We start from the raw sequence: 55632 nt of genomic DNA on the forward strand, positions 1-55632 counted from the left end.
CTCCATCGGCGGCCAGTAACCGGGATGCCCTGACATGAACAGCCACGGCCGCCAGCCCTTCGCTGGCGGCCGTCGCCTTTGTCTGGCTTTACTTCGGCGCGTCCAGACAGGCCATGGCCCGGCCCACGTACTCCATGAGCTTCGGGTCGCGGCCCTGACGCTGGGCCACCTGGGGCTCCTGCTGGTGCATCGTCTGGAGCGACTTCTCGATGCCGGGGTTTCCGCCCGTGAACGCGCGGACGAGCTCGCGCCAGCGCGTGGCCAGCACGCGCACCGGCTCGGACGCGGGGTCGGCGCCCTGCTCCATCTGCTCGCGCATGCTCGCGATGAGGCGGGGCCACTCGGCCTCCACCTGCTTGATGGCGTCGTCACCCATCGCCTGGCGACGGGCCTCCAGCTCCTTCAACTGCTCCGGGGTGTAGTACTTCTCGAACATGGTCATGGCCTCGATGGTCTGTAGGAAGTCGTCGGCGGAGACGGGCTCCGCCGCGCGCAGCTGCCGTGCGAGGGAATCCAGGCGGTCGCAGAGCTGACGCTGTTCCGCCAGCTGCTCCCGGGCCCGCTGGAGCCGCAGCTCCACCACGCGCAGGGCGGAGAAGTCCGCCCGGCCCAGCGTCTCGGCAATCTCTTCCAGCGAGAACCCGAGCTGCTTGAGCGACAGGATGTGACTCAGGCGGGCGATGTCCGCCGCCGTGTAGAGCCGGTGCCCCGACGCCGTGTGCGCCGAGGGCTTGAGCAAGCCAATCTCGTCGTAGTGGTGCAGCGCGCGGATGGACAGCCCCGTGCGCCGGGCCAGCTCCCCTACCTTCAGCTCCGTGTGCTGCATGCCTCACCCCTTTCCAGCCACGGTCTTCGCGTGACTGGATGTCATGGGTACAACCTCACGTCGCGTGAGGTTCAAGGGGGAAAACACACGGGGGTGGCCAGCGGACGACAGGAATTGCTAGGGTTCCGGCATGGAACGGCGATGACCGCTGGTGTTTCCATGAACCCTTGAGGAGACCTGTCCTGATGACTCCGCCCCTTGTCGTCGTCGCGGCCCTGTCCGCCACGCGGGCGCTCATCCGCTGAGCCGGTCGTAGCAGCACCGTCGTCCGTCGCAGCGCGAGCCCCGCTTCCTTCACGCCCGGCGCCCCGGAGTCCCTCCCGCGCGCCCGTGGCATCGCTCTGCCCGGAGTTCCTCAAGTGTCACTCGAAACCCTCGGCTGGGGTCCCGACCTCGACCTCGCGTTGTCCAACACCGTCTCGCAGTCTTCTTCCACCAACCTCGTCCCCGGGCGCGTCGTGCGCCAGCAGCGGGGGCTGCTCACCGTGCAGACCGCGGGCGCGGCCTTCCTCGCGCGCGCCTCCGGACGCCTCCTCCATCAGGCCCAGGGCGTGGAGGCCTTGCCCACGGTGGGCGACTGGGTCCTCTTGCAACCGCCCGCGTCCGGTGACGGCGAGGCGCTGATGCACGCCGTGCTCCCCCGCCGCAGCCTCTTGAAGCGGCGCGAGGCGGGCAGCGAACACGACGCCCAGCTCATCGCCGCGAACGTGGACGTGGTGTTCCTCGTCACCGGACTGGATGGCAACTTCAACCCCCGCCGCATCGAGCGCGCCCTCACGGTCGCCTGGAACAGCGGCGCCACGCCCGTCGTGCTCCTCAGCAAGGCGGACCTCGCGGACGACGCGGCCTCACGCGTCCTGGAGGTGGAGGCCCTGTCCCCCGGCGTGGACGTGCTCGCGGTGAGCGCACGCACGGGCCTGGGCGTGGAGGAGGTGCGCGCGCGGCTTCCTCCCGGCAGGACGGGCGTGCTGCTGGGCTCGTCCGGCGTGGGCAAGTCCACGCTCACCAACCGGCTCCTGGACGACGCGCGGCTCGCCACCCAACCCGTGCTGGCGGAGGGCGACAGGGGCCAGCACACCACCACGCACCGCGAGCTGTTCGTGCTGGAGCACGGCGGCCTCGTCATCGACGGGCCCGGCATGCGCGAATTGGGCCTGTGGGGCGATGAGGAGGAGGACCTGGCCACCGCCTTCGCGGACGTGCTCGCGCTGGCCACCGGCTGCCGCTTCAGCGACTGCGGCCACCAGCGTGAGCCGGGGTGCGCGGTGAGGGCGGCGGTGGAGGACGGCATGCTCTCCGAGGAGCGGCGCGCGAGCTTCGAGAAGCTCCAGCGCGAGCAGGCCTTCCAGCACCGCCAGACGGACGCCGCCGCTCAGCGCGCGCACAAGCGGGTGGAGCGCGCCCGGTCCAACCAGGGCTGGGCCCTGACGCGCTCGAAGCGGCGCGGCGAATAGACAGACACCTTCGGGCGCGGCGCGGACACCTTCCGCGCCGCGTCCGGGGGTGTTTCAGAGCCCGGGGCTCGACTCCGGCACGGAGCCGGGCGGAGGCAGCGGCGGCGGGGTCGGAGCCTCCAGCATGGGGACCTCTCCCTCCTCCGGTGCGTTCGCAGCGTCCGGGACGCGGGCTGGCGTCTCCGGGCCCGTCCCCAGGTCGTGGCGCGGATGGACGTTCTGGTACTCCGACGCGCAGGAGTAGGCGACGGTGCGCGAGCCCACGAGGACCGTGGGCAGCAGCATGCCGATGGCGGCGCAGCTGCCCTGCTCCTCGTCGGTCCGGTTGCCGCCCGCGCACACCGCCGACCCGATGAACGCGCCCGCCACCGCGAGGCCCGCCTGGATGAGGAAGTCGCTGGGGGTCGCGCGGCTCTGGGCCCACGCGATGCCGTTCTTGCACTCACTGCCCGGGGGACTGGACACGGGCACCAGGCCCGCCACCGTGAACCACTGCCGGTCCTGGTGGACCTTGGGCTCCGGCCGCAGGTTCGTGACGATGCTCGTCCGATAGCAGCCCGTCTGCCCCAGCATCAGCGCCACCATCGACGCCGCCACCGCATGTGCCTTCCGCATCAATGCCCCCAATCCCGGTGAGTGACCGCACGCACCCGCGTTCAGGCCCTGTGCCTAGCCTGAACGCGGGGGTCACCGGAAGAGGGCTCTCCCTCAGTAGATGACGTAGGCGGCCGTGCCGCTGCAGCGCGTGTTGCGGAAGCAGCCGATGCGGACCTGATACTGCTCCGCCGGGGACACCACGTTCATGTGGTAGGTGACGCGCGAAAGCGAGCCGCAGGTGCCGAAGGCATCGTCGTTCTCAGCGACCGGCAGGCCCGAGGAGTCGATGACCCGCACGATGGTGTCACCGACGCCGTTGGCGCCCTCCACGGCGCAGGTGCCCACGTCGAGGACCTGGCCGGGGGTCAGCGTCACGTTCAGGTTGGCGGTGTTGCGCGTGCCGCTGTTGGTGTTGACGAGGTTGAAGGGCAAGGTGCCCCGCGTGAGGTTCGCGTTCAGCGTGACCTTCACGTCCACCGTGGCGGTGCAGCTGTCGGTGTAGTCGCAGCCAGCCTTGAGCGTGTAGGTGCCAGCGGCCCCCACCCGGAGCTTGAAGCCGCACCCGTCGAAGCTGGAGGCGGCCTCGTTGTCCTGCGCGTCGACGAGGCGCAGCTTGGGGTAGCCCGTGACGGGGAAGTCCGGCAGACCGCAGGCGTTCACGTGGATGACGTCGCCCGCGCCGAGCGTGTACGTCCGGTCCACCGTGTTCTGCGTGGCGTCCCAGGTGTCGGTCGTCGTGTAGCCGAACGCGCTGGCCGGCCGCACCGGCGCGGGCGGCATCCCGGCGCACAGCCGCGTGCTGCCATTCTGGAGCTCGGTGCACACGCCCTTGAGCGCCGGGTAGACGTACGTGCTCTCCGAGCCGGTGCAGCCCGTCTCCGGGCACACGTTCACCACCTTGCAGCTGCCGTTGGAGACGTAGTCCGCGCCGTCCCCGCGCACGAGGATGCCCGCGAGGGTGTGCTGCCCCAGCTCGTACACCGCCGCGCCCGACGTGCCAGGGAAGGTGTCCGAGTTGTGCACGAAGTAATCCCGCGTGCCCGAGCGCGCGTCGCGCACCGAGCCGCCGGTGTCGATCTTGATGGGGGTGCCGCTGCTGCCGCCCACGACCGCCACGTTCTGCGCGGCGCCCAGCGCGGTGTTGCTCGTGCGGACGGGCGCGGGGGTGAAGCGCGGCGTGGCCGCCCGGTCCAGGCGCACGATGGCGTAGTCCAGGTTCTGCCCGTTCACCGTGCCGTGCTGGCGCGCCACGATGGAGTCGCAGGTGAAGACGTCCTGCGACGTGATGGGGTGCAGCACGCCCGCCCCCGTCCGGTGGAAGTTGAAGACGAAGTAGGTGTCGGCGCACGCCGCCGCGTTGCCCACGCAGTGCCCCGCGGTGAGCACCAGGTCATCGTCGATGAGCGTGCCGGAGCAGAAGGCCGCCCGGGGGTCGCTCCAGAAGCGCTCGGTGGAGCAGAGGTTGAGGCCCGTGCCCAGGTTCGGACCGGGGAAGGTGACGTTGTTCGGGTCCGTCAGGTCGATGAACCCCGGGTGCACCAGGCCCACGGCGGCCTGCTCCGCCCGCGCGCGCAGCGTGGCGTCCGGATGGGCGTAGACGTCCAGCCGGTCGTCCGTGCCATAGACAATCTCGCGCTTCTGCTCTCCGAGCGCGTCCTGCTCCGCCGACGGACCGCAGCCCGCGAGCGCGCACATCAATACCAACCCAGACTTGAGATGCTTCATGGAGGGATGCCTTTGTTTGGGGGAAACAAGCAGCCCTACCGTGCCAGATAGGTGAAAGCCTATTACCCCAGGGATCCGGCGTCCCCCAAAGGCAATCAGCGGCGGCGCTTCACCGGGGCGGGCAGATGTTCAAATGCCGTCTCCACCATGCCGCGCAGGCTGGCCTCGTCCATGCCGGCCTTGCCCACGGCCTCCAGCCCTCGGAAGACCGCGAGCAGCATGGCGCCCAACCGCTGGGGGTCCGCCTGGGCCGCGAGGTCCCCATGCGCCCGGGCCTGCTCCAGGCAGCGCACGAACGCGGCCTCCAGCCCCCGGAAGGTCTCCAGGGCCCGGTCCGCCACCTGCGCGTCCTGCGCCGCCAATTCCGACGTGCCGCGCGACAGCAGACACCCTCGCCGGTTCGCGGGCGACGCGGACGTGGTGGCCGCGCCCAGCATGTACCGGCGCAGCCGCTCCAGCGCCCCTTCGTCTGGCCCCTCCAGCGTCTTCTTCACCGACTCCACGGAGCTCACGCAGTAGGTGTCGAACACCTTCATGAAGAGCTGATGCTTGTCGCCGAAGGCCCCATAGAGGCTGCCCTTGCCCAGCCCCGTGGCCTGCATCAGGTCGTCCATGGACGTCGCCGCGTACCCCTTGTTCCAGAACTGGTCGCGCACCGCCCGCAGCACCTGCGCTTCATCGAATGTCCGAGGCCGAGCCATGCCCGGAAAATAAAAGTTATTGACCGCCCGGTCCACCATTCTTAGATATGGACCATCAAGTCCATAACTTCTCCGCCAGAGCGGGGACCGGACAAGGAGCAGGACCATGGGCAGGCTCGACGGGAAGGTGGCGGTCGTCACGGGTGGAACCACGGGCATCGGCTTCGCGACGGCGAAGCGCTTCGCGCAGGAGGGGGCGAAGGTGTTCCTCACGAGCCGCCGGCAGGCGGAGGTGGACCGGGCGGTGCAGGAGATTGGCCACGGCGTGGTGGGCGTGCGCGGGGACGTGTCCGTGATGGCGGACCTGGACCGGTTCTACGCGCGGGTGAAGGAGGACGCGGGGCACGTGGACGTGGTGTTCGCCAACGCGGACCTGGGCGAGTTCTCAGCGCTGGGCTCCATCACGGAGGCGCACTTCGACAAGACGTTCAACGTCAACGTGAAGGGCACGCTGTTCACGGTGCAGAAGGCGCTGCCGCTCCTGAAGGACGGCGGCTCCGTCATCCTGACGGGCTCCACGGCGGGCTCGGACGGCTTGCCAGCGTGGAGCGTCTACTCGGCGACGAAGGCGGCCATCCGCTCGCTCGCGCGCACCCTGGCGTCGGACCTGAAGGGGCGGCGCATCCGGGTGAACACGCTCAGCCCGGGCCCCATCGACACGCCGGGACTCAACGGGCTGGCGCCCGACGCGGAGGGGAACAAGCAGCTGAAGGATTACCTCATCAGCCTCGTCCCGCTGGGGCGCCTGGGACAGCCGGATGAGGTGGCGAAGGCGGCGCTGTTCCTCGCGTCGGACGACAGCAGCTTCGTCAACGGCGTGGAGCTCTTCGTGGACGGCGGCGCCGGACAGGTCTGAAGTCGACGGCGGATGCTTCAGTCTTCCTTGCCGTCCGGGTTCGACGCGGCCAGCTTGCGCAGCTTCGCGGCGAAGGGGCTCTCGCCGTTCACCGGCAACGGACCGCCCGCCATGCGCTGGCGGCGGTCCATGGCGAGGGGGCCTTCAGGGGGCCCTTCCAGGGCTTCCTTCTCGAAGCGGTCCTGACCGCTCAGCACCCGGCCAATGGGACGGGACGAGCCGACGCGACGAAAGGGATCCACGGACATGGTGCCGACCTCCGGGTGACGTCCCTGTTCTACCGCGCTTCGGTCCCCGGTGCATCCCACCCCCGGGGATCCTCCAGCGCGCCGCCGATGTGCCGGAGCACCCGCGCGGCCAGGTCCACGTCGATGAGGCGCGCGTCCCAGGTGCAGGTGAGCGTCATGGCCTTGCCGGGCACCAGCGCCCCGTCCTCCACCACCGGCACGTCCCGCACCAGCCCGGGCGCCAGCAGGAGCGGCACGCGGGTGTAGGGCACCATCGCGACGAAGCCCCGCTCCAGCCCCAGCGAGCCCAGGTTCGTCACCGCCACGGAGCCGAACGGGTCGAACGGCATTCCCACCCGGCGCAGGTCCACGTTCAGGCCGTACCAGACGAAGGACAGGAGCCGCAGCGCGGGGCCCATCAGCCAGCCGGGCAGCAGCGACGAGCGGCGCTTGCCCCGCTCAATCTCCACGTCCTCGCGCGCGCGGACCCGCGACACCCGCGCCTCCATGGCGTCCGCCAGCGCCTCCAGCGACTTCTGGTCCGCGCGGTGCACGGTGGCGGTGGTCAGGTCCACGCGCGACGCGCCGCTCGCGGGCTGCACCACCAGCACGCAGACGCCCACGTCCTCGCGCAGCCACGGACGCTGTCCGCGCAGCACGACGTTCGCCTCCGGGTAGCGGCGCAGCGCGTCCGCCGCGGCCTTCGCCACCAGGTGCGTCACCGTCAGGCGCCGGCCGGTGAGCGTGCGGTGCGTGGCCATGAACGCGAGCGCTGGCTCCATGCGGACCTCCAGCGCCGCGTAGGCAGTGGGGTCGCGGGGGGCGCGCCACGTCCCCAGCGCGAGCTTTCGCAGGGCACTGGCCGGAGGCGCGGGGTGGAGGTCCAGGTTCATGGAAGGTTTCTCAAGCCTTTGCACGGCGGGAGGACCGCGCGCAACCGGGACGGGCACCTGTTAGACATTGGCCCCAGCGCCCTTCCCTTCCGCCCTTCGAGGCCCCTCCCCATGAGCACCCTCGCCCTGGTCCTGTCCCTGGCATTACAAGCCTCACCGCCCGCGAAGCCGCTTCCGAAGCCCGCCGCGCAGGCGGAGAAGCAGAAGGCCCCCGCGGAGGACGTCGCCGCCGCCACCCAGGCGTGGCACGCCGAGCGGCTGCGACACCTGCAGTCGCCGGACGGCTGGCTGACGCTGGTGGGGCTCACCTGGTTGAAGGAGGGCGAGCAGACGGCGGGCTCCGCGCCCGACAGCGCCGTGCCGCTGCCCGCGTCGGCGCCAGCCAAGGCAGGGACCTTCGTGCGCAAGGGCGACACCGTGAGCTTCCAGCCCGCACCGGGGGTGGCCTTCACGCTGGAGGGCAAGCCCTTCACGGGCGGCGCGCTGAAGACAGACGAGAAGGGCGCGCCAGACGTGGTGCGGCTGGGCGCCGTGAGCTTCCAGATCATCCTCCGGAAGGACCGGCTGGGCGTACGGGTGAAGGACTCGGAGGCGGCGGCGCGCAAGCAGTTCCACGGCATCCCGATGTACCCGGCCAGCGCGGACTGGAAGGTGGAGGCGAAGCTGGTGCCGGATGAGAAGCCGCGCATGATCAGCGTGCCCACGGTGCTGGGCCATGCGGAGGAGATGAAGGCCGCCGGCACGCTCGTCTTCACGGTGGCGGGCAAGGAGTACCGCCTGACGCCCGTGGGAGAGGAGGGAGACGAAGAGCTGTTCATCGTCTTCGGCGACGAGACGAACCGCGACACGACCTACGGCGCCGGCCGCTTCCTCGAAGCACCGAGGCCGGACAAGGACGGCCGCGTCGTGCTGGACTTCAACCGCGCCTACAACCCGCCTTGCGCCTTCTCCCGCTTCGCCACCTGCCCGCTGCCTCCGCGCGGCAACCGCCTGGCCCTGCGCGTGGAAGCCGGTGAGAAGCGCGCGGGAGACCACTGACCCCTTCAAAACGCCACCGCCCGCTTCCCCAGGAGGGAAACGGGCGGCGTGGGGGTGGCACTCAGGTGAAGCCTCAGAGCTGGATGTTCTTCTCCACATCCGCCATGCGGAAGCGCGCCATCGCCAGGTTCGCGTTGGAGCGGTGCAGCGCGATGTAGAGGAACAGGCCTTCGCGGGCCGCGAGCGGACGGATGATGTGGTACTGCTCGCCCAGGGTGATGAGCATGTCCTCGATGCGGTCCTTGATGCCCAGGGCCTTCATCGTCTTCAGCTTGGCGCGCATCACCTCGGTGTTGCCGGCCGCCGCCGCCTCGACGTTGAACGCCGCGTTCCCGCCAACGCTGCCCAGGGTCATCCCGCTGTTGGCATCCGCGAGACAGACCGCGAACGCCCCTTCAATCTTCATCGCCTCTTCCAGCGCCTGCTTCACGTTCGCCATGACTCCACTTTCCAGTAGGACGGGGGGACCCGAGGGGGACTGCGACTGCGAAACGGCAGGCTGCGATTGCAGGGTGTCGGCGGTCAGCTCCGCCAGGTCGAACGTCAGCTGGCTGGAGTAGGAGCGCGGCTGCGGCACGAAGAGCGCCTGCGCCTCCGTCAGCCCGAAGAGCGTCTCCAACTGCGCGCCCACGTGGCCGCGGAGCAGGTCGCGCAGCGTGTCGCGCGGCACCAGGCCCCACGCCACCAGCGTCTCGCAGAAGTTGCCGCCGCTCTTGCGGCACTCCGCCATCACCTGCTCGACGTCCTCGCGGCTCACCAGCTTCGCGTCGATGAGCGCCGTGGAGAAGCTGCGCGCGCCCGGGCCCGTGAGCACCGTCCACGCCACCTTGCGCTCCACCACGAAGATGCGCCCGGAGACCGTGGCGGACTTCACCACCACCTCACCGCCCAGCTTGCTCTCCAGCGCTTCGTTCAACACCGCCCGGACTACCTGACGGGGCTGGGACACCACGGTTCGAGGAGCCGGATTCATGGGGAGCGCACAGTGACCGCCAGTGCTAGCGCGGTCCGTCGGGGGAGGCGTTGCCGCCGGAACAATAAACACTGACGCTGCACAATGGCAACCCAGCTGTAAAATTCAGGGAAGAGATGACTCCCCTGGGGTTGGTGAAACCCCGTACAGATGGATGAGCTTCTTGTACCCGAGGACCAAAGACAACGGAACAATTCCAGACCAACGAAAACCCAACGCAGGGTCCAGACAGCGCAATGCGTCGGACGGATGGGCGGTTGGCCCGCGAACATTTCCCCTCTGGAAACGAGGACAAGCAGGCATCGCCGCGGGGGGAAATCCGTTCCTTCGCGCGGCACGTAGAAGCCCCCAGAGCGCATGACGCACCCTGGGGGCCTGGGTCCTGTTGGACCATGTTCCGCCCTGTGGGCGGTTCAGTGCACTGGGGGTGCGCGGTCGGCGGTGGCTTCCGGGGCCAGAGGTGACTCCAGACGTGGGGCGATGCCGTCCTTCAGCTGGCGCAGCAGGGCGGCGCAGAAGGCCTCCAGGTCATCCGGCTTGCGGGACGTGATGAGGTTGCCGTCCTCCACCACCTGGCGGTCCACCCAGCGCGCTCCGGCGTTGATGAGGTCCGTCTTGATGGAGGGGAACGAGGTGACGGTGCGCTCGTCCGCGATGTCCGCCTCCACCAGCATCCAGGGCGCGTGGCACACGGCGGCGATGGGCTTGTCCGCCTTGAAGAAGTCGCGCACGAAGCCGACCATGGCGATGTCCATGCGCAGGTGGTCCGGCGAGTAGCCGCCGGGGATCACCAGCGCGGCGAAGTCCGAGGCCTTCACCTCCTTCACCGCCTTCTCCGTGCGGATCTCCGCGCCCTTCTTGCCCTTGAGCGTCTTGCCGGCCTCCACGCCGATGACGACGGGCTCGTGGCCTGCCTGCTTGAGCTTGTCGTAGGGGACCTGGAACTCGGAGTCCTCGAAGTCATTCGCCACGATGAGTGCGATGCGCGCCATGGAACTGCCTCCCGCTGGGCAAAGGTTGCCGTTGAACCCGCCCGAGCAAGGTGCCCACGACAGGGGCCGCGACAACGCCACCCGGCACCGTCTTCCAGTCCCGAATGCGCTCGCCTGCCCCCCTTCCAGGTCGGTAGGCCGCGTTCACCAACGCTAGATTGCCGCCATGCGCTCCCGACGCCTGCTCCTGTCCGCCCTCGTGGTGCTCACCGCCTCCGCCTCCGCCTGCCGCAAGAGCCAGGCGCAGGGGACGGCCTCCGCCGCGGACTGCATCCTGATGGAGGACGGCTGGGGTCAGGACGGCAGCGTGCCCGTCACCGTGGACGTGGTGGCGGAGGGGCTGGAGGTCCCCTGGGGCGTGGCCTTCCTGCCAGGCGGTGACGGCGATGCGCTGATCACCGAGCGGCCCGGCCGCGTGCGGCTGCTACGCGGAGGCCAGCTGCGGCCCGGGGCCGTGGCCACGCTGCCGCTGACGGCGAACGGCGAGGGTGGCCTCCTGGGCATCGCCGCGCACCCGGACTTCGCGACGAACCGTCAGTTCTACCTGTACGTGACCACCCAGGCGGACGGGAAGGCGCAGAACCGCGTGGAGCGCTGGACGCTGTCACCGGACGGCACGAGCGCGACCTTCGAGCGCGTCATCTTCGGCGACATTCCCTCCGCGAAGTATCACGACGGCGGAAGGCTGCGCTTCGGACCGGACGGCATGCTGTACGTGGGCACGGGAGACGCCCGGGACCCGGACCTGTCCCAGGACCTGGCCAGCGCCGCCGGCAAGCTGCTGCGCCTGACGCCGGACGGAGCGGTGCCCCAGGACAATCCCTTTCCGAATTCGCCCGTGTTCCTGCTGGGCGTGCGCAACACGCAAGGCTTTGACTGGAAGGACGCCGCCACGCTGTACGTCACCGACCACGGCCCCAGCGGAGAGACGGTGCGCTTCGGCCACGACGAGGTGAACGTGGTGAAGGCGGGCGACAACCTGGGCTGGCCCGGCATCTATTCGTGCGAGACGCAGAGCGGGCGCATCACCCCGTCGCTCACCTTCGATGACGCCGCGCCCCCGGGCGGCTCCGCCGTCTACACCGGCAGCGCGATTCCGGAGTGGAAGGGGTCACTGCTCGTGGGGACGCTCAAGTCCAAGCACCTGCACCGGGTGGAGTTCGATGCACAGCAACCCCACCGCGTGGCCCGGCACGAGGTGTACCTGCGAGACACCTGGGGCCGCCTGCGCGACGTGCTGATGGGGCCGGACGGCCACCTGTACGTCACCACCAGCAACTGCGACGGCCGGGGCGAGTGCGGCCCGAAGAAGGACCTGCTCCTGCGCGTCCGGCGTTAGCTCACGCTCTCCGCGCTGTAGCGGGCCAAGAGGCCCGTGCGCACCGCGTAGCGGTAGACGCGCTGGAACACCCAGCCCGCCAGCACGATGTCCAGGAGCGCCAGCGCGAAGCCCCAGCCGAGCGTGGCGCCGGAGAACTCGCCGCCGGCCACCAGCGTGCGCACGCCCTCGAAGACGTAGGACGGGGGCAAGAGCTTCGCGATCCACTGCATCCACTCCGGCAGCGTGGACAGCGGATAGAAGACGCCCACGAACGGGGACAGCAGGCTGGGGATGGGCCAGACGAACCACTCCGACGCGGGGCCCAACCGCAAGACCATCGCGCTGCTGAGGATGCCCAGCGCGATGCCGAAGAGGAACAGCACCATCACGAAGGGGATGAACAGCGCCCCGTAGGCCGCGAACGACAGGCCGAACACCGTGGTGGACAACAGCAGCATGACGACGAGGCCAATGGCGCTGGTCGCGATGCTCGTCACCACCAGGCCACCCACGTACTCCGGCAGCGTGAGCGGCGTGGCGAAGACGTTGAGGAAGTTTCGCGACCAGACGTCCTCGAAGAAGCCCGTCGTCAGCCCCTGCATCACGCGCGCGAAGAAGTCCCAGAGCAGCACCGCGCCCAGCAGCGCGGGCACGAAGTCGTAGCCGGAGGACGTGACCTCGTTGAGGTACCGGGTCATGAAGCCCCACAGCACCATGTCCACGGCCACCCAGGCGAACAGCGGCACCACGCGCGCGAAGTTGCCCTTGTAGAGATAGAACTGGCGCAGCGCGATGCCCGCGACGTGGTTCAGGTTCATGGCGCTTCGGTCCTCTCCAGGGCCAGCGGCTCGTTGGCCACGGCGATGAACAGCTCCTCCAGCGAGGCCTTGCCGTGCTCGCGCGGCAGCGTCTTCGGGTCGCCCTCCAGCAGCACCCGCCCGCGCGCCAGGAAGAGGACGCGGTCGCAGACGGACTCCACCTCGTACATGTTGTGGGACGTCCACAGCACGCTGCTGTTGCCCTTCGCGGCGAAGGCCTTGATGCGCGTGCGGATGTCCAGCGCGGTGGCCGGGTCCAGCGACGCGGTGGGTTCGTCCAGGAGCAGCAGGCGGGGCTCGTTGAGCATGGCCTTGGCCAGCGACACGCGCGTCTGCTCGCCGGAGGACAGCACGCCGCACTTGGTGTCGCGGAAGCGCTTCAGGTCGTACTCCTCCAGCAGCGTCTCGATGCGGGCGGACAATCCCTTCACGCCATAGATGAGGCCGAAGACGCGCAGGTTCTGGGCCACGGTGAGGTTGCCGGGCAGGGGCGAGTAGACCGCGGCGAAGTTGGTGCACGACAGCGCCTTCACCCGCTGGGTCTCCAGGTCGGTGCCTTCGATGGCGATGGTGCCGGAGGTGGGCTGGAGCACGCCCAGGAGCATGTTGATGGTGGTGCTCTTGCCCGCGCCGTTGGGCCCCAGGAGCCCCACGATTTCGCGGCGGCGCACGTCGAAGGAGATGCCGTCCACGGCCGTGTGGGAGCCGTAGGTCTTGCGCAGGGCCGTGACGGAGAGAACCAGGGTGTCCAGCGAGCCGGATTTCATCGGGGGTCTCGCTGTACCACGCGGGCGCCATACCGCCAGGGCACACTTCCAGAGGGAGGAAGGCAGGCGGGCAGGAGACGAAAAGCGGACGGTGCCCGTGCACGGTCCACGCGAATCTGGAAAGCTTCGCGTCCCCTTCCCGGTCCCAGTGGAGTCGCCGTGCTGCTGGAAGTACCTATCCTCATCGGCCTGATGGTGGCGGCCATCGCGCTTGCCATCGCCGCCAAGCGGGCCAGCGTGCCGTACAACGTCGCGCTGGTGCTTGGTGGCTTGCTCATCTCGGTTGCACACCTGCTGCCGGGGGTTCCCCCGCTCAATCCGCAGGTGGTCTTCCTCATATGCCTGCCGCTGCTGCTCTTCGAGGGCGGCATCATGGCGGACCTCACTGGCATCCGCGCGAACGCGGTCCCCATTGGCCTCCTGTCCACGCTGGGGATGGTGCTCGCCATTGGCGCCACCGGCGCCGCGCTGCACTGGATGCTGCACCTGGCGTGGGGACCCGCGCTGCTGCTGGGCTCCATCCTCGCGGTGACGGACACGGTGTCCATCCTCTACGCCTTCCGCCGCGCACCGGTGCCCGGGCGGCTGTCCGGCATCATCCAGGGCGAGAGCCTATTCAATGACGGCACCGCGCTGGTGGCGTACACGGCCATCGCGTCGGTGGTGGCGGGCGGCGCGGCGCCTTCGCTGGGGTCCTTGAGCGGCCACGTGCTGCTCGCGTCGGTGGGTGGCGCGGTGGTGGGCCTGGCGCTGGGCCTTTTGGGCGGCTTCATCATCCGGCGCGCGGAGGATCCGCTCGCGGAGATCATGGTGACGACGGCGGTGGCGCTGGCGTCCTACGTGATGGCGGAAGAGGTGCACCTGTCGGGCGCCATCTCCGCGGTGGTGGCGGGGCTGGCGGTGGGCGTGACGCTGCGGCGGGAGGTGCCGCCGCAGAGCCAGGTGGCCATCCACTCCTTCTGGGAGTACGCCACCTTCGGCGTCAACACGTTCCTCTTCCTCTCCGTGGGCCTGGACACGCGGCCGGAGGCGCTCCAGGGGCACCTGCCGGGCGTGGGCATCGCGGTGGTGGCGGTGGTGCTGGGACGCGCGGTGGCCATCTACCTGCCCTTCCTGCTCCTGCGTCTGTTCAAGCCCGCGGAGTCCATCCCGCTGCGCTGGCAGCACGTGTTCCTGGTGGGCAACATCAAGGGCGCGCTGTCCATCGGTCTGGCGCTGGGTCTTCCGGAGACCACGCCCGCGCGCGAGCAGATTGTCTCCATCGCGTTCGGCGTCACGCTGGTGTCCATGGTGGGTCAGGGGTTGATGCTCACGGGCGCGCTCAAGGCGCTGGGGCTGTTCCAGCAGGACGCGGTGGCGCTGGAGATGGCCGAGCAGCGCGGGAAGCTCATCGCCAGCCGCGCGGCGCACGTGGAGCTGGATGCGTTGCATTCGCAGGGCCTGCTGCCGCGCGCGGCCTATGAGCACCTGCGCAGCGAGTACCAGGTGAACATCGCCCGGGCGGAGCGGGAGCTGCGGCGCATCAGCGAGCAGCACCTGGCCGAAGGGGCGAAGGACCTCTTGAGCACGCGCAGGCGGCTCATCGACGCGGAGCGCACGGCGTTGCAGGGCGCGCGGCGCAACGGGCTGATTCCTGAGGGGACGGCGGAGGAGATGCTGGCGCACCTGGACGCGCGGATGTTGGACCTGGAGAAGGTGCTGCACGGCGGGCACGCGAACTCGGAAGGCAAGGAGCACAAGGCGTCATGAAGATCGTCATCGCGGGGGGAGGACGGGTGGGCGGCGCGCTGGCGGCGCGGCTCGTGTCGGAGCAGCACACGGTGACGGTCATCGAACGCGACGCGGGCATCTGCGCGCGCCTCTTCGAAGAGGTGGGCGTGGTGACGGTGTGCGGGGACGCCACCAACCCGCGCGTGCTGGAGGCGGCGGGCATCGGGACGGCGGACGTGGCGGCGGCGGTGCTGGCGCACGACCCGGCGAACCTGGCGTTCGCCATGCTGGTGCGCTCCACGTCCAGCGCGCGCCTGATGGTGCGGATGCTGGACACGAACTACCGAGACGCGTACCGGCTGGCGGGCGTGAAGGAGCTGGTGGCGGAGGCGGACGTGGTGGTGGCGAAGATGACCACCGCCATCGACTTCCCGCAGGTGTCCGGGTCGCTGCCGCTCAGCAGCGGTGACGCGCTCCTGTTCGAGCTGGCCATTCCCGTGCGCGCCCGTGTGGCGGGCCAGACGGTGGCGCAGGTGCGCGGCATGGAGGGCTTCCCTCGCGAGTGCATCTTCATCGCGCTGGTGGATCCGCAGGGCCACACCGCGCTGCCGGAGGGCAACACGGTGCTGAAGGCCGGGCACAACGTCATCCTCGTGGCGCGGCGCACGCAGGTGGCGCAGGCGGTGGAGTTCCTCACGTCGGAGCCGCCGCTGGGCGCGGACCTGGCGTCGTCGCTGGCGACAACGTTGCGCAAGCTGGACTTCCTGGCGCCCCTGAGTGACGGCGAGCTGGAGACGGTGGCACGCGGCGCGGAGCTGCTCCAGACGCCCGCGGGCACGGAGCTGTTCCGCCAGGGCGACGCGGGCGAGACCTTCTACGTGGTCATCTCCGGCGAGGTGGCCATGAAGGACGCCTCCCGGCAGACCATGGCCACGGTGAAGCAGGGTGGCTTCTTCGGAGAGCTGGCCCTGCTCACGGGCGAGCCCCGCAACGCCACCGCCGTCACCGCCACGCCGTGCGAATTGGCCGCCGTGGGCCGCGAGGACTTCCGCGGCGTGATGATGGCCAACCCCGCCGTCGCCCTGGAGATGAGCCGCATCCTGGGCCAGCGGCTGTCACGCCTGGGCGGACAGGCGCAGCCGGCGAAGCGGCGCGGGCTGTTCGGGCGCTGAGAAAGACAGAGACCCTCATGACGACGAAGCACACGGCGCTGGTGCTGGGCGCCACCGGCATCATCGGCCGCAACCTCCTCACGTACCTGGACACGCGGCCGGACTGGAAGGTGAAGGCCGTGTCGCGCCGCGCGCCGGACTTCGCCACGCGCGCGGAGGTGAAGTCGCTGGACCTCTTGTCGCCGGACTCGCTCGCCAGCGCGGCGGAGTGGCTGCGCGACGTCACCCACGTCTTCTTCGCCGCCTACCAGGAGCACCCGGACGCGGCGGACCTCACGCGCATCAACGTGTCGCTCCTGCGCAACGTCGTGGAGGCGCTGGAGAGGCACGCGCCGGGCTTCCGCCACGTGTCCTTCATCCAGGGCGGCAAGGCGTATGGCGCGCAGTTCGGCCTCTACAAGACGCCCGCGAAGGAGACCGACCCGCGCCACTTCCCGCCCAACTTCTATTACGACCAGGAGGACTTCCTGCGCGACGCGTCCCAGGGCCGGCGCTGGACCTGGACCGCCCTGCGGCCCGACATGATGATGGGCCTGGCCGTGGGCAACCCCATGAACCTGGGCAACCTCATCGGCGTGTATGCGTCGCTGTGCAAGGCGTTGCGCGTCCCGCTGCGCTTCCCCTCCACGCCCCGCGCGTACTCCATCCTGGCCAACGTGACGGACGCCACCGTGCTGGCCAAGGCCATGGAGTGGTCCGCCCTCAACGAGGCATGCGCGGGCGAGATCTTCAACATCACCAACGGCGACGTCTTCCGCTGGAGCCAGGTGTTCCCGCGCATCGCGGACGCGTTCGGCATCCCCTGCGCGGATCCGCAGCCGTTCTCCCTGACGGAGGCGATGAGGGACAAGTCGCCCGTCTGGGAGGCGCTCACGCAGCGCCATGGCCTGCATCCGCACGGGCTGAAGAAGCTGGCCAACTGGGCCTTTGGCGACTTCATCTTCGGCGTGGAGAACGACGCCTTCTTCGACGTGAACAAGGCCCGCCGCTTCGGCTTCCAGGAGATGCACCTGGACAGCGCGGAGGCCATGGTCGCGCTGATGAAGCAGCTCCAGGCGGAGAGGCTCATCCCCGCCTGAAGCACCTGTGCGTCAGGGGCTCGTGAGGAAGACGCGCGGGCCCTCTCCACCGATGAGGGTCCGTCCCAGCTCCAGGGTCCAGGGCACGTCGCGCGGCACGGGCTCCGGTGAGCGCAACACCACGGTCGTCCCCTCCCAGTGCTTGGGTTGCAGACACTCGGAGACGCGCCAGACGCCCAGGGAGGAGCGCTCCTCCGGCAGGACCTCCGGGGTCGGGTACCCGACGAGCCCGATGCACAGGGACTCTCCGTCCTCGTCACAGCCGTCGGGCTCCGAGCCGTTCGCGGGCACGCAGGTCAGGACGGCGGTCACGGTGACGTGGTCGTCCGCGTCACGGGTGGCGGAGGCGGCGCGAACGCCCACCGCGTCCCAACGAGGCCCGCAGGCCGTCAGCAGGCCCGCGAGGGCCACGATGATGAAGGTCGGATGCATGGGGGCCTCAGGGGTTGGAGATGACGACGTTCGACACGCGGGGATCCGCGCTGACCAGGATGCGCAGCCCGGGGTCACGGTCCACGGCCTCTGATGTGGTGACCGTCACCCGGGTGCCGATGATGTCGGGGACCTTCTGGCACGACTCCGCCCGGTGCAGCGGATGGGCGAAGGCCGTGTCGTCGGCCGCGTACCACGCCGCGGAGACGCAGACGCGCTCGCCATCCGCGTCACAACCGACCGACCGCCCCATGCCGTAGACGAGGCCGCAGGCCAGCGTGACCTCGACGGAGACGCGGTCGTCCTCCAGCCGCGTCGCCGTGGCATCCAACACGCCGGCCGCCTCCAGCCCGGGCTCACATCCAGCAAGGAAGGGAAGTAGCAGCAACAGCCAGCGGCGCACGCGGGACCTCCGGGGACAGGGGACCCCGCGCCCCAGAGCAACACCCGTGCCCACTGGCCGACAGACGGCCGCACCGCGAGCAACACCCCGCGAATACCGACAGACATGTCAGGGCATGACGCCCGCGCCCTGCCTTGTCTCAGGTGGACTGCTTGAGGCGCCCGCACAGCGCGGACGCCGCCAGGAAGCCCACGCTGAAGGCGTTGCGGAAGCGGTCGTAGAGCGCGCCCACGCCGGGCACGTTGGCGATCATGTCGCCGAAGCTCCACATCTCCTCGTGCGCGTGGATGAGCGGCAGCACCTCACCGCCGTCCTCGCCGCGCTGGAGCGTGAAGTCGTACACGAGCAGCGTGCGCAGCGGGTACGTGTAGAGCCACGCGAACTGCTTGAGGTTCATCACCCCGTCCACGATGGCCCGCCCGCTCTTCCCATCCGGCTCCAGTTGGACGTTGAGCTGGTAGATGTCGAAGTCGAAGCGGAACATGCAGTGGAAGCCCGCCGCGCCCTTGCGGTACGTCTCCCTGCCGCCCCCCTTCTGCCAGGGGTCGGTGAAGGTGACGTCCTCCGCGATCATCGGCATCAGCTCCGCGTCCAGCACCGACGCGGGGATGGAGGTCGTGTAGAGCAGCCGCGTCACCTCGCGGAAGCGCGCCTCCAGCTGCTCAATCAATGCCTGCTCCGCCTTGCGCATACGTCCCCCCTGCCCGCTCTCGGACCGCGCGTGAAGGTAGGCACGGGTCCGGGACAGGGGAAGACGGGGTGCGTCAGCCGCTCAGCTCCGTGAGGAGCTGGGCCGCCTGGTCCTTCACGCTGGCGTCCGCGGCGCCCAGCGACTGGGCCTGCCTGGCGTGCTTGGTGGCTTCCGCCCGGTCGAACGGCTGGGTGGCGCGCGCCAGGTTCAGGTGCGTGAGCGCGTCCTGGGGGTTCGCCTCCAGCACCCGCTCCAGCAGCACGCGGGCCCGCGCGTGGTCCTGGTCTCCCATCAGCAGGCGCACCAGGTCGTTGGTGGGGCCGGGCTCGTGGGGCACCACCGCCACGGTCTCCTCCAGGAGCTTGCGGGCCTCCGCGCGCTCGCCCAGCGCCTCGTGCGCCTGCGCCAGCGAATGGCGGATGTCCCACTGGTTCGGAGCGCGCTGGAGGGCTTCGGAGAAGAGGGCCTTCGCCTCCGCCAGCTCCCCCGCCAGCATGCTCGCCAGGCCGTGCAGGTGGACGTAGCGGACCTGCGACGGATCCAGCTCGCGCAGCTCCAGGATGGTGCGGCGGGCCGCGTCCTTGCTACTGGCCTGGAGGTAGAGGCGGAAGAGGTCCTGCAGCACCGCCACGCGCGTGCGGCCCTGCGCGTGCTCCAGCGCCCGCGTGGCCGCCGCGATGGCCGCCCCGATGGCGCCGTTCGCCGCGTGCGCGCGCGACAGCATCAGGTGCGGCAGGGACTCCTGGGGCGCCAGCACGGAGGCCTGCTGGAAGTGCGTCACCGCCGCCGCCGTGTCCCCGCGCTGCACGGCGATGCGGCCCAATTCGAAGTGCGGATAGACGCTGTGGGGCGCCACCACCTGCGCGGCCTCGAAGGCGGCCTTCGCGCCCTCCAGGTCGCCGCGCTCGGCCAGGAGCGTGCCCAGGTTGAAGCGCTCGAAGTAGCCGGCGGTGGGCGCGGCGGCCAGCGCCTTGAGCGTCACCAGCGCCACGGGGTCTCCGGCCTGCGCCTTGAGCATGGCCAGGTGCGCCTGCGCCTCCGTGTTGTCCGGCTGCACCTGCAACAGCCGCGTCACGGCCCCTTCGGCCTCCTTCGCGGCGCCGGTGCTCAGGTGGGTGCGCACCAGGCCCATCAGACAGTCCACGTCCTTCGGGTCGATGGAGAGGCCCTTCTGGAAGCTCTTCACCGCCTCCGCCGGCTGACCCTGCTGGAGCGACTGCCCACCCTCTTGCGCGTACCTGGATGCCATGGCCCCTACCTACCACGAGCCTCCAGATTCCCCGCCTCCCCGCCTGCCCCTACCGGCGCAGCGCGGCCCAAGCGACACCCGGCAGCTTCCACCAGGACGGGGACTGCTCGAATTCCGTCAACCGGCGGGACAGCGTCGCCATCGCCTTGTGACCGGGCACCCACGGAGGCGGGAACAGGGACGTGAGCGGGGCGCGCAGGACCGACTTCTCGATGGACTCCAGCATGAACGTGTTGTGCACCCAGCCCTGCCCGCTCTGGATGTCCCGGGGCGACGCGGACGGATGGCCGCCCCAGGGCATGCTGCCCAGCGCGTAGCCCGCCGCGGGCCAGGTGTTGAGGGCCACGGTGCCGTAGCGCAGGTCCCGCACCGCCTTCTCCACCGCCACGCGCACCCTCGGGTCCCGCATCGTCTTCGGGTGGACGATGAGCATCGCGTTGAGGGTGCCCCACACCTTCTCGTTGAGGAACGCCACCGCGGCCTCCAGGAAGGCCACCGGTTCGTCGGAGCCCGGCAGGCCCGTCTCCGACAGCACCGTGCACCAGGGCTCGTGGTGGAACACGCGGTCGTCCGTCTTCGAGGGATCCACGTCCGGAATCAGCGCGTAGGCCAGGTCGCCCTCGCCGGGGTTGCCCACCAGCCGCAGGTTGGGGCGCGCGTCCGTGAACTGGTGCCAGCGCTCCTGCGCGCCCGGGTAGTACGCACGGCGCACGGGCGCCTGGCCCAGGCTCGCCTGGATGCGGTCCACCAGCGCGCCGCGCCGGTTCCAATCCTTCGGCTGCACCAGCAGCTTGGCCGCGTTGCAGTTGAAGGACGCGTTGTTGGCGACCATGCCGGCGATGTCATCCGCCTGGAAGCGCAGCTCGCCATCCGAGTACGGCCCCGGCACCACCACCACGGGGGAGATGTTGCCCAGCTCGCTGGAGACGTGCTTCGCGAGCAGCGGCTCGTTCTTCCTCCGGCGCTCGTCGGACTCAGGCCCCGGCGGGCCCCACACGAGCGCGTCGTGGGTCTTGTCGCTGCCGGTGATGTGCACCTCGTCCACCGCGTCGTGGTGGACCAGCTGCGCGCCCTCCTCCGCGCCGCCGTACATGATGGCCAGCGCGTCGCGCGCGATGAGCGGGGCGAAGGCCTGCTCCAGGAACGGGCCCAGGTACGCGTTGACGGGGTTCATCTTGAGCACGCAGGCGGTGCCCTCGACGAAGAGCTTGTAGAGGCAGTCCAGCGGCGGGATGGAGTTGACGTTGCCGCCGCCCAGCACCGCGCAGACCCGGCCCTTGTGAGGCTTGCGGTAGAAGGACGCCTGGTGCTCGCGCAGGTTGGCCGCGGTGACGCCGGGCTGGAAGTAGACCTCGCCCGTGGTGCCGGGCAGCAGCATCCCCTCCAGCCTGTCCCGGGGGAACAGCCGCGCGGCGAGCCGCCCGTCCTCCAGCGTGCGCAGGTGCTTCGCGGGAATGACGGGCGCGCCGTGCTTCTGGATGTCCTTCAGCGAGTCGGAGAGCAGCCGCAGGTTGCGCACCACCACCATGGGCCCGCCGAGCCACTCCTCACCCGCGAGTGGCCCGCCGGGGTCGATTCCCTTCGCCTCGCAGGCCGCGCGCACGCTCGGCTCCGCGATGGAGACGTACGCGTGGCGCAGGTCCTCCAGGAGCCGGATGCGCTCCGTCAGGGAGAGCTTCGCCCACGCGCTCGAGCCCTCACGGACCCGGCGCACCAGGATGTCGATGGTGGTGCGTGACGTGTACTGCGGGACGGCGGCGGACATGGCGACCTCCGAGACAGGCTTCACACCGGGTCCCGGTAGAGGGAACCCCCGCGTGCGCCGTCATCGAGGGGCCGCGCCCTCCGTCCTCAGGAGGGCAGGGGCTCGGCCAGGCCCTTGCGGATGGCTTCGTCGATGACGGCCATCACCTTCTTCATGTTCTCGCGGCTGCGGGCGGCCTGCTGCTCGCCCAGCTTGCCCTGCTGCTCACCGAGCTCCGCCTGCTTCTCCCCCAGCTTCGCCTGCTCCTCGCCGAGCGCCTCCATCTTCTCGCTGAGCTCCTCCTGCTGCTTGTCCAGGCCCTCCAGCTCCTTGTCGAAGGACTCGTCGCGCTTGTCGAGCTCCGCTTCCTTGCGGTCGCGCTCCGGGCTGTCCGCGAGCATGTGGAGGCGGGCGCGCTCCATGGCGATCTCCGCGCGCTTGGAGGCGATGGCGGCGTGCTTCGCGGCGATCTGCGACATGGGGTAGGCCAGGTCCGCCTGCTTCTGGCCCAGCTCCGCCTGCTGCTTGCCCAGCTCCGCCTGCTTCTCACCGAGCGCGCCCTGCGCGTCGCCCAGCTTGCGGTCGTCCTCCAACAGCTTGCGCACCTGCTCCAGCGTCTTCGCGTCGCGGATCAGCATGGGCTTGTTGTCGCGGCGCACGAAGAGCACGTCCTTGCCCTGCTGCTTGAAGGTGCGCGCCAGGTACAGGTCGTCAGTGGAGCCGGCCATCATCGTGCGGCCGTCGGAGAGGTACGCGAAGCTGTCGCCATCCTCCATGTCCATGTCCGCGGGAGGCGCGGGCGGCGCGGGAGGACGCGGCGCGGCCGCGAGCATGGGGGCCATGGGCGCCACCGGGGGCAGCGCGCCCCGGACCGGCGGCGCGGGCGGCACCGGCGCGGTGGGCCTGCCACCGACCGGCGGCATGGGCGGCACCGGAGGCACCGGCGCCAGCCGGTCGTTGTCCGGGATGGGCGCGGGCGCGGCCGGCGGGACGTGCGTGGTGACCACCCGCATGGTCGGCTTCCCCGGCGTGGGCGGAGGCAGCGCGGGCAGCGGCGGCAGCGGTGGCGCGTCATCGGGCGTGCCGGGCGCCTTCACGGTGTGCTCCACCACGGTGGGCTTCGACGCGGGGGCCGGCTTCGCGTTGGAGGCCGGCGCGGCGTCCTCCGGCAGGGTCCGGACGGTGCCCACCTTCACGGGGGCGGGAGCCGCGTCCTTCGCGGCGGGAGCGGTGCTCTCCGCGGGCGCCTTGGCGACGACCTGGAAGGGCATCAGGACCACGGCGCCGAGGGCGAACAGCGCACCCTTCAGCCACCGGCGGGGTTGCGTGGGGACGACATCGACATGTTCCAGCATGCGGAGCCTCCTGTGCAGCGCGTGAAGGTGGGCCGACGCCCCGAGCGCCGCTGCGCTGCCCGGGGGCCGGGTGATGCCAAAGGCGATGAGCAGCTCGCCGTAGTCCGCGGGCTCCGCGCCGGTGAGGCGCAGCGCCTCCGCGTCGCACGCCTCCTCCCGGGCGAGCGCGTACTCACGGGCCGCCTGGCGCGCGAGCGGGTGGAAGAAGAGGACCGTCTCCGCCAGCGCCGGCACCCAGCCCAGCCACAGGTCCCCGCGCCGCAGGTGCGCGATTTCATGTGCGAGCGCCATGCGCAGTGAGTCCTCCGGTAGGTCGCGCAGCGCCTTCGCGGGCAGCACGATGACCGGCGACAGCAGCCCCGCGGCCAGCGGGCTCACCACCTCGTCCGACACGAGCAGCGTGGGCGGATGGCGCAGGCCCGCTTCATTCGCGAGGAACTCCGCCTCCTCCTCCAGCATCGGGTGACGCAGGGGCCGCGCGCGCTCCCGCATGCCCCGCACCTGGCGCCACGCCAGCACGTGGCCCCGCACCTTCCACGCCACGCCTACGCCCCAGAGGACGAGCAGCGCCCACACCCCGCCCACCGTCCACGGATGCGCGCGGAGCGACGCCACCGCGCCCTTGAAGTACGAGGCGGCCCGCGCCCCGGCCGAGGGGCTCTCCACGCGAGCCGGTGTCTGCCCTTGTGGCGACAGCCGCACGTGCACGGCCGCGTCAGGCGCCGTGAGCACCATGACCGTCCGCGCTCCCGTCTGGGGTTGAGCGCTGTCCAGGCGGACCGTCTGGGATTGCGCGGCGGTGGACTCCACGGGCAGCAGCGCCAGGGGCATGGGCTTGGGCCAGCCCAGCGTGAGCACGAACTTGAGCGCCACCAGCCACCAGAGGCCGGCGCGCAGGGCCGCGGGCAGGCGCGGCACGGCCCGGGCCAGCAACCAGACGGCCAGCGCGCACAGCGCCCCCTGCCACGAGGCGCGCCACACCGACTCCGACCACGACGACCACCACGGCGAGGTCATGAGAGGCGTCATGGGGCTCACTCCTTCCGCTTCTGGCGCAGGCGCGCCACGACGTCCTGGAGCTGCTTCAACTCTTCGTCGGACACGTCCTCCGTCTCCGACAGGTAGGTCACGAACGGAGACAGCGACCCGGAGAGCGTGCGCTGCACGAAGTTCCCTACGACGTCGCGCAGCAGCTCTTGCGTCGCCACCGGCGAGGCGTACTGGAACACCCCGTCCACCTTCGACCGGGTCAGGTGCCCCTTCAGCCGCAGCCGCTCCATCACCGTCAGGATGGTGGAGCGCGCCAGGCCCTGCGCCTCACCGAAGCGCTCGGCCACCTCGCCCACCGTCGCCGGACCGTGCTCGGCCACGTACCGCAGCACCGCCAGCTCCTGCTCTCCCACCGGCTTCTTCATGCGCCCTGCCCTTCATGACGACAGCTGTAGTCAGAAAGGAAGGTACGCCTGACTACAGGCGTAGTCAAGCGGGTGTCACCGGCTTGGAATCCGAGAGAAGGCCCTGGCAGGCATCAGGGATCTCCCTCAACGACAGGCGCGCCCTGTCCCCATAGTCTGGCCGCCCCCCATGACGTGCCCGCCGCACCCTCCGGCCGGACACGTCGACGAAAGGCAGCCGAAGATGAAAGGCATTGGCCCCAAGCTGGGACAGACCCAGTTCAAGATTGGCAACAACACCACGAAGGTGGGCGAGCAGGTGAAGTACGGCCCCACCGCGGACCTGAACGACGCCCAGAAGCAGAAGCTCACCCAGCACTACGGCGAGCACGGCACGCAGAAGACTCCGCAGAACTCGCTGAGCCGCCTGACCCAGTACAGCGACTCCCACTCCACGTACACGAACGCGGCGAAGGCCTCCGGGCGGCCGTTGACGGAGCAGGAGGCGCAGGTCGCGGGGAGCGCGAAGGGCAAGGCGCCCGCCTCCAGCATCAACCACGTCATCGCCTCCGGCACCGGCCAGAACGTCCTCAACCACGAGACGCTCCAGTTCAAGGAGGGCGTGAAGAACGCGAACGAAGGCGCCCAGAAGCTGAGCACGGCCACCACGCCCCAGCAGAAGGCCGCGGCGCAGAAGCAGATCCAGCAGGGCCTGGCGCAGCAGGCCGCGGGCGTGGGCCGCATGCAGGGCTACTCGCGCGCCACGCTCGAGGAGCGCCATGGCGAGCTGACGCCTGGGCAGGTGCAAGGCAAGCGCAACAACGCGCTCCAGAACACCCTCACCGCGATGCAGGGCCCCGACCAGGCCACGCGCTTCGGCGCCTACAAGGACGTGCTGAAGGACACCTTCGACTCGCCGGGCAACCTGCGCTTGGGCAACCGGACGCAGAACACGAAGATCAGCACCGGCTTCGACACGCCGCTGGACGCGAACGGCAAGCCCACGGAGCGCGCCGAGCGCCTCTTCCACGCGCACCAGACCTTCGGCCCGGACCGGCTGCTCACCGAGGACCGCCTCTTCACGAAGAACGACAAGGGCGAGGCCATGTCCAGCAGCAAGGAGACGGCGCAGACCGGCGACAAGCGCAAGGCGGACGCAGCGGACACCGACCCCGGCCCGTCCTCGTCCAAGAAGCGCCGGAAGGCCTGAGTCAGCCGACCTTCACCTGAGCGCCCGCTCGCCCGGCCGCTCAGGTAAGGGTCGGGTAGCAGAGGACCGTGTGTGTCCTTGTCTCTGTCGGAAGGGCAACCAGATTTCTGGCAGCCGACTTGAACCCACCCGACACACACGGAGATTTCCCATGAAGCTCCCTCTGTTCGCGGCGATCGCCGCCCTGTCGCTGTACGGTTGCGCCAGCCACAACGCCAACACGCGCGAGGCCTCGTCACCGGAAGCCGGTGCCATCGGAGGCTCGGGCAGCGCGGGTGAAACCCAGGACACGAGCGGGAGCATCGACTCCTCGTCCTCGGACTCCTCCAACCAGGAGCTGCCCGGCGAGACCGGCAACGTCAGCGACCTGGAGAAGCGCGACCGCATGAACGCGCCCACCGTCTACGAGGGCGAGGCCACCGGCGGCTCCGGCGCGCCCGACGAGGCCGTGAAGACCGGCGACGGAGAGAAGTGGGACGTCCAGCAGAACACGCCCACCGAGCTGGGCGACACCCAGTCCCCCTCCGGCGCGGTGAACCAGAACCGCGACCCCAATGAGAAGGGCAACCTGGGCACCGAGGGCAACCTGGGTGGCACCGGCGGCTCCGGTTCCACCAGCACCGAGGGCAAGAGCGACGTGAGCGACGTGAGCGACGACGCCGAGTCCGGCGCGCTCAACAGCGATGTGGACGCCCCGAGCACGGACACCTCCAAGGTGGAGACGGACGCCACGCCGGATCCCACCAACTAGTCATCGCGCCCCACGCGAGGGCGGATACCCGGGAAAGCCCGCTCGCGGGCTGACTCGGGTATTCGTCTGTCCAGCCCGCGCCCCGCCAACTAGAGTGAGCACCAATGACTGGTGCTCCCTTCGTGGCCCTCATCGCCCTGCTTCACTCCCAGTCCTCCACCATCGAGGAGGTCCCGAATGATCCGCAGCAGGAGTCATACTCCGCGTCGGAATCATCGGAGAGCTCGGGCGGCTCGGACGGAATCGGGTTCCGGGCGCTCCTGGAAGTCGGGCCGCTGAGCTTCCCGTCCGGGACGCGGGGCGGGAAGCAGGACCTGTTCGGCTACGCGTACCCGTCGCTGGGCGTGGATGGCGGCGAGGACTTCGCCTTCATGCTGGGCGCGCCGCTGCGCTTCCGGCTGTTGGACAGCGAGCCGAAGCAGAAGGACGACGACTACGGCGCGTGGCTGCGGCGCGAGGACTGGGACGAGCGCAGTGACTACGGCCAGGTGGTGCGCCTGTTGCGCATTGGCGACGAGTCCGGCCGCTTCGGGCTGCGCGTGCAGCCGTTCCTGGAGGAGTCGCTGGGGCGCGGCTACCTGGTGAACCGCTACGACAACCAGCTCAACCCGAACTACCACCCGGCGGGCGGCACGCTGTCGTTCACCGCGGGGCCCGCGCGCGTGCAGCTTCTGGCCAGCGACGTGCTCGCCGCGCGCGTGTTCTCCGGCGAGCTGCTCCTGGACATCGGCCGCATCGCCAGCGACAGCGAGGGGAACTTCGACCGCTACCTGGTGCGCGCCTCGGCGGCGCACGACTTCGGCGAGGCCGGCGGGGTGACGCCGGAGGCCACGGTGGCGTCGGTGGGCGGCGAGTTCGCCATGTACAAGGGCGAGCGGCTGCGCACGTGGGCCCTGCTCGCCGGCGGCGCGCGGCTCAACGAGGGCGCGCAGGACGTGGGCGCCCTCCTGGGCGTCGCGTTCGAGGGCAACTTCAAGGGCACGCAGATCAGCGTCACCGCGCAGGGGCGCCGGCAGGGCGGCGGCTTCCGCTTCGGCTACTTCGGCGCGGGCTACGAGCTGTCGCGCTTCTCCGCCGTGGGCCTCTCCGAGGAGCCCCAGTCCGACCAGCGCGTGCCCAAGGACTTCTCCGGCTACCTGGAGGTGTCCGTGGCGCGAGGCGACGGACCGGACTCCCCGGAGGTGGTGGCCAGCGGCGCCGTGGAGTACTCCGCCTTCGGCCGCGCGGACGGCGACCTGTCCCTGAGCTTCAGCACCCCGGGCGGCGAGTCGCGAGGCATCGCGCGCGTGATCGTGGTGGGCCTGGGCGACAAGCCCCGCTACTCGGTGGCGGCGGAGTTCCGCCAGCGCGTGCTGCCCGCCATGTACATCTGGGGCGCCGGCGCCACGGTGACCTTCCCGCAGCCGGACGGCACCCTGGTGCGCGGCGTGAGCGCGGGTGCTGGCGTGGGCGTGGACTTCGCCCGCCGCTAGCTCCCCAGCGTCCCGCCCTCTTCCTGGACGGGCTCGCAGGGCAGGATGGCGCTGTGCCGCCGGGCCGTCTCGCACGACTTGCCCACCAGCCAGCGCGACAAGAGGCGCACGCCGGAGGCGAAGAGGCCGTCGTCGCCCTTGTGCAGGGCCTCGAAGAGGGACTCGTCCAGCACCGACTCCTCCGGGTCGATGAGGAACTCCTCCGGCTCCAGCGGCTTGAAGAGGGGGTTCTGGTCGAACACCGTCTCCAGCGGGTGCGGACGCAGCCGGTGCTGTCCCGCGTGGGCCAGCCCGTCCAGCGTCTCCACCATGTGCGTCGCGTCCACCAGCGGGCGCAGCGCGGCCACGCCAGAGAGGCCCACGTGCTCCGCCATCAGCGACACGCGCACGCGGCGGATGGCGCGCGACACGTCGTCGCCGGGCTGTTCCGCCTCCCAGCTCAGGTTGAGCTCCGAATCCAGGCCCAGGCTGCGGTTGGTCGTGTTCGCGGAGCCAATGGTCATGAAGGTGTCATCCACGATGAGCACCTTCGAGTGGATGTACGTGAAGACGTCCGAGCCGTCCTCGTCCTTCGCCGCCGAGCCGTACACCGCGAAGCCGTGGCCCGTCTCCGAGGCCACCTCGCGCAGCGCGCGCAGCAGGCGCACCTGGGCGACACCCATGGCGATCTGCTCGCGCAGTGCCTCCGGCTGACGGGGCAGCACCAGCATCACCTGGAGCCGGGGCCGTCCGGCCGCGCGCATGCGTTTGACGAGCGCGTCGTAGATGGCGCGCGAGGAGAAGTACTGGTTCTCGATGTAGATGAAGCGCTCGGCCGCGTCGATGGCGTCCACGTACAGCGCGCGGATCTCCTGCACCTCGTCCTGCGGCGGCAGGAGCGTCTTGCCGAAGGTGCGGCTGATGGCCACCGGGCCCGGAGGCGCGGGCATCGTCGCTTCGAAAGTCAGGTCGTCGCGGTTCACGGGCTCCAGGTGGAGCTCGCCTCCGCCCGAGTGCGCCCAGCGCGCCTCGAACAGCTCCGCGAGCGGCTTCACCGCGGGGCCTGTCAGCACCGTCTGCACGTCGTGGTAGGGCCCGTGCGGGTCGCGGCCGGAGTCGCAGCGCAGCTTCGAGCGCGCGGGGTGGTCCCGGTCGTCCCAGCGGCAGTCACACACGTCCATGCCACCGGTGAACGCCATCACGCCGTCCACGACGACGAGCTTCTGGTGATGGGCGCCGTACAGCGGACTGGAGGAATCGAAGCGGAAGCGCAGCCGTTCGTTCGTCGTCCAGTTGAAGAGCAGGTTCTGCATCCACTCGCGCTCCATGGCGAGCAGCATGCTGAAGTCCCACGCGAGGATGTAGACGTGCAGCTCCGGGTTCTCCCGGCACATCTGGTCCAACAGCGGCAGCAGCCGGACTTCGCCGCCGTTCGCCTCCTCCAGGTCCTCACCGCGCAGCAACGTCACGTCGCTGTCGAACTGCCAACCGGTGATGACGATGGAGCGGCGGGCCTTCCGGATGGCCCGATACAGCTCCCGGTAGTAGTCCCGGGCGTCCACCAGCACGCCCGCGTCATGCGTTTCCGAACGCGTCCAGCAGTTGCGTCCGGGGCTGAGAATGCGTTTCACGTCGGTCACCTGGCCCTGGAGTGGATTCCCGATGTCGTCCGCGCCCGGCCGGCGGATCATCACCCCACGAAGACAATGTGCTTGCCGGTCGCCAGCGTCATGTCGGTGGAGGAAACAACCTTGGCCACCTTGCGAGCCTCGCCGCCCACGGTGTCGAAGGCCGCGGCGATCAGGTCACCGAGCGTCACCTGCACGCGCCTGGCCTGCTTGCCGGCGTTGGACACGGCCTTGACCGTCTTCGCCTTCACCTGACGGGCCTTGCGCTGGATGGTCTGCTTCTGGGTCTTGGTCGCCATGGTCTTCGTTCTCCGAGGATGAAGTGTCTGCGTGATGTGCCGTACCGCCCCGTACCGCCCGTCCTGCCGTGCTGCCCCTGCCCCGTCCCGCCCGTACCGCCCCGTCCTGCCTTGCTGCCCCGCCGCCCTGCCCGCCCGTACCGCCCCGACCCGCCCTGCCCCGTACCGCCCCGTGCTGCCTTGCTGCCCCGACCCGCCCTGCCCCGTACCGCCCCGTCCTGCCTTGCTGCCCCGACCCGCCCTGCCCCGTACCGCCCCGTGCTGCCCCGTCCCGCCCCGCCGCCCTGCCCGCCCACCGTCCCGCCCGTCCTGCCCTCAGACCCAAGAGCAACTGCCGTGCCGTCGCTCAAACCGGCGTTTTTCGAGGGAAGAAAGTCCGTGGGCCCCCTGTCACGCCGGGCAGGACTGTCTTTCTTTCAGCCTCGCGGCAGGTAGTTCCGCCCTCTTTCCTGCCCCCCGGTCGCATGCGCACCCCGGCGCACGTCAGGCGTGGGACGGAGCTGTCCGACGCTGGGACAGCACACCGTCCACGCAGGGGTGGATGTGCGAGGACCTGGGAAGATTCAGGAACAAGAAACCCTGACGCGGGGCCGCCCGGGGAGAAGGGGGCCATCCAGGCGTCAGGGTGGGGATTCCGCGGACGGCGCCTGCCTTGAGGGGCGGCGCGCATCCGGCACGACTTACACGGCTACTTCGACGGCGGCACCAGGACGAGGATGAGCTCGCCACCCACGTGCTTGCCGGCCTTCTGGTACACGGCGCCCTGGCGGCCCAGCTCCACCTCCACGGAGGACTGGTTCGGGATGATGACGCGCAGCGTGGCGCTGCCGTCCTTCATGCCCAGCAACTGGAGCGACGCGTTCGTCCCGTTGGGGAGCTTCACTTCCGTGGGCTTCTGGGCGCCCACCTCCACGGTGTCCAGCGACATGCGCTTGAAGGAGGTGAAGCTGAAGTTCTGCTTCTGGAACGCCTCCTTCATCTTGGAGAGCTCCGGCGGGTCCACCACGGTGCCCTTGTTGGAGGCCAGCACCACCTCCACCTGCACCTTCACCTTCTGCTCCTGGGCGGAGGCGACCGCCGGCCCCATCACCAGGCCCACGGCGAACAGCAGTGCCAGCATCGCCCACGTCGGCTTCGTCATAGCGCTCCTCCGGTGGGCCGGGGCGGGACGGACGGAGCCGGGGCCGGCTGTCCTTCCTGGTCATCCGGCGTCACGCTCGAATCCTGGGACTCCACCGCGCCCGGCTTCTTCTCCTTCACGGGCTCCGGGGCCTGCTCCTGCTCGTCCACCATCCAGATGATGGAGCCGCCGCCTTCGGTCTCCATCACCACCGGGGCCACGCGGGCGCCCTGGTAGGACTGGATGGACTTCACCGTCATGCGCTCGGCGGCGTAGCCCTCCGGCGCGTTGTCGCGCAGCACCAGCGGCAGCGCCACCAGCATCACCACCGCGGCGGTGGCCAGCGACGAAATCATCGCCGTGCGCTGGTAGAGGAACATCTCCGACAGGGCCAGCCGCATCCGCTCGATGAGGGGCGGCTTCTCCGGCGTCACCCGGGCCATGACCTTCTGGGCGAAGTCCTTGAAGTCGACGTCGTCCACCGCCATGTCCAGGCCGACCCGGAGCAACCCGGACTCCGCGCGCAGGTCCGCCGCGCGGCCCGTGCAATCCCGGCAGGCGGCCAGGTGCCGCTCCACGTTGACGCGCTCTCCAGGAGCGAGTTCACCGTCGATGTAGGGAGACAGGAGCGGTACGAAACGCTCACACGCGGGATTTCCGGCCATACTCTTCACCCTGCGGGCTGGTGGGAATTCGTCGGTGGGGACGCGACGGGACCCTCGGATATTCGAGGAGGCCTTTCTGGCATCCTCATTCGTTGCCCACCCCGCTCTTGGCTTCGTCCAGCTCCAGATAATCCCCCAGGATTTTCTGCACCTTGGCGCGCGCGTGGAAGAGCCGGCTCATCACCGTGCCCTTGGGGATGTCCAGCGTGCGGGCCAGGTCCTCGTAGGACATTCCTTCAATCTCGCGCAGCAGGAGGATGGCGCGGTGCTTCTCCGGCACCGTGGCCAGGGCCTCTTGAATCTTCTCCGCCAGCTCCTTGCGCAGGGCGCTCTTCTGGGGATTGGTCCCCAGGCGGCTGCCGAGCGCGCCGATGCGGACCTCGGAGAGGTCCACGTCCTGCGTCTCGTCGAACTCCACGGGCTCGCCGCCGCCGCGGCGCTTGCGCAGCACGTCGATGCAGATGTTGGACGTGATGCGGTAGAGCCACGTGTAGAAGGACGCGTCGCCCTTGAAGTGGTCCAGGTACTTGTAGACCTTGACGAACGCCTCCTGGGAGACGTCCATCGCCTCCTCCTTGTCCTTCAGCATTCCGAGCGCGACGGCATACACCTTGCGCTGGTAACGCTCGACGAGGAGCTTGAAGGCGCGCTGGTCCCCGCTGCGGACGCGCTTGACGAGTGTGAGGTCGTCGGTGGCCAAGTGCGCGGCACCGTAGCACAGGCCGCGCCAACCCCAATGATTTCGACGCGCCCCGTCGCTCCTAGAGGGAGCTGACGAGCGCGATGGCCACCAGGGCCAGGCCCACCATGGCCAGCACCGCGCCGAAAATCATGCGGTCGTACTGGGCCTGGGTGACGGCGGAGTCCTCCGTGTCCTCCCCTGCCCGGAAGGTGTGGAGCACGTTCCAGAACATGCGGGCACCCAGCCGGCGGTCCGAGCCGTGGCGGTCGCGGGGATCGTCGTTGCGGAGCGGCTGGCCCTGGGCGTCCCGGCGCACGAAGGGGCCGGGCAGCGGCTGGTAGAGGCCGGGGGTGAGCGGGGCGGCCTGCTCGGAGTGGCGCACGTCGGGCGGGGGCTCCAGCCGGACGGCGTCCGCGCGCTCGCGGGCCTCCTCCGGCGTGGGCGCGTCCATCACCCACATCCCGGCCGCCACGCCGTTCTGCCCGGTGTGGGCGTCCTGGAGCTGGGCGAAGCCCTGGTCCTTGAGGGCCTGCTCGAAGGCGGCCCTGCCCTCTTCCGCGGGCGGGTGCCGGGCGGCGGCCTCCGCGTAGGCGGCGAAGAAGGCCCACAGGCGGGCCACCCGGTCAGACGAGGGCAGCGACGAGGGCCGCACCTGCGCGGACAGCAGCGCCCCGTCCGACGCGAAGCGCTTGCCCACCGCGAGGTGGCTCTCCAGGTCATCCAGGTCGGAGGGGATGAGCGACTCCACGTCCAGCACCGGCCCGCGCGCCTCGCCCGCGCCCAGGTAGGGGCTGGCGGTGGTGGGGATGGAGCCGGGCGTCCGGAAGCCGTCGCCACCCTTGCGCCGGGGGCCCTGGGTGGCCGCGCCGGGGGACTCGAAGCCGGTGCCGGCGTCCGCGCGGGGGGCGCGCGTCGTCCCGTCGGTGCGAGGGCCCCGGTTGGGAACGCCGACGCGGACCGAGCGGGGCCCCACGTCGCCCCCTTCCAGCGCCCCGTCCGGAGAGGCGCCGGCCTCCGTCCCGTCGCCGCCGGGGAGGCCTGGCTCGCCGGGCTCGCCGCCGTGCTCCAACGGCGCGCCGCCGTCGGCCTCCGGCGGAAGCCCCACGGGCGGAGCGCCGATGCGGGTGCGGTCCCCGGGGGAGGTGGTGGGGGTGGAGGTCTCCATCCCGTCATCGCGGAACGGAGACGCCGGTGACGGGCTCGCGGGCGCCGAGGGCCCACCGCCGGAGCGGGGCCCACCAGAGCCGGGAGGACCCCCTGGGCGGGGGCCGCGGATGTCGCCGACGTTTCCCATCACGGGGGATTCTCTCACAATGAGAACCCCGAGTTGCATGGGGGGCTACTCCCCCTCGCGCTCCACCTCCACGGGCGTCGTCATCCCGTTGGCATCCAGACGGACGCGGTACACGGCGTTGAGGCCGTCCCCGTCCGTGTCCGCGCGGGCGAGGCAGGACACCTCCGGTTCACCCACGGGGCTCTCCTCCACCCGCACCTCGTACTGGAGGTGAACGGCGGGGCCGGGGTCGAAGCCGATGCGGCGGAAGTCCTCGTGGTCCTTCGGGAAGGGCACGGCCTCGCCCCGCTGGGGCACGGGGACGGGATTGGGCGCGATGGGCACGTAGTCGCCGTGCTCGTCGCGAAAGCCCTGCACCGCGTCGCACAGGGCCAGCACCTGGACGCGGGCCTCGGTGGCCACCTGCTCCGGCGGCACGGTTCCGGAGGCCCTCATCGCCGACAGCCGGGCGATGAACAGGCCGGTGGCGGCCATCGCCGCGAAGACGGTGACGGCGATGCCCGTGCGCACCGCGGTGTTGCGCGGGCGCGCGGGGCCGGGAGCCCCAGGCTCCCCAGGCTCCGGTGACGCGGACATCAGGCCCACTCCCGGGGATTGCGCAGCACCTCCACCAGCCGGGCCTCGGGCGTGCCGGGCTCCGGGTGGTGGTCGTAGCGCCAGCGCACGCGCGGCGGCAGCGACATGAGGATGGACTCCGTGCGCCCCTGCGTCTCCAGGCCGAAGATGGTGCCCCGGTCGTAGACGAGGTTGAACTCCACGTAGCGGCCCCGGCGCACCTCCTGCCAGAAGCGCTGTCCTTCCGTCACCGGCGTGTCCTTGTGCTTCCGCGCGATGGGCAGGTACGCGGGGATGAAGCTGTTGCCGCACGCCTGCACGAAGGAGAACTCGCGCTCCAGGTCACCGCCCATGTTCTCGAAGAAGATGCCGCCCAGGCCGCGCGCCTCGCCCCGGTGGCGCAGGTGGAAGTACGAATCGCACGCGGCCTTGAAGCGCGGGTAGTACGTGGCGTCGTGCGCGTCGCACGCGGCCTTGAGCGTGCGGTGGAAGTGCGCCGCGTCCTCTTCGTCCAGGTAGTACGGCGTCAGGTCCGCGCCGCCGCCGAACCACGCGCGCCCGCCCTGGTGGATGAAGCGGTAGTTGGCGTGCACGGTGGGCACATGCGGGCTCTTCGGGTGCAGCACCAGCGACAGGCCACCGGCCCAGAAGGTGCGTCCCTCGCCCTGGAGCTTCTTGGCGAAGGCCTCTTCCAGCTCGCCGTGGACGATGGAGATGTTGACGCCCGCCTTCTCCAGGACGGCGCCGTCCTCCAGCACGCGGCTGCGGCCGCCACCGCCGCCGGGGCGGCTCCACGCGTCCTCGCGGAAACGGCCCTGGCCGTCCAACTGCTCCAGCGCTCCGCAGATGTCGTCCTGGAGCTTCTGGATGAAGGCGGCCATGCGCCCCTTCAACCCCTCCACATCCACCGTCGCCGTCATGCCCGTCGTCTCCCTGTTTCGGGTTGAACGGGCGGGCACACTACTAGGGGCCCTGGGCGGACGGGGCCTCGAAGTCCACGGGAGGCGTGGACGGCGCCAGGTTGCCCGCCGCATCGAAGGCCTCGATGCGTGCGCGATAGCTGCGCCCGTCCTCCAGCGAGAACGCCCCGCCGCAGGCCTCATGGCCCAGATAAGCGGTATTGCCCTGCACGGGCAGCAGGTACTGCTGGGGCGACAGGCCCAGCCGCCGGGGCGACAGCTTCACCACCAGGAAGGCGGGGCTCTCCTCGCGCAGCGCCAGGTTGAGCTTCACGAAGCGCGCGATGCCCTGGGGCGAGCGGCGCACGAAGCCCTCCGACACGGCGGGGCGCTTCACCCACTTGGGGGCCTTGGCGTCCGGCCCCTTCCCGCTCAGCCACGACGGCTGCGCGCCGACCTGACCGTTGAGGAGCGCGACGTTGGGGAGCACCTCCTGGAGGTTCAGGAAGTAGCGCTTGTCCGGCTGCATCGGCTCCGCCAGCTTGAGGATGACGGTGGCGCGGCCCAGGGAGCTCTCCCAGCCCTTGGTGACCTTGAGCTTCACCTCGTGGTCGGTGGAGACCAGCTTCAGCGGCTTGCCCACCAGTCCCAGCACCGGCGACTTCGCGGTGCCCACGCCTTCCAGCAGGATGCGCATGTTGGTGGGGACGATGCCGCCGGGCGCGGGATACAGCTGCACTCCGTCCCCGGTGCACTGGGCGGAGGCGTGGGCGGCGGACAACAGGGCAGCGGCGAACACGAGGGCTCGGAACACGATGCCGCGCAGTGTGCGCCGGGAATGGCCGGGAGGGAAAGTCCCGATGGACCCGGCCCCTCAGTGCTTGGGGCTTTCGTCCTCGCCCAGGACGATGGTGCCGAAGCGCGCCTCGTAGCGCTGCACGTTCTCCTGGAGGGCCTTCAGCAGCCGCTTGGCGTGGCGCGGGCTGGTGATGATGCGCGAGCGGACGCGGGCCAGGGGCTGCTGCGGTTGGACGTAGAGGAAGTCCAACACGAACTCCGAGTCCGTGTGGTTCGTCAGGACCAGGTTGCTGTACTGGCCATTGGACACCTCTTCGGTCATCTGCACCTGGAGCTGCACTTCAGGGGGCTTCGTCGGAGTGTCGGCCATGAGTCAGGCGGCATAGCGCCTGGGGCCCGCCGTGGCCAGTGTCCTCCCTGTGAGCACGCGCTGGCGGGACATCGACGGGGAGTCCACCGCGCCCTTCGCCCTGGGGCGAGGGCCGGACGCCTGTCTGCTGCTGCACGGCTTCACCGGCAGCCCCTGGGAGGTGCGGCCCCTGGGCGAGGCCCTGGCGGCGCGGGGGATGCGCGTGGTGGCGCCCCGGCTTCCGGGCCACGGCACCACGCCAGAGGCGATGCTGGACGTGGACTTCCGCGACTGGCAGGCCTGCGCGGACGAGGCGCTGGCGTCGCTCTCCGGGCACCGCCGCGTGTTCGTCGCCGGACTGTCCATGGGCGCGCTGCTGGCGCTGCGGCTGGCCGCGCATCAACCGGAGGCCGTGCACGCGCTCGTGCTGGTGGCGCCCGCGGTGCGCTTCCGGGGCGCGCGCATGGCCCTGGTGCGCCAGTTGTGCCGCACGCCGCTGCTCGAATGGACCACGCCGTGGGTGGACAAGGGCGGCACGGACATCTCCGACCCTGAGACGCTGGCGCAGGCGCCGGTGCTGCCCGCGTTCCCGGTGGCCCGGCTGCGCGACCTGTGCAGACTTCAAGATTTGGCGCTGGCGGACGCGCCCCGGGTGCGCTGTCCGGTGCTGGTGGCCACCGCGGAGCAGGACCACGTGGTGGATCCAGAGGGCGGACGCTGGCTCGCGCGGCGGATGAAGGCGTGTCCCGAGGTGCGGCAGGTGGCCTATCGGGAGGGCTTCCACATCATCCCGCGCGACGTGTGCGGGGCGCGGCTCGCCCGGGAAGTGGGAGACTTCCTCCAGCCGTGGCGCTCGGAGGAGGACTTCAGGGCTCAGCCGGATTGGGCGGAGGGGCAAGGCGCGCCACCGCCGTGAGCAGCTCCACCGCGTCGAGCGGCTTGGTGACGAAGGCGCTGAAGCCGGCGCGCAGCGCCCGGTCGCGGTCCTCGCGGCGCGCGGCGGCGGTGACGGCGAGCGCGGGCACGCCGCCTCCGGACTCCCAGGGCAGCGCGCGCAGCCGGTACAGGAGCGAGTAGCCGTCCTCCCCGGCCAGCGTCACGTCCGTCACCAGCACCGTGGGCGGGGAGCGGCGCACTTCATCCATGGCGTCGGTGACGTTGGTGGCGGTGAGCACGTGCGCGCCCACGCGGGTGAGCAGCACGGACATCCACTCGCGCGCGTCCGGCTGGCCATCCACCACCAGCACGCGCTGGCCCTCCAGCTCCGGGAAGCGCGGCAGCGTCAGTCCCTCCACGGGACGCGGCACGCGCGAGGAGCCCGGGGCCGTGCCCATGCGCGAGCGGGGCAGCACGACGGTGAACGTGGCGCCCTTCCCCAGCCCGTCGCTGACGGCCGTCACCGTACCGCCGTGCAGCTCCACCAGGTGCCGCACGATGGACAGGCCCAGCCCCAGGCCTCCGTGCTGGCGGCTCACGCCGGTGTCCGCCTGCTGGAAGCGCTGGAAGAGGAAGGGCAGGAAGTCGGTGGGGATGCCCTCGCCGTCGTCGCGCACCACCAACTCCGCGCCCTCGTCGCGCGTGCGCGCGGACACCTTCACGTGGCCTCCGGGCGGCGTGAACTTGATGGCGTTGGAGAGCAGGTTCCACACCACCTGCTGCAAGCGGTCCGGGTCGCCGAACAGCGGCACGCCGTCCGCGTCCACGGAGACATCGAGCGTCAGCTCGCGCGCGAGCGCCGTGGGCCTGACGGCATCCAGCGCCGCCTCCACCACGTGGCCCAGCTCCAGCGGCACCGGCTCCAGGCGCAGACGGCCGCTGGCGATGCGGCTGATGTCGAGCAGGTCCTCGATGAGCTGTCGTTGCGCGCGGGCGTTGCGCTCGATGGCCTCCACCGCGCGCTGGCGCTTGTCCTCGCCCAGCAGGCCCTGCCGCAGCATCTGCGACCAGCCGAGGATGGACGTGAGCGGCGTGCGCAGCTCATGGGACACCGTGGCGAGGAACGCATCCTTGGCGCGGCTGGCGGCCTCCGCGACGCTCCGGGCCGCGCGCTCCTCGTCGTACAGCCGCGCGCGGTCCAGCGCCTGCGCGCACAGGCGGCCCACCGTCAGCAGGAAGGCGCGCTCCGATGCATCGAAGTCGCGCGCGTCGCCGAAGCCCAGGCCCAGCGAACCGAACACGCGCCCACTGCTCACCAGCGGCACGCACGCCCACGCCGCCAGGGGCTGCTCGCGGGATAACTGCGCGAGCCTCGGGTAGCGCGCCATGCACTCCGTCCACGAGCCCAGCGCGCAGGGCTCGCGGGTGCGCGTCACGTCCGTGAGGGGGCAGGTCGCGGAGACCTCGAAGCGCTGCCAGCCCTCCAGCTCCCCGGGAGAGAAGCCATGTGCCGCCGCGCGCTCGAAGACATCCAGGGTCGCTCCCGCGGGCACCACCACCATGCCGGCGAGGGCTCCCATGGCGAGGGCGCCTTCACGCGCGGCCACCTCCACCACCTGCGCGGGGGTGAGCGCTTCGGAGAGCGCGGCGGTCATCGCCTGGAGGCGCTCGGTGCGCCAGGCCGCGGTGGTCCACGCGGCGCGGCGGGTGCGCACGAGTTCCGTCACATCCACCGCGAAGGCGAGCACGCCCTCCACCTTCCCCTGTGCGTCGCGTCGCGGCAGCAGGGACAGGTTGAAGAAGAGTTCCTCGTCGGCGGTGCGCGCGCGGGCGGACGCCTCGCGCAGGTGCAGCGCCTCTCCGGTGGCGAAGACGCGGTCCCAGGCCTCGTGCCAGCCGGGGCCTCCCAGTTGGGGGCAGGCCTCGCGCAGCGGGATGCCCACCTGGCCGCGCGTGTCGAGCAGCGTCAGGCGCGTGGAGGTGCTGAACTCGATGTGGTGGCCGGGGCCGCGGTAGAGGCCGAAGAAGGCAGGGAGCTGCTGAAGCAGCTCATGCAGCGGCGGGGGCACACTGCCGGACGCCGCGACCCACCCGGCCTGGGCTTCGTTCATGTGTGGCCCCCCCTACCCCGCGGAAGGCAAGGCTTCCGGCGAGAAGAGGCCGCCATCAAACACCGGGACGTGTCGGGACGCACGAAAAGCAACCCGGACAACCTGCCAGGTGTCATGGGCTGAGCGCTCCCTGGCGCTGCTGGCGTCCAGTAGCGGGCATCCCTCCCGGTTGGACGGGGAAACGCTCCCGGACGCCGGGCATCGGCTATGTCGGATGACAGGCATGCCTTCCTCTCCCTCCGATTCGCGGCCCCTCGTCGAACTGCGCGCCGTCACCAAGTCCTACGCGGAGGGTGATTCCGTACGCGAGGTGCTCTCCGGCACGTCGCTCGCCCTGCACCGGGGCGAGTTCGTGGTGCTGCTGGGCCGCAGCGGCTCCGGCAAGTCCACGCTGCTCAACCTCATCAGCGGCATCGACCAGGCGACGCACGGCGAAATCCTGGTGGAGGGCCGCGACCTGGGGCGCATGCCGGAGCGGGACCGCACGCTGCTGCGCCGCGAGCGCATCGGCTTCATCTTCCAGGCGTTCAACCTGCTGCCCACGCTGACGGTGGAGGAGAACGTGCGGCTGCCGCTGGAGCTGCTCGGCCGCTCGAGCGCGGAGGCCGGCGCGAGGGCGCGGGAGCTGCTGGAGCGCGTGGACCTGGGCGCGCGCGCGGGCAGCTTCCCGGACCGGCTCTCCGGCGGAGAACAGCAGCGCGTGGCGGTGGCGCGAGCCCTGGCCCACGCCCCGCCGCTGCTGCTGGCGGACGAGCCCACGGGCAACCTGGACGAGGAGACGGGCGGACAGGTGTTGGACCTGCTGGAAGGGCTCACCCGCCAGGGCCATGCGTGCGCGCTCATCGTCACGCACGAGCCCGCGATGGCGGAGCGCGCGGACCGCGTGCTGACGATGGAGAACGGACGCCTGGTGGAGCGCCCCGGCGGCGCGCGCGGACGGGGGACGCCATGAGGGCGCTGCTCGCACGCTCCAGCCTGCGGCACCTGGGCGGGCACCCGTGGCTCACGGCGCTGTCGCTCCTGGGCATCGCGATGGGCGTGGCGGTGGTGGTGTCCATCGACCTGGCGAGCGGCAGCGCGCTGCGCGCCTTCGAGCAGTCCACGGACGTCGTCGCGGGCCGAGCCACGCATCAAATCACCGGCGGCACGTCCGGCCTGCCGGAGGGCGTCTACACGGCGCTGAAGCTGCGGCCGGATGCACCGGACGCGGCGCCCGTGGTGCAGGGCTTCGTGCAGGTGGAGGGCGGCAACCACCGCACGCTCACGCTGCTGGGATTGGACCCGTTCGCGGAAGCGCCGTTCCGGGACTTCTCCTCCGGAGGCGCGGTGGGGGACGTGGGCACGCTGCTCACGCGGCCCGGCACGGTGGTGCTGGGCGCGAAGACGGCGCGGAGCCTGGGCGTGAAGGCCGGGGACACGCTGCCGGTGACGGTGACGGGGCTTCGGCGGGAGCTGCGCGTGTCGGCCCTGCTGACGCCTTCGCAGGAGACGACGGAGCGCGCACTGGAATCGCTGCTCATCGCGGACATCTCCACCGCGCAGGAGGTGCTGGGTCTGGAGGGCCGGCTGACGCGCGTGGACCTGCGCTTGAAGGGCGGAGAAGCGCAGGCCTCGGCGCTCAAGGCCACGCTGCCGCCGGGCGCGGAGCTGGTCCAGACGTCCGGGCGCGCGGGCACGGTGGAGCAGATGACGCGGGCGTTCCGCACCAACCTCACCGCGCTGTCGCTGCTGGCGCTCGTGGTGGGGATGTTCCTCATCTACAACACGATGACGTTCTCCGTGGTGCAGCGGCGCGGGATGCTGGGCCGGCTGCGCGCGGTGGGCGTGACGCGTGGAGAGCTGTTCGCGGTGGTGCTGGGCGAAGCCCTGCTCCTGGGCATCGTGGGCACCGCCGCGGGGCTGCTGCTGGGCATCCTGATGGCCAGCGGCCTGGTGGGCCTCATCACCCGCACCATCAACGACCTGTACTTCGTGGTGAACGTGCGGCGTCTGACCCTGGAGCCGTTCACGTTGATCAAGGGCCTGAGCCTGGGCCTGGGCGCGACGGTGCTGGCGGCGCTGGTGCCCGCGTGGGAGGCGGCGCGGGCGGCCCCGGTGACGGCGCTGCGGCGCTCGACGGTGGAGGACGTGTCGCGCCACCGGGCGCCCCGGCTGGCGGTGCTGGGGGTGATCATCCTGGCCATCTCGGCGGCGGTGCTCGCGTGGCCCACGCAGGCGCTGCTGCCCGCGTATGCGGGGCTCTTCGGCGTGCTGCTGGGCAGCTCCCTCTTGGTGCCCTGGGTGACGGAGAAGCTGACGGTGGCGGCGGCGCGGCCGCTGGGCGCGATGTTCGGTCCACTGGGGCGCATGGCGGCGCGCGGCGTGACGGCGAGCCTGTCGCGCACGGCGGTGGCGCTGGCGGCGCTGATGGTCGCGGTGGCGACGACGGTGGGCGTGGGCCTGATGGTGTCCAGCTTCCGCGGCACGGTGGCGGCGTGGCTGGAGTCCGCGTTGCAGGCGGACGTGTTCGTGTCGCCGCCGTCGCTGGTGGCGCGGCGCGGGGATTCGTCGCTGGTGCCGGGGCTCGCGGAGAAGCTGCGGTCCACGCCGGGCGTCGAGGCGAGCGGCTCCATCCGCGTCATCCACGTGCGCATCAACGACGTGGACACGGACCTGCTGGCGGTGGACTTCGCGAAGGGCCACGAGCGGACGTACCGCTTCAAGGAAGGGCGCGCGGAGGACGTGTGGCGGCAGTTGGACGCGTCACCGGACGCGCTCATCGTGTCGGAGCCCTTCGCGTTCCACCGGGGCGTGCACGCGGGAGACACGCTGCGCGTGGCCACCGACAAGGGGCCGCACGACTTCCGCGTGGCGGGCGTGTACTTCGACTATGGCTCGGACGTGGGGACGGTGCTGATGCCGCGTGCCACGTATGAGCACTGGTACGAGGACCGGGGCGTGTCCGGACTGTCCCTCTTCGCCGCGCCCGGACAGGACGTGGACGAACTGGTGGCCCGCGTGCGCGACCGCGCGGGCGGTGAGCAGGCGTTGAACGTGCGCGCGAACCGGGCGCTGCGGCAGGCGTCGATGGAGGTGTTCGACCGGACCTTCACCATCACGCAGGTGCTGCGACTGCTGGCCATTGGCGTCGCGTTCGTGGGCGTGCTGAGCGCGCTGATGTCGTTGCAGCTGGAGCGGGCGCGCGAGTTCGCGGTGCTGCGCGCGACGGGGCTCACGCCGGGACAACTGTGGGGCATGGTGTCGTTGCAGACGGGCCTGCTGGGCCTGCTCGCGGGGCTGTTCTCCGTGCCACTGGGTCTGGCGTTGGCCTACGTGCTGGTGCACGTCATCAACCAGCGCTCGTTCGGGTGGACGTTGCAGTTGGTGGTGGCGCCCGGCGTGGTGGGACAGGCGCTGGTGCTGGCATTGGTGGCGGCGGCGCTCGCGGGGCTGTACCCGGCGTGGCGCATGGCGCGGGCGAACCCGGCCATGGCGCTGCGGGAGGAGTGAGGCATGGGGCGGGGACTCGTCATCGGGGTGGTGTTGGTGCTCGCCGCGCTAGGCGTGGCGGTGGGCGTGGTGCTGCGGGACACGGAGGACACCGGGCCCGCGAACCCAGGCGGCATGACGGTCGCGTCCGCGATGGGTGGAGACGGCGGCACGGAAGGTTACGCACGCGCGATGGAGCCCCGGCCCTTCCACTTCCCGGAGGACCACGGCCCCCACCCCGACTTCCGCACCGAGTGGTGGTACTGGACGGGCAACCTGGAGACACAGGACGGGCGCGCCTTCGGCTACCAGTTCACGCTGTTCCGCAGCGCGCTGTCGCCAGAGCAGCCGAAGCGCGAGTCCGGCTGGAGCACGCGGCAGGTCTTCATGGGGCACTTCACGCTCACGGACGTGAGCGCCGGGAGGTTCCACGTCACCGAGCGTTTCAGCCGAGCGGCCCAGGGACTCGCGGGCGCGGGCGGTACGCCCTTCCATGTCTGGCTTCAGGACTGGGACGTGCGAAGTGAAGGCACGAACGGCGGCACGTGGCCCATGCACCTGCGCGCCCAGGGCGACGGGGTGACGCTGGAGCTGACGCTCGACGAAGGCAAACCGCCGGTGCTCCAGGGTGACAAGGGCTTGAGCCAGAAGGGCGCGGAGCGGGGCAACGCGTCCTACTACTACTCGATGACGCGCATGCCTTCGCGGGGCACGGTGTCGGTGGACGGGCAGACGGTGCAGGTGAAGGGCGAGAGCTGGATGGACCGCGAGTGGAGCACCAGCGCGCTGAGCGGCGACCAGGTGGGCTGGGACTGGTTCGCGCTCCAGCTCTCCGATGGCAGTGAGCTGATGCTCTACCAGTTGCGCAAGAAGGACGGTTCGAAGGACGCCTTCAGCGCCGCCACGTACATCCCCGCGACCGGTGAGGCCGTGCACCTGAGCGCCGACGACATGCGGTTGGAGCCACGAGGCACCTGGAAGAGCCCGCGCGGCGGCGAGTACCCGGCGGGCTGGCGCGTCCAGGTCCCCAAGGTGTCGCTGGAGCTGACCGTGACGCCGAAGCTGCCGGACCAGGAGCTGCCGGTGCTGGTGCGCTACTGGGAGGGCGCGGTGACGGTGGACGGCACGCGCGAGGGCCAGCCCGTGCAGGGGCGAGGCTACCTGGAGATGACGGGCTACGCGGACGCGCCTCGCAACGACGAGACCGTGCGCAGCCGCACGCCGTGACTCAGCCCCGGGCGGCCCGCTTCACCTGGAGGTCGTGGGCCTCCTTCAGGTACGGGCGCAGCAGCCGGAGCGTCTCGTGGCTGGGATTGAGCACGCTCAGCCAGAACATCCGCGCGTAGGCCGGATGGGGCAGGAGCATGTCCAGGTCCGTGTAGTCCACGTTCGGGTCGGGCTCCGGGAACAGCTTCTGGAAGCTCTCCCGGCTCACGCCCAGGTTCAGCCGGAACACCCCGTCGCGGTCCAGCTCCGAGTGGTGGTCGAACTCGGTGTCCCGCGTGACGATGGTCGCGAAGGGATGCTTCCGCTCATCTCCCGCGAAGAAGAAGAGGTCCGGCGTGGAGGTGTCCACGTGCACGTCCCTGAACGCGTCCTGGATGTACTCCGCCAGCGCTTCCAGGCTGATGGCTCCCGTCATGGCGCCCTCCTCCGAGTCGTACCGGAGTCGCTCTAGCACGCGCGGAAACAGCCGGTCATGCTCCCATGCCAATCTTTCGGGGGGAGTCCAAGCAATGCCATTCTCGGACATGTCCGCGGTTGCCTCACGCCTGTTGTTGGGCTTGACCCTCGTGCTCGGTTCGGGCGTCACGGCGTGTGGCGGTGACCCCGATGACGGCCTGGACTGCCAGGTGGGAGATCCGCAGTACCAGACGGACCTGTACTTCGGCCGGAACCGGGTGAACAACGAGCCCGTCACCGAGGCCGAGTTCCAGGCCTTCGTGGACACGGTCGTCACGCCCCGCTTCCAGGACGGGCTGACCGTGTACGACGCCTATGGGCAGTACCAGTTGGAAAGCGGCGAACTGGTGCACGAGCAGAGCAAGATCATCGTGCTGCTGCACGACGGCAGCGCGGCGCGCTCGGCGGACATCGAAGCCATCCGCGAGGAGTACAAGAGCCAGTTCGACCAGGAGTCGGTGCTGCGCATCGACTCCCAGCCCTGCGTCGCGTTCTAGGCCGCGAAGCGCTCCCGGATCGCCGCGGCGCCCCCGCGCTCCAGCCATGCATCGAACGTGAGCAGTCCCGGCGCCAGCCGCCGCAGCGCCGGGATGTCCGCGCTCTCGAACACGAAGCCATCCTCGAACAGCTTCACCAGCTTGCGCAGCATCGGGTTCGACGCGAGCACCTCTGGCGGAAACCGTGAGTAGGAGATGGACGTCCCGGTGGCCCGGCCGATCTTCTCCGCGAGCGCGTTGCCGGTGAGCGAGTCCCCCGCCATCTCCAGCGTGGTCCCCACGTACGTGCGCGGATCCGCGAACACGCGCGCGGTCAGTACGCCGATGTTCTCCCCCGCGATGAACTGCATGGGCTGCTCCGGCTGGATGAAGAACTGGAGCGCCCCCCGTGTCAGGCCGAAGTCCGGCACCAGCAGCAGCTCCATGAAGGTCCCCGGCCGCACGATGGTCGCAGGCAGGCCACTGGCCCGGACGTGCTCCTCGATGCGCCACTTGGTCTCGAAGTGGCCCACACCCGTGCCGGGACGCAGCCCCAGCACCGACGTGTAGACGAAGTGCTCCACGCTCGCCGCCTTCGCCGCGTCCGCGATGGATGTGCCGAAGCGGACCTCGTCGTCGTCCGTGACGCCGTAGTGCACCTGTGGCGAGCTGGGCTGGATGCTGAAGACGCCGTACGCCCCCGCGACCGCGCGGTCGAGCGACGCGCGGTCCCCCATGTCCCCACGCACCAGCTCCACGCCCGCCGCTTCGAGCTCCCGGGCCCTGGCGCTCGCCGGGTCCCGCACGAGCGCGCGGACCCGCCAGCCGTCCTTCAGCAATGCCCGCGCCGTCGCGCCTCCCTGCTGCCCTGTTGCCCCCAGCACCAATACGGTTTCGCGCTTCGTCGCCATCGGGTCCTGCCTTTCGCTTGCTAAGCGGAGGATTGCTCCGGTTAAATGCGGAGCTATCCTCCGTTTTTCAAGTGGCAATGACAAAGCAGCCAAAGAACCCGCAGGAGGACGCGACGGGCGGAGCCTTGCGCGCGGACGCGCGGCGCAACCGGGAGCGGCTGCTCACGGCGGCGCATGACGTGTTCTCCGAGCGCGGCGCGGATGCGTCGCTCGCCGACGTGGCGAAGCGGGCGGAGGTCGGCATCGGCACGCTCTACCGTCACTTCGAATCGCGGGAGGCGCTCCTCGCCGCGACATGTGACGAGCAACTCGTGACGCTCGCGAAGGAGAGTCGCGAACGCTCGGAGGCCCTGCCACCGCTCGAAGCGCTGCGCGTCTTCCTGGCGGAGCTCGTGCACTCCGCGGGGATGTACAAGGGGCTCGCGGCGTCGCTGGGCATCGTCCTCAAGAACCACACCGCGGGCTGTGACGCGACGACGGCCGAGGGCCAGCGGCTGCTGGAGGCCGCCCAGCGCGCGGGCGAGGTGCGAGGCGACATCCTCCTGGATGACGTGGTGTGCATGGCGATGGCCATCTCCCTCGCCGCCGCGGAGAACGCCTCGGATCCCAAGCGCATCCCTCGCCTCACCGGGATGTTCTTCGACGGGCTGCGCTCCCGCCCCGAGCCCCGCGGCGCGCGGCGGCACTGACGCGAGCGGCCCTCACGGCCACGAGCCCCAGGCCCCGATGCACCGAAGCCCGGCCAGCCGTTCGGGGATGAACTTGTCTTCCTGAATGAAAGGGAGAGACCCGAGTAGGGCGCCCCGTCCGCGGCGCACCGCCAGAACCTGTCCGACTGTCGGACAAGTCGGGTCCACCGCAGCGAGAGGGCCATAACCCCCCAGGCCTCGGAAGCCTGTCCGACAACCTGCGGACGGTCGTTCCAGCCAGGCCGCCGCGAAACCTGTCCGACAGTCGGACAGGTCGAACTCACCTTCTGGGCCCCGCTCCATCCGAGCCGCGAGCACCTGTCCGACAGGCTTGGACCTCTTCACGTGCGGGCGGCCGCTCCAGCCGGGCCGCAGCTAAACCTGTCCGACTGTCCGACAAGTTCAGCGCACACGCTTCAGGACAGGTGCTCCACACGAGCTTCGGAAACCTGTCCGACTGTCCGACAGGTTTGGACCTTCACGCTCGCGGGTGGCGGCTCCAGCCGGACCGCCGGGAAACCTGTCCGACAGGTCTGGACCTTCACGCTCGCAGGCGGCCAGTCCAGCCAGACCGCCAGGAAACCTGTCCGACTGTCCGACAGGTTTGGGCCTCCGCGCTCGCGGGTGGCCGCTCCAGCCGGACCGCCGCGAAACTGTCCGACTGTCGGACAAGTTGGGCCCCTTGTGCGTTGGGGCCGCGGTTCCAGCCGGCCCGCCTCGAAACCTGTCCGACTGTCCGACAGGTTTTGGAAGACCGCGGCCGGGGAGCGCCCCCCATCCGAGCCGCGGGAACCTGTTCGACAGGCAGTGTGGTGAGCCGTGTCGGACCGGCGGTGTACAGCTTGGAGGCCTGGGGGCTTAGATTGCCGGTCCCATGAACGTCCTCGTCACCGGGGCCACCGGCCTCATCGGCAACGCCATCGCCCATCGGCTCGTGAAGCAGGGCGCCTCCGTCCGTGCGCTGGTGCGGGACGTGGCCCGTGCCGCGAAGCTGCTCCCTGACTCCGTGAAGCTCGTTCAGGGAGATGTCACATCGCCGGGCACCCTGCCCGCCGCCCTGCATGACGTGGAGCTCGTCTTCCACGCCGCGGGCATGCCGGAGCAGTGGCACCGGGACGACTCCATCTTCGACCGCGTGAACCGCCAGGGCAGCGTGAACGTCCTGTCCGCCGCGCACGCCGCGAGGGTGCGCCGCGTGGTCTACACGTCCACCATGGATGTCTTCGCCGCGCCCCGGGGCGGGGAGCTGACCGAAGCGCATATCGACCCGCACCCCAAGCCCACCGTCTACGAGCGCTCCAAGCAGGACGCCGAGCGCGCCGTGGAGGCCATCCGCCAGCAGGGCCTGGACGTCGTCTACGTCAACCCCGCCGCCGTCTACGGCCCCAGCCCCGTGCACGTGGGGCTCAACTCCTTCTTCATCCAGCTGCTCAACAAGAAGGCCCCGCTGCTGCCGCCGGGCGGCATGTCCGTGGTCTACGTGGACGGCTGCACCGACGTGCACCTCGCCGCCGCGAAAGACGGCGTCAACGGCGAGCGCTACCTCGTCGCCGACCAGTTCGTCAGCAACGCGGACCTCGCGCTCGCCATCCACCAGGCCGCGGGGGCCGGAAAGCCGCCCGCCGTCGCGCCCGTCTTCCTGATGGAGGCCCTGGCCCGCGTGTCCGCGCCGCTCGCGCGCGTATTCCCCTTCACGCCGCTCGTCGCGCCCGGCCAGCTGTCCTTCATGCGTTGGGAGGCCCGCGTGAACGCGGCCAGGGCCCAGCGGGAGCTGGCCTTCCGCCCCACCCCGCTCGCGGACGGCGTGGCCCGCACCGTCACATTCCTGCGGGAACAGGGACACATCCCGCGCGCCTGAGAAGAACATGGGGGTCCGCCCCACAGGGATGACGGACCCCCATGCGTGTCGCGGCTTCCTGGACGGAAATCTGGAGACGTTCACCAGGGCATGGAACCGGGTGGGCCTTGCCTCACCTGGCCAGGGCTTCCGTTCGATGGGCAGGCGGCCACTGCCAGGGCGCCTCAATCCCATGCATCCGGATCCGCGCCGTTCCCGTAGCCCCCGTGCTCCATCAACCCGCCCGCCTGCCCTCCGGCCCGGGACACGGGCTTTCGCGCGCCCTGTTCGACATGGGGTGTCGACACACGGCGTAAGGCCCACCTTTCAACGCACGCGCGTCCTTCACGGGTCCGACCCCCGTCGGGGACGCATGGGCCCCGTACCCCTCACCACGGAGTGACACCATGGCATTGCTATCCAACCTGCTGGGCGCGCTGGGCGCGTCGCAACGGAGCGTCTTCAGGGGCAGTGGCTGGAACCGCGGGCGTAGCGCCTACGGCCGCCGTCCCATTGGCTATGGATACCGGGGACGCAGGTCTTCCGGCGCGGGCGGCTCGCTGGGCCGGATGATTCTCGCGGGCCTGGGCGCCTACGGCCTGCGCCGCTACTTCAACAACCGCTCGCGGGTCACGGGTTACTGAGAGCGGGCCGCCGCGCGCGGCAGCGCCGGGAAGTACCGTGGACTTCCCCCGGACAGGCGCGCCGTCGCGGCACCCCCACGCGGGCACGGGAGCGTTCCACGGACTGCTCCCGGTGCCTGACATCCCGCACGCGCCGTGGGTGCGGGCGCCTCCGCTTGGAGTAGGGTCCCCTTCCGTGTCCGGCCACTGGCCGACGAAAGAGGCTCCGCACGCATGGCGAAGGCGAAATACGTCCTGGCGCTGGACCAGGGCACCACGGGGACCCACGTCTCCATCCTCGATACCCGGTTGCAGGTGGTGGGCCGCTCCTACAAGGAGCTGCCCCAGCACTTCCCCAAGCCGTCGTGGGTGGAGCACGACCTGATCGACATCTGGAACACCAGCGAGTGGTGCATCGCGCGCGCGCTCAAGGACGCCGGCCTCACCGGCAGCGACATCGCCGTGGTGGGCATCACCAACCAGCGCGAGACCACGGGCCTCTGGGACCGTGAGACCTCCGAGCCCCTGGCCCGCGCCATCGTCTGGCAGGACCGCCGCACCGCGGACATCTGTCAGCGGCTCAAGGCCCAGGGTGTGGAGCCCCGCGTGCGCGAGGTGACGGGCCTGGTGCTGGACCCCTACTTCTCCGGCACCAAGCTCACCTGGTTCTTCCAGCACCTCAAGGGCGCGAAGAAGCGCGCCGAGAAGGGCGACGTGTGCTTCGGCACCATGGACTCGTGGCTCGTGCACAAGCTCACCGGCGGCACCGCCCACGTCACGGACGTGTCCAACGCCAGCCGCACGCTGCTGATGGACCTGCGCACGCTCAACTGGGATGACGAGCTGTGCTCGCTCCTGGGCGTGCCGCGCGCGTGCCTGCCGGAGATTCGCGGCAACGCGGAGGTGTACGGCACCACGCGCGGCATGCGCAGCCTGCCGGACGGCATCCTCGTCGCGGGCATGGCCGGCGACCAGCAGGCGGCCCTCTTCGGGCAGGCGTGCTTCGAGCCCGGTGAATCCAAGTGCACCTACGGCACCGGCGCCTTCCTGCTCATGAACACCGGCACCCAGCCGGTGCGCTCCACCGCGGGGCTGCTCACCACCGTGGCGTGGAAGCTGGGCAACACCACGAACTATGCGCTGGAGGGCAGCTCCTTCATCGCGGGCGCCGCCGTGCAGTGGCTGCGCGACGGCCTCAAGGTCATCAAGAAGGCCCCGGACGTGGAGGCGCTCGCCGCCAGCGTGAAGGACTCCGGCGACGTCGTCTTCGTCCCGGCGCTCGCGGACCTGGGCGCGCCTCACTGGCGCCCGGAGGCGCGCGGCCTGTTCGCCGGCATCGACCGCTCCACCACCGTGGCGCACCTGGCGCGCGCGACGCTGGAGGGCGTGGCCCTCCAAATCCACGACCTGGCGGAGGCCATGCGCAAGGACAGCGGACGGAACATCCCCGTCTTCAAGGCGGACGGCGGCGCCGCGGCCAACAACCTGCTCATGCAGTACCAGGCGGACCTCTTGGGCGTGCCAGTGGTCCGCCCGCGCAACCTGGAGACCACGTCCCTGGGCGCGGCCTTCCTGGGCGGCCTGGGCGCGGGCGTGTGGACCAGCCCGGACGCCATCCGCCGCGCGTGGAAGGCGGACAAGACCTTCAAGCCGAAGATGAAGCCGGAGGTGCGAGCGCGCCACCTGGAAAAGTGGAAGCAGGCGGTTTCGCGCGCGTGAAATGAGACAAAGGAGCCCGGCGCATTGAACGCGCCGGGGCTTCCATCGGGCGGGGGAGCGGGTAGAACGGCCGCCATGGCCTACGACCGCACGTTGCTCTCCCCGGATGCGCTCCAGACCTTCCTCACCCAGCACCCCGCCTGGAAGCACGAGGGCGGGATGATCCGCCGCACCTACGAAGCGCCCTCGTTCCTGGAGGGCATCGCCTTCGTGGAGCGCGTGGCGAAGGCCGCGGAGGCCGCGGACCACCACCCGGACATCGACATCCGGTGGCGCAAGGTGACGCTGGCGCTGGTGACGCACGACGCGGGCGGCCTCACGTCCCGCGACACCTCCCTGGCGGCGGAGGCGGACCGCCTCTTCGGCGAAGGGGCCGCCGTCCGGTGATTCACGGCGTGCGTGGCACCCTGGCGGCCCTGGTGTGCGCGGTGTTCCTCGCCGCGCTCCCGGCCCTGGCCCAGGACGACGCTCCCACGGAGCCCCGTCCGGAACGTCTGTATTTCAACTCCGGCGCGCTGCTGGGGTCGGCGCGCGTGGTGGGCCTGGGCGGCGCCTACGTGGGCATCGCGGAGGGCGCGGCGGGCGTGTCCAGCAACCTGGCCGCCCTGGCCCAGCGCAGCCCGTCGCTGGAGCGCGACTGGGACCTGGGCGTCACCCTGTCCTGGCTGGACCTGCCCTTCACCGGCACCAAGCGCCGGGACGTGGACAACGACGGCCAGGCCGACGAATCCGTGGACAGCCGCCAGCTGCTGGGCGCGCTGATGTTGCAATACAAGCGCTTCGGCATCGGCTTCCTGTGGCGCAACAGCCGCACCGGCTACTGCCTCACCCTGGGCTGCCGGGGCGAGGGCGAGAAGCTGCGCGTCTCCCTCACCCAGTCCACGCTCGCGGGCTCCATCGCCTTCGGCCAGGACGACTTCATCCTGTCGCTGGGCATCTTCTCCGCGCAGGCCAGCTTCAGTGAGCTGGGCGACCAGTCCTGGCGCTACGGCGACACCGGCGTGGCGGTGGACATGCTCTTCCGTCCGCATGGGCGCCCCTACCGCATTGGCGTGTCGGTGCGCCCGGAGGTGGTGGCGGGCTGGCGCCGCGATGACGACCAGAGCCCCTTCATCGCGGGCCGGCAGATCTACGCGGCCGTGGTGTCCCCCGCGGTGCTGTCGCTGGGCGCCAGCTGGCGGTTGGGCGAAGGCGCGCACCGCTACAACCGGCTGTCCCCCGCCGCCCGGCGGCAGCTCCAGGTGGACGGGGACGCACTGCCGGTGCCGGAGGAGGAGCCCCGCGACGCACTGGCGGGCCGGTGGCTCATCACCGCGCAGGTGGACCTCATCTCCAGCGTGAGCAACGCGGTGGCGTCGCGCTCGCTGGCCACCACCACGGAGCCGCAGCCCGTGGGCGACACCGCCACCTTCCAGCCTCGCCTGGGCGCGGAGTGGGACACCTTCCCGGGCCTCCTGCGCCTGCGCGCGGGCACGTGGCTGGAGCCGTCCCCGTTCCGGGATCGGAACCCCCGGCCGCACCTCACCGGTGGCTTCGAGCTGTTCGTGCTGCGCTACTGGGAGGACTGGTCCATCACCGCGTCGTTCGACCTGGCGAGCCGCTACTCCAACTGGGGCGTCTCCATCGGCTTCTGGCGGTAGTGTCTGGCTTTGCGCCGGGGTGGGTAACGCGAGGACCTTCGTGGGTGCTCGCGTCGCCCACCCACGGCGTCCCGAACCCCATCCGTGAGCTCCACGCGCCGTCCGGCAGCGGGCGGCCGAGCAACCTTCCGTGCCGTATTTGCCGGGGTGGGATGGCATGCGAACCCTGCCGTACACGGAGGGGATTCCATGTATCTGGGGCGGGGGTGGCGCCGGACTGTCGTGGGCGCGACGGTGCTGGGTTTCGCAGTCGGCGGAGGGTGGGGGTGCGGAGGTGGGGCTGAAAAGCCTGATCCGGACACCTGCCAGGATTCGAAGTTGGGGTGTCCACCCGATGAGCAGCCTTCGGTCCCGGTCGAGGTACCTCCACCGGGCAGCGGCACGCAGCCGCCGCCGGGCAATGAGAACCCCCAGACCCAACCGCCTCCGGTGAAGGAGCCGGAGAAGGTGCCGCCCGCCTCGGGGGCCACGCTGTGGCTCGCGAAGGAGGGCGCCGCGCAGGACGACCTGGCGCTGGACCTGGCGGTGGACGCCACGACGGGCGACCTCTTCACCGCCGCCGTGCACGGCTACGACGACCTGGACGCGCGCACGCCCACGGATGACGCCGTGGACCTGGTCCTCACGCGGCGCTCCGGCGGCGGGCAGACGCTGTGGACCCGGACGTACGACGTGCGCGTGGACCCCACGCCCGTCGAGCTGCGCGCGGACGTGCGAGCCCGCGTGGCGGCGGACGGCAGTGGCGGCATGCTCCTGGCCGGCAACATCCAGGGCACGGTGGACCTGGGCACGGGCAAGCTCCGTGACGGCGCCATCATCGCGAAGCTGTCCGCGGACGGCTCGACGCTCTGGGCCCACCGGATCCCCAGCGAGCTGACGGTGAAGGACGTGGCGGCGGACGCGGAAGGAAGGCTCTACGTGGCCTATACCGCGCCGGGCAACGTGGACCTGGGCAACGAGGTGAAGGGGTCTCCGGCCGGCGTGGCGGTGTTCACGGCGGACGGCACCGCGGAGCGCGCCTTCGCCGTGGGCAGCGCGGAGTCCGAGGGCGCGGGCGCCGAGCCCCTGTCCCTGGCCCCCGCCGCGGACGGCAGCGTGGCGGTGGCGGGGCGCTACACGGGCACCGTGCGCTTCGGCACCAACGTCACGCAGGGCTCCGGTTCAGGCAGCCCGTTCGTGGCGCTGTACCGGCAGAACGGCGCGCTCGGCTGGGCGAAGGTGCGCCCTGGCGTGAAGGGGAGCGTCCTGGACGTGAGCCGCGACGCCGCCGGTGACGTGGTGGCGGGCGGCGACTACCAGGGCAGCTTCTCCTGGGCGGGCACGTCGCTGAAGGGCGCCTCCAGCCCCAGCCCCTTCGTGGTGGTGACGGGCGCGGACGGCACCGAGCGCTGGGCGCGAGACCTGGGCGTGGACGCGTCCGTGCAGGGCGTGGCCATCCACTCCACCGGCGAGGTGCTGGTGGTGGGCTACACGTACTCGTGGCTGGAGAACGGCGCCTCGGGCACGGACGGCCTGGGGTCCGCGCAGCTCTTCACCCAGCGCTTCGACCCCGCGGGACAGCCGCTGGCCTCGCGCCTCTTCCTGGGCACCGCGCCGGAAGCGCGCGGCGAGCTGTACGGCGTGGAGGCGGTGCCTGCGGTGACGTTGATGCCGGACGGCGACGCGGTGCTGTACGGCTACACCGACCGCGTCACCGACTTCGGCGTGGACAAGCTCAAGCCCACACGCGGAGACGTCTTCCTGGTGCGCGTGAAGTACTGAGCGCCTACTTCGCGCCCTGTGGAGCGCCCCCGCTTCCGTTGGCGGCGGGCGCTCCCGCGGGCCGCTGGTCCGGCGCCGTGGAGGCCCCTCCGCCGGGCCGCAGCGCGTTCTGGCCCAGGCGGGAGAAGTTGATGGAGTTGCTCAGGATGCGCACCGCCTCCTGGTCCGCGTGGAAGCCCATGGAGTTCTCCGCCTCCACGAAGTCCAGGTAGAACTGGGCGCGCTTCTGAAGGTCGCGAGCCCTGGCCAGCGACTCCTCGGACGCTCCCACCTTCCGTGCGCTCTCCAGGTCGTGGATGAGGTCCACCAGCGCGTCCATGGCGATGTTGCGCGTCTGGAAGGTGCGCGTCTGGATGGTTTCAGCGCGAGAGAGCAGCTCCGCCTCGCTCCACTTGTGGCACGTCTGGCAGGCGCGGTTGATGTTGAGCAGCGGGCTGCGCACGTGGTGGTCGCTGACCTTCATCGCCCCCTCGCGCTGGTAGGGCATGTGGCAGTCCGCGCACGCCACGCCGCTCTTCGCGTGGATGCCCTGGTTGTACATCTCGAACTCGGGGTGCTGCGCCTTGAGGACCTTCGCTCCGGTGAGCGCGTGGGTCCAGTCGGCGTGCCCGTCCTCGTCGTAGTACGCCATGATCTGGTCCACGTTGATGCCCTTGGCCCAGGGGTACGTGAGGCGCTTCTCCTTGCCCTTGAAGTAGTACTCGACGTGGCACTGCCCGCACACGTACGTGCGCATCTCCTGGCGGGTCGCGTCCTCGTTCACCTTGAAGTCCGGCACGCCCTGGCTGGCCTTGAGCGCGGCGATGCCCTCGATGAAGCCGGGGCGCGTGACGCGCAGCTGCATCGTGGTGGGGTCGTGGCAGTCGATGCAGGACACCGGGTGCTCCACGAGCTTGCGCGCCTCGGCGAAGGGCATCTGGTTCATCTTTTCAAAGCCCTTGATGAGGTCCCCGTCCCCCAGCTTCTTGTAGGGCACGTACACGCTGCCGTGGCAGTGGATGCAGGTGCCCGGCTGCTGCGTCACCTGCTGCCGCTGGGTGAAGGTCTGGTCGTCCAGCATGTACGCGTGGCCGCGCTCCTCGCGGAAGTCCTTGGCGAAGGCGTAGCCGCTCCACAGGGTGACCAGGCGAGGGTCCTCCTCCAGCCGGCTCTGCGCCACCACCGAGCGCGGATCCGCCTGGGTGGGCGTGCGCGCCACCGCCTCGCTGCCACCGTAGCGGGTGCGCTTCTGGTCCACCGTGCGCTTGTAGCCGTCGTACTGCAGCGGGAAGTTCTTCCCCCACACGGCGGGGTCCGTGATGGTGTCATTGAGCTCCACCACCCGGTAGAAGGGGTTCTTCGCCTCCTGCTTGCGCTCCATGATGTTGACCAGGAGCGCGGTGACGCCCGCCGAGGCCAGCGCCGCCGCCACCGCGACGGCCACCACGAGCTTCGTGCCGCTGAACCGCCGGTGCTTCTCCGGAGCCTTCTCGGGCTCGGTCATCGTTCAATCTCCTTACGGATGAGCTCGGGGTTCCCCGACCCTTCGGGATGGCCCACGGAGTTGTGGCAGGTGAGGCACTGGAGCTGCTCGCCGGGGGCCACCTGCCCGTGCCCCGTGGGCGGCGTCTCGATGGCCTCCACGATGGAGGCGTGGCACTTGCGGCACGCGTTCTCCGTCACCACACGGTTGCCCGGACGCAGGCGGATGGGGTCCGGGAAGGTGCCGGTGGTGAAGTAG

55 protein-coding genes (2 of these 55 cut by a window edge) are annotated in these 55632 nt (G+C 70.7%); 23 read left to right on the plus strand and 32 right to left on the minus strand.

What is annotated here, in order from left to right:
- Positions 1–19, plus strand: the 3' portion of a protein-coding gene (locus ACX114_RS36435; protein ID WP_459292097.1) for a hypothetical protein. Its footprint begins 752 nt before the window's first position; only the last 19 of its 771 coding nucleotides appear in the window; its start codon lies off the left edge, out of view; its stop codon occupies positions 17–19.
- Positions 20–88: 69 nt separating this feature from the next.
- On the opposite strand, the gene ACX114_RS36440 is transcribed toward ACX114_RS36435, so the two are convergent.
- The gene (locus ACX114_RS36440; protein ID WP_459292099.1) at positions 89–826 is read right to left on the minus strand and encodes a MerR family transcriptional regulator; all 738 of its coding nucleotides are present in this window, start codon (positions 824–826) and stop codon (positions 89–91) included.
- Between the two features lie 359 nt (positions 827–1185).
- Between ACX114_RS36440 and rsgA the strand changes: the two genes are divergently transcribed.
- Complete coding sequence (rsgA, locus tag ACX114_RS36445) at positions 1186–2280, plus strand: ribosome small subunit-dependent GTPase A (RefSeq protein WP_459292101.1); 1095 nt, start codon at positions 1186–1188, stop codon at positions 2278–2280.
- A 54-nt stretch (positions 2281–2334) separates the two neighbouring features.
- On the opposite strand, the gene ACX114_RS36450 is transcribed toward rsgA, so the two are convergent.
- The 3 genes from ACX114_RS36450 to ACX114_RS36460 form a co-directional block, all read right to left on the minus strand.
- Entirely contained in the window at positions 2335–2895 is a 561-nt protein-coding gene (locus tag ACX114_RS36450) for a hypothetical protein (protein WP_459292103.1), read from the minus strand.
- 93 nt (positions 2896–2988) lie between these two features.
- Positions 2989–4602, minus strand: coding sequence for a trypsin-like serine peptidase (locus ACX114_RS36455; protein WP_459292105.1), 1614 nt, complete (start codon positions 4600–4602; stop codon positions 2989–2991).
- 95 nt (positions 4603–4697) lie between these two features.
- A complete protein-coding gene (locus tag ACX114_RS36460; RefSeq protein ID WP_459292107.1) occupies positions 4698–5303 on the minus strand; it encodes a TetR/AcrR family transcriptional regulator in 606 nt (201 codons plus the stop codon).
- A gap of 106 nt (positions 5304–5409) precedes the next feature.
- Here ACX114_RS36460 and ACX114_RS36465 point away from each other — a divergent pair, with 106 nt between their 5' ends.
- Positions 5410–6159: an SDR family NAD(P)-dependent oxidoreductase gene (locus ACX114_RS36465; RefSeq protein WP_459292109.1), complete on the plus strand. Its 750-nt coding sequence runs from the start codon at positions 5410–5412 to the stop codon at positions 6157–6159.
- 17 nt (positions 6160–6176) lie between these two features.
- On the opposite strand, the gene ACX114_RS36470 is transcribed toward ACX114_RS36465, so the two are convergent.
- Both ACX114_RS36470 and ACX114_RS36475 read right to left on the minus strand, forming a co-directional pair.
- Complete coding sequence (locus ACX114_RS36470; RefSeq protein WP_459292111.1) at positions 6177–6407, minus strand: hypothetical protein; 231 nt, start codon at positions 6405–6407, stop codon at positions 6177–6179.
- A 29-nt stretch (positions 6408–6436) separates the two neighbouring features.
- Positions 6437–7279, minus strand: coding sequence for a 2-oxo acid dehydrogenase subunit E2 (locus ACX114_RS36475; RefSeq protein ID WP_459292113.1), 843 nt, complete (start codon positions 7277–7279; stop codon positions 6437–6439).
- Between the two features lie 111 nt (positions 7280–7390).
- Between ACX114_RS36475 and ACX114_RS36480 the strand changes: the two genes are divergently transcribed.
- Positions 7391–8317 carry a DUF1684 domain-containing protein gene (locus ACX114_RS36480; RefSeq protein WP_459292115.1) on the plus strand — a complete coding sequence of 309 codons (927 nt, stop codon included), beginning with the start codon at positions 7391–7393 and terminating at the stop codon, positions 8315–8317.
- A gap of 73 nt (positions 8318–8390) precedes the next feature.
- On the opposite strand, the gene ACX114_RS36485 is transcribed toward ACX114_RS36480, so the two are convergent.
- Together ACX114_RS36485 and ACX114_RS36490 are read right to left on the minus strand one after the other, a co-directional pair.
- On the minus strand, positions 8391–9290 hold the full coding sequence (locus tag ACX114_RS36485; RefSeq protein ID WP_459292117.1) for a hypothetical protein: 900 nt from the start codon (positions 9288–9290) through the stop codon (positions 8391–8393).
- Positions 9291–9703: 413 nt separating this feature from the next.
- Complete coding sequence (locus ACX114_RS36490; protein WP_459292119.1) at positions 9704–10282, minus strand: type 1 glutamine amidotransferase domain-containing protein; 579 nt, start codon at positions 10280–10282, stop codon at positions 9704–9706.
- A 166-nt stretch (positions 10283–10448) separates the two neighbouring features.
- Here ACX114_RS36490 and ACX114_RS36495 point away from each other — a divergent pair, with 166 nt between their 5' ends.
- Positions 10449–11621: a PQQ-dependent sugar dehydrogenase gene (locus tag ACX114_RS36495; protein ID WP_459292121.1), complete on the plus strand. Its 1173-nt coding sequence runs from the start codon at positions 10449–10451 to the stop codon at positions 11619–11621.
- Here ACX114_RS36495 and ACX114_RS36500 read toward each other — a convergent pair.
- Entirely contained in the window at positions 11618–12421 is an 804-nt protein-coding gene (locus ACX114_RS36500) for an ABC transporter permease (protein WP_459292123.1), read from the minus strand. The genes ACX114_RS36495 and ACX114_RS36500 overlap by 4 nt on opposite strands.
- Positions 12418–13188 (minus strand): ABC transporter ATP-binding protein, encoded by a 771-nt coding sequence (locus ACX114_RS36505; protein WP_459292125.1) that lies wholly within the window; start codon positions 13186–13188, stop codon positions 12418–12420. Before ACX114_RS36505 ends, ACX114_RS36500 begins: the two co-directional genes overlap by 4 nt.
- 159 nt (positions 13189–13347) lie before the next feature.
- On the opposite strand from ACX114_RS36505, the gene ACX114_RS36510 reads away from it, so the two are divergent.
- Genes ACX114_RS36510 through ACX114_RS36520 form a run of 3 tightly spaced genes read left to right on the plus strand, consistent with a single transcriptional unit; the run spans position 13348 to position 17149 of the window.
- Positions 13348–14937 carry a cation:proton antiporter gene (locus ACX114_RS36510; RefSeq protein WP_459292127.1) on the plus strand — a complete coding sequence of 530 codons (1590 nt, stop codon included), beginning with the start codon at positions 13348–13350 and terminating at the stop codon, positions 14935–14937.
- Positions 14934–16070 carry a cyclic nucleotide-binding domain-containing protein gene (locus ACX114_RS36515; protein WP_459292129.1) on the plus strand — a complete coding sequence of 379 codons (1137 nt, stop codon included), beginning with the start codon at positions 14934–14936 and terminating at the stop codon, positions 16068–16070. The genes ACX114_RS36510 and ACX114_RS36515 overlap by 4 nt, the downstream gene beginning before the upstream one ends.
- Before the next feature lie 17 nt (positions 16071–16087).
- Entirely contained in the window at positions 16088–17149 is a 1062-nt protein-coding gene (locus ACX114_RS36520) for an SDR family oxidoreductase (RefSeq protein ID WP_459292131.1), read from the plus strand.
- A gap of 12 nt (positions 17150–17161) precedes the next feature.
- Here the strand turns inward: ACX114_RS36520 and ACX114_RS36525 are convergent, their stop codons facing one another.
- The 7 genes from ACX114_RS36525 to ACX114_RS36555 all read right to left on the minus strand — a co-directional run bounded on the left by ACX114_RS36525 (position 17162) and on the right by ACX114_RS36555 (position 24438).
- A complete protein-coding gene (locus tag ACX114_RS36525) occupies positions 17162–17581 on the minus strand; it encodes a hypothetical protein (protein ID WP_459292133.1) in 420 nt (139 codons plus the stop codon).
- A 7-nt stretch (positions 17582–17588) separates the two neighbouring features.
- Positions 17589–17984, minus strand: a complete 396-nt coding sequence (locus tag ACX114_RS36530) for a hypothetical protein (RefSeq protein ID WP_459292135.1) — start codon at positions 17982–17984, stop codon at positions 17589–17591.
- Between the two features lie 139 nt (positions 17985–18123).
- Positions 18124–18675 carry a hypothetical protein gene (locus ACX114_RS36535; protein ID WP_120591357.1) on the minus strand — a complete coding sequence of 184 codons (552 nt, stop codon included), beginning with the start codon at positions 18673–18675 and terminating at the stop codon, positions 18124–18126.
- 73 nt (positions 18676–18748) lie between these two features.
- Positions 18749–19924 (minus strand): tetratricopeptide repeat protein, encoded by a 1176-nt coding sequence (locus ACX114_RS36540; RefSeq protein ID WP_459292137.1) that lies wholly within the window; start codon positions 19922–19924, stop codon positions 18749–18751.
- Positions 19925–19973: 49 nt separating this feature from the next.
- Entirely contained in the window at positions 19974–21689 is a 1716-nt protein-coding gene (locus ACX114_RS36545; RefSeq protein ID WP_459292139.1) for an aldehyde dehydrogenase family protein, read from the minus strand.
- Positions 21690–21775: 86 nt separating this feature from the next.
- Positions 21776–24052 (minus strand): M56 family metallopeptidase, encoded by a 2277-nt coding sequence (locus ACX114_RS36550; protein WP_459292141.1) that lies wholly within the window; start codon positions 24050–24052, stop codon positions 21776–21778.
- 5 nt (positions 24053–24057) lie between these two features.
- Positions 24058–24438 (minus strand): BlaI/MecI/CopY family transcriptional regulator, encoded by a 381-nt coding sequence (locus ACX114_RS36555; protein WP_014400122.1) that lies wholly within the window; start codon positions 24436–24438, stop codon positions 24058–24060.
- Positions 24439–24661: 223 nt separating this feature from the next.
- Between ACX114_RS36555 and ACX114_RS36560 the strand changes: the two genes are divergently transcribed.
- The 3 genes from ACX114_RS36560 (at position 24662) to ACX114_RS36570 (ending at position 27850) form a co-directional block, all read left to right on the plus strand.
- Entirely contained in the window at positions 24662–25627 is a 966-nt protein-coding gene (locus tag ACX114_RS36560; protein WP_459292143.1) for a hypothetical protein, read from the plus strand.
- Positions 25628–25778: 151 nt separating this feature from the next.
- Positions 25779–26378, plus strand: a complete 600-nt coding sequence (locus ACX114_RS36565; protein WP_459292145.1) for a hypothetical protein — start codon at positions 25779–25781, stop codon at positions 26376–26378.
- A 104-nt stretch (positions 26379–26482) separates the two neighbouring features.
- Positions 26483–27850 carry a hypothetical protein gene (locus ACX114_RS36570; RefSeq protein ID WP_459292147.1) on the plus strand — a complete coding sequence of 456 codons (1368 nt, stop codon included), beginning with the start codon at positions 26483–26485 and terminating at the stop codon, positions 27848–27850.
- Here ACX114_RS36570 and ACX114_RS36575 read toward each other — a convergent pair.
- The 10 genes from ACX114_RS36575 to ACX114_RS36620 form a co-directional block, all read right to left on the minus strand.
- Complete coding sequence (locus ACX114_RS36575) at positions 27847–29520, minus strand: phospholipase D-like domain-containing protein (protein ID WP_459292149.1); 1674 nt, start codon at positions 29518–29520, stop codon at positions 27847–27849. The two genes, ACX114_RS36570 and ACX114_RS36575, sit on opposite strands and share 4 nt — an antisense overlap.
- Positions 29520–29756 carry a chaperonin gene (locus ACX114_RS36580; RefSeq protein ID WP_120547079.1) on the minus strand — a complete coding sequence of 79 codons (237 nt, stop codon included), beginning with the start codon at positions 29754–29756 and terminating at the stop codon, positions 29520–29522. Before ACX114_RS36580 ends, ACX114_RS36575 begins: the two co-directional genes overlap by 1 nt.
- A 688-nt stretch (positions 29757–30444) precedes the next feature.
- Positions 30445–30897 (minus strand): hypothetical protein, encoded by a 453-nt coding sequence (locus tag ACX114_RS36585; RefSeq protein WP_459292151.1) that lies wholly within the window; start codon positions 30895–30897, stop codon positions 30445–30447.
- The gene (locus ACX114_RS36590; protein ID WP_459292153.1) at positions 30894–31541 is read right to left on the minus strand and encodes an anti-sigma factor family protein; all 648 of its coding nucleotides are present in this window, start codon (positions 31539–31541) and stop codon (positions 30894–30896) included. The genes ACX114_RS36585 and ACX114_RS36590 overlap by 4 nt, the downstream gene beginning before the upstream one ends.
- 85 nt (positions 31542–31626) lie before the next feature.
- Positions 31627–32241: an RNA polymerase sigma factor gene (locus ACX114_RS36595; protein ID WP_459292155.1), complete on the minus strand. Its 615-nt coding sequence runs from the start codon at positions 32239–32241 to the stop codon at positions 31627–31629.
- A 61-nt stretch (positions 32242–32302) separates the two neighbouring features.
- Positions 32303–33388 (minus strand): Immediate early protein ICP0, encoded by a 1086-nt coding sequence (locus ACX114_RS36600; RefSeq protein WP_459292157.1) that lies wholly within the window; start codon positions 33386–33388, stop codon positions 32303–32305.
- Positions 33389–33562: 174 nt separating this feature from the next.
- Positions 33563–34093 (minus strand): hypothetical protein, encoded by a 531-nt coding sequence (locus ACX114_RS36605; protein ID WP_459292158.1) that lies wholly within the window; start codon positions 34091–34093, stop codon positions 33563–33565.
- Positions 34093–34992 carry an oxygen-dependent coproporphyrinogen oxidase gene (hemF, locus tag ACX114_RS36610; RefSeq protein WP_459292160.1) on the minus strand — a complete coding sequence of 300 codons (900 nt, stop codon included), beginning with the start codon at positions 34990–34992 and terminating at the stop codon, positions 34093–34095. Before hemF ends, ACX114_RS36605 begins: the two co-directional genes overlap by 1 nt.
- 43 nt (positions 34993–35035) lie before the next feature.
- A complete protein-coding gene (locus ACX114_RS36615) occupies positions 35036–35788 on the minus strand; it encodes a hypothetical protein (RefSeq protein WP_459300382.1) in 753 nt (250 codons plus the stop codon).
- A 57-nt stretch (positions 35789–35845) separates the two neighbouring features.
- Positions 35846–36139, minus strand: coding sequence for a DUF3467 domain-containing protein (locus ACX114_RS36620; RefSeq protein ID WP_459292162.1), 294 nt, complete (start codon positions 36137–36139; stop codon positions 35846–35848).
- Between the two features lie 70 nt (positions 36140–36209).
- On the opposite strand from ACX114_RS36620, the gene ACX114_RS36625 reads away from it, so the two are divergent.
- The gene (locus ACX114_RS36625) at positions 36210–37034 is read left to right on the plus strand and encodes an alpha/beta hydrolase (protein WP_459300383.1); all 825 of its coding nucleotides are present in this window, start codon (positions 36210–36212) and stop codon (positions 37032–37034) included.
- On the opposite strand, the gene ACX114_RS36630 is transcribed toward ACX114_RS36625, so the two are convergent.
- The gene (locus ACX114_RS36630) at positions 36985–39105 is read right to left on the minus strand and encodes a hybrid sensor histidine kinase/response regulator (protein ID WP_459292164.1); all 2121 of its coding nucleotides are present in this window, start codon (positions 39103–39105) and stop codon (positions 36985–36987) included. The genes ACX114_RS36625 and ACX114_RS36630 overlap by 50 nt on opposite strands.
- A gap of 223 nt (positions 39106–39328) precedes the next feature.
- Between ACX114_RS36630 and ACX114_RS36635 the strand changes: the two genes are divergently transcribed.
- Genes ACX114_RS36635 through ACX114_RS36645 form a run of 3 tightly spaced genes read left to right on the plus strand, consistent with a single transcriptional unit; the run spans position 39329 to position 43800 of the window.
- Entirely contained in the window at positions 39329–40057 is a 729-nt protein-coding gene (locus ACX114_RS36635; protein WP_459292166.1) for an ABC transporter ATP-binding protein, read from the plus strand.
- Positions 40054–42594, plus strand: a complete 2541-nt coding sequence (locus tag ACX114_RS36640; RefSeq protein WP_459292168.1) for an FtsX-like permease family protein — start codon at positions 40054–40056, stop codon at positions 42592–42594. The genes ACX114_RS36635 and ACX114_RS36640 overlap by 4 nt, the downstream gene beginning before the upstream one ends.
- A gap of 3 nt (positions 42595–42597) precedes the next feature.
- Positions 42598–43800, plus strand: coding sequence for a lipocalin-like domain-containing protein (locus ACX114_RS36645; protein ID WP_459292170.1), 1203 nt, complete (start codon positions 42598–42600; stop codon positions 43798–43800).
- A gap of 1 nt (position 43801) precedes the next feature.
- Here ACX114_RS36645 and ACX114_RS36650 read toward each other — a convergent pair whose 3' ends face one another.
- A complete protein-coding gene (locus ACX114_RS36650) occupies positions 43802–44215 on the minus strand; it encodes a DUF6194 family protein (RefSeq protein WP_459292172.1) in 414 nt (137 codons plus the stop codon).
- 94 nt (positions 44216–44309) lie between these two features.
- On the opposite strand from ACX114_RS36650, the gene ACX114_RS36655 reads away from it, so the two are divergent.
- Entirely contained in the window at positions 44310–44753 is a 444-nt protein-coding gene (locus ACX114_RS36655; RefSeq protein ID WP_459292174.1) for a DUF3574 domain-containing protein, read from the plus strand.
- Here ACX114_RS36655 and ACX114_RS36660 read toward each other — a convergent pair.
- Complete coding sequence (locus ACX114_RS36660) at positions 44750–45643, minus strand: NmrA/HSCARG family protein (RefSeq protein ID WP_459292176.1); 894 nt, start codon at positions 45641–45643, stop codon at positions 44750–44752. The two genes, ACX114_RS36655 and ACX114_RS36660, sit on opposite strands and share 4 nt — an antisense overlap.
- 77 nt (positions 45644–45720) lie before the next feature.
- Between ACX114_RS36660 and ACX114_RS36665 the strand changes: the two genes are divergently transcribed.
- The 7 genes from ACX114_RS36665 to ACX114_RS36695 all read left to right on the plus strand — a co-directional run bounded on the left by ACX114_RS36665 (position 45721) and on the right by ACX114_RS36695 (position 53912).
- Positions 45721–46332 (plus strand): TetR/AcrR family transcriptional regulator, encoded by a 612-nt coding sequence (locus ACX114_RS36665; RefSeq protein WP_459292178.1) that lies wholly within the window; start codon positions 45721–45723, stop codon positions 46330–46332.
- Between the two features lie 874 nt (positions 46333–47206).
- Entirely contained in the window at positions 47207–48190 is a 984-nt protein-coding gene (locus tag ACX114_RS36670) for an SDR family NAD(P)-dependent oxidoreductase (protein ID WP_459292180.1), read from the plus strand.
- A 386-nt stretch (positions 48191–48576) separates the two neighbouring features.
- Positions 48577–48813, plus strand: coding sequence for a hypothetical protein (locus tag ACX114_RS36675; protein WP_459292182.1), 237 nt, complete (start codon positions 48577–48579; stop codon positions 48811–48813).
- 213 nt (positions 48814–49026) lie between these two features.
- Positions 49027–50511 carry a glycerol kinase GlpK gene (gene glpK / locus ACX114_RS36680; RefSeq protein ID WP_459292183.1) on the plus strand — a complete coding sequence of 495 codons (1485 nt, stop codon included), beginning with the start codon at positions 49027–49029 and terminating at the stop codon, positions 50509–50511.
- A gap of 75 nt (positions 50512–50586) precedes the next feature.
- A complete protein-coding gene (locus ACX114_RS36685; RefSeq protein WP_375754950.1) occupies positions 50587–50898 on the plus strand; it encodes a 4a-hydroxytetrahydrobiopterin dehydratase in 312 nt (103 codons plus the stop codon).
- A gap of 8 nt (positions 50899–50906) precedes the next feature.
- Entirely contained in the window at positions 50907–52151 is a 1245-nt protein-coding gene (locus ACX114_RS36690) for a hypothetical protein (protein ID WP_459292186.1), read from the plus strand.
- A 318-nt stretch (positions 52152–52469) separates the two neighbouring features.
- Positions 52470–53912: a hypothetical protein gene (locus ACX114_RS36695; protein WP_459292188.1), complete on the plus strand. Its 1443-nt coding sequence runs from the start codon at positions 52470–52472 to the stop codon at positions 53910–53912.
- A 4-nt stretch (positions 53913–53916) separates the two neighbouring features.
- Here the strand turns inward: ACX114_RS36695 and ACX114_RS36700 are convergent, their stop codons facing one another.
- Positions 53917–55395: an ammonia-forming cytochrome c nitrite reductase subunit c552 gene (locus ACX114_RS36700; protein ID WP_459292190.1), complete on the minus strand. Its 1479-nt coding sequence runs from the start codon at positions 55393–55395 to the stop codon at positions 53917–53919.
- Positions 55392–55632, minus strand: partial view of a cytochrome c nitrite reductase small subunit gene (gene nrfH, locus ACX114_RS36705; protein ID WP_459292192.1) — the end only. 278 nt of this gene lie beyond the right edge of the window; only the last 241 of its 519 coding nucleotides appear in the window; its start codon lies beyond the right edge, outside the window — the gene reads right to left on this strand; it ends in the stop codon at positions 55392–55394. The genes ACX114_RS36700 and nrfH overlap by 4 nt, the downstream gene beginning before the upstream one ends.

The organism is Corallococcus sp. M7 (genome assembly GCF_054512695.1).

Coding starts and splice junctions, on each gene's coding strand:
- ACX114_RS36495 (WP_459292121.1), top strand. CDS start 10,449: ATGCGCTCCCGACGCCTGCTCCTGTCCGCCCTCGTGGTGCTCACCGCC.
- hemF (WP_459292160.1), bottom strand. CDS start 34,992: ATGACGGCGACGGTGGATGTGGAGGGGTTGAAGGGGCGCATGGCCGCC.
- ACX114_RS36515 (WP_459292129.1), top strand. CDS start 14,934: ATGAAGATCGTCATCGCGGGGGGAGGACGGGTGGGCGGCGCGCTGGCG.
- ACX114_RS36475 (WP_459292113.1), bottom strand. CDS start 7,279: ATGAACCTGGACCTCCACCCCGCGCCTCCGGCCAGTGCCCTGCGAAAG.
- ACX114_RS36560 (WP_459292143.1), top strand. CDS start 24,662: ATGAAAGGCATTGGCCCCAAGCTGGGACAGACCCAGTTCAAGATTGGC.
- ACX114_RS36500 (WP_459292123.1), bottom strand. CDS start 12,421: ATGAACCTGAACCACGTCGCGGGCATCGCGCTGCGCCAGTTCTATCTC.
- ACX114_RS36465 (WP_459292109.1), top strand. CDS start 5,410: ATGGGCAGGCTCGACGGGAAGGTGGCGGTCGTCACGGGTGGAACCACG.
- ACX114_RS36645 (WP_459292170.1), top strand. CDS start 42,598: ATGGGGCGGGGACTCGTCATCGGGGTGGTGTTGGTGCTCGCCGCGCTA.
- ACX114_RS36550 (WP_459292141.1), bottom strand. CDS start 24,052: ATGACGCCTCTCATGACCTCGCCGTGGTGGTCGTCGTGGTCGGAGTCG.
- ACX114_RS36570 (WP_459292147.1), top strand. CDS start 26,483: ATGACTGGTGCTCCCTTCGTGGCCCTCATCGCCCTGCTTCACTCCCAG.
- ACX114_RS36565 (WP_459292145.1), top strand. CDS start 25,779: ATGAAGCTCCCTCTGTTCGCGGCGATCGCCGCCCTGTCGCTGTACGGT.
- ACX114_RS36555 (WP_014400122.1), bottom strand. CDS start 24,438: ATGAAGAAGCCGGTGGGAGAGCAGGAGCTGGCGGTGCTGCGGTACGTG.
- ACX114_RS36575 (WP_459292149.1), bottom strand. CDS start 29,520: ATGATCCGCCGGCCGGGCGCGGACGACATCGGGAATCCACTCCAGGGC.
- ACX114_RS36670 (WP_459292180.1), top strand. CDS start 47,207: ATGAACGTCCTCGTCACCGGGGCCACCGGCCTCATCGGCAACGCCATC.
- ACX114_RS36450 (WP_459292103.1), bottom strand. CDS start 2,895: ATGCGGAAGGCACATGCGGTGGCGGCGTCGATGGTGGCGCTGATGCTG.
- ACX114_RS36440 (WP_459292099.1), bottom strand. CDS start 826: ATGCAGCACACGGAGCTGAAGGTAGGGGAGCTGGCCCGGCGCACGGGG.
- ACX114_RS36455 (WP_459292105.1), bottom strand. CDS start 4,602: ATGAAGCATCTCAAGTCTGGGTTGGTATTGATGTGCGCGCTCGCGGGC.
- ACX114_RS36470 (WP_459292111.1), bottom strand. CDS start 6,407: ATGTCCGTGGATCCCTTTCGTCGCGTCGGCTCGTCCCGTCCCATTGGC.
- ACX114_RS36675 (WP_459292182.1), top strand. CDS start 48,577: ATGGCATTGCTATCCAACCTGCTGGGCGCGCTGGGCGCGTCGCAACGG.
- ACX114_RS36660 (WP_459292176.1), bottom strand. CDS start 45,643: ATGGCGACGAAGCGCGAAACCGTATTGGTGCTGGGGGCAACAGGGCAG.
- ACX114_RS36525 (WP_459292133.1), bottom strand. CDS start 17,581: ATGCATCCGACCTTCATCATCGTGGCCCTCGCGGGCCTGCTGACGGCC.
- ACX114_RS36485 (WP_459292117.1), bottom strand. CDS start 9,290: ATGAATCCGGCTCCTCGAACCGTGGTGTCCCAGCCCCGTCAGGTAGTC.
- ACX114_RS36590 (WP_459292153.1), bottom strand. CDS start 31,541: ATGGCCGGAAATCCCGCGTGTGAGCGTTTCGTACCGCTCCTGTCTCCC.
- ACX114_RS36700 (WP_459292190.1), bottom strand. CDS start 55,395: ATGACCGAGCCCGAGAAGGCTCCGGAGAAGCACCGGCGGTTCAGCGGC.
- ACX114_RS36635 (WP_459292166.1), top strand. CDS start 39,329: ATGCCTTCCTCTCCCTCCGATTCGCGGCCCCTCGTCGAACTGCGCGCC.
- ACX114_RS36535 (WP_120591357.1), bottom strand. CDS start 18,675: ATGCGCAAGGCGGAGCAGGCATTGATTGAGCAGCTGGAGGCGCGCTTC.
- glpK (WP_459292183.1), top strand. CDS start 49,027: ATGGCGAAGGCGAAATACGTCCTGGCGCTGGACCAGGGCACCACGGGG.
- ACX114_RS36505 (WP_459292125.1), bottom strand. CDS start 13,188: ATGAAATCCGGCTCGCTGGACACCCTGGTTCTCTCCGTCACGGCCCTG.
- ACX114_RS36480 (WP_459292115.1), top strand. CDS start 7,391: ATGAGCACCCTCGCCCTGGTCCTGTCCCTGGCATTACAAGCCTCACCG.
- ACX114_RS36490 (WP_459292119.1), bottom strand. CDS start 10,282: ATGGCGCGCATCGCACTCATCGTGGCGAATGACTTCGAGGACTCCGAG.
- ACX114_RS36605 (WP_459292158.1), bottom strand. CDS start 34,093: ATGTCCGCGTCACCGGAGCCTGGGGAGCCTGGGGCTCCCGGCCCCGCG.
- ACX114_RS36580 (WP_120547079.1), bottom strand. CDS start 29,756: ATGGCGACCAAGACCCAGAAGCAGACCATCCAGCGCAAGGCCCGTCAG.
- ACX114_RS36585 (WP_459292151.1), bottom strand. CDS start 30,897: ATGACGAAGCCGACGTGGGCGATGCTGGCACTGCTGTTCGCCGTGGGC.
- ACX114_RS36540 (WP_459292137.1), bottom strand. CDS start 19,924: ATGGCATCCAGGTACGCGCAAGAGGGTGGGCAGTCGCTCCAGCAGGGT.
- ACX114_RS36520 (WP_459292131.1), top strand. CDS start 16,088: ATGACGACGAAGCACACGGCGCTGGTGCTGGGCGCCACCGGCATCATC.
- ACX114_RS36650 (WP_459292172.1), bottom strand. CDS start 44,215: ATGACGGGAGCCATCAGCCTGGAAGCGCTGGCGGAGTACATCCAGGAC.
- ACX114_RS36460 (WP_459292107.1), bottom strand. CDS start 5,303: ATGGCTCGGCCTCGGACATTCGATGAAGCGCAGGTGCTGCGGGCGGTG.
- ACX114_RS36640 (WP_459292168.1), top strand. CDS start 40,054: ATGAGGGCGCTGCTCGCACGCTCCAGCCTGCGGCACCTGGGCGGGCAC.
- ACX114_RS36620 (WP_459292162.1), bottom strand. CDS start 36,139: ATGGCCGACACTCCGACGAAGCCCCCTGAAGTGCAGCTCCAGGTGCAG.
- ACX114_RS36655 (WP_459292174.1), top strand. CDS start 44,310: ATGCCATTCTCGGACATGTCCGCGGTTGCCTCACGCCTGTTGTTGGGC.
- ACX114_RS36685 (WP_375754950.1), top strand. CDS start 50,587: ATGGCCTACGACCGCACGTTGCTCTCCCCGGATGCGCTCCAGACCTTC.
- ACX114_RS36665 (WP_459292178.1), top strand. CDS start 45,721: ATGACAAAGCAGCCAAAGAACCCGCAGGAGGACGCGACGGGCGGAGCC.
- ACX114_RS36630 (WP_459292164.1), bottom strand. CDS start 39,105: ATGAACGAAGCCCAGGCCGGGTGGGTCGCGGCGTCCGGCAGTGTGCCC.
- ACX114_RS36545 (WP_459292139.1), bottom strand. CDS start 21,689: ATGTCCGCCGCCGTCCCGCAGTACACGTCACGCACCACCATCGACATC.
- ACX114_RS36600 (WP_459292157.1), bottom strand. CDS start 33,388: ATGGAGACCTCCACCCCCACCACCTCCCCCGGGGACCGCACCCGCATC.